The organism is Hymenobacter artigasi (assembly GCF_012275535.1).
GTDB lineage: Bacteria > Bacteroidota > Bacteroidia > Cytophagales > Hymenobacteraceae > Hymenobacter > Hymenobacter artigasi.
This window is the reverse complement of record NZ_JAAVTK010000005.1, coordinates 226,074-283,744: the sequence shown is the minus strand read 5'-3', so window position 1 is coordinate 283,744 and position 57,671 is coordinate 226,074. Positions and strand designations below refer to the sequence as shown.

Genomic DNA, 57,671 nt, shown 5'->3' with positions numbered 1-57,671 from the left:
ACCGATGTAGTGGCCGTCAGCACCGAGGAAGGCGCGGCCACACAGGCCAGCGGCCACAGCTTTTATGCGCCCGACGCGCAAACGGTGCAGGGCGAATTTCGGTGCGTGCTACCGTCGGGCGAGCCGCTTTCTGTTACTTTTTTACCGACGCCCGTAGCCCGGCGGTAAGACACGTCCCGCCGTCCATGGCCTGGGTGACAAACCACGGCCGGAGTATAATACCGGATTTACCTTTATCGCATTCTTCCATCTCCCAATCAATTCCCTTCCTTTTCACGCCCTATGCCCCACTTGTATCCCCCTTCGTTCTCGGCGCTACCCCGCTGGCTAACGGTACTGCTGTTATTCGTATCAGCCCCGGGCTTGACGCTCGGCCAAACCCCGGTGATTACGGCCGTGTCGCCGACGGCGAACAGCCGGGCGGCGGCCCGCACCACGCCGGTCACGGTCACCTTCGACCAACCACTGGCGGCCAGCTCGACCGCCGCGCTGAAGATTTATTCCGCGCAGCGCGGCGGCCTGCGCACCCGGGGCACCACCCCGGCCGTGGTGAGCGGCAACAACATCACGTTCACGCCCAGCGCCCATGCGTTCTCACCGGGCGAAACGGTGTTCAGCACCGTCACCACGGCGGCCCAGGCCAGCTCCGGGGGCACGCTCGCCCAGCCCCGGGTGCAGCAGTTCACCGCGGCCGTGGGCGGCACCGGCCGCGGCACGTTTGTGCCCACCAGCAGCCTGGCCGTGCCCAACATGCCCGCCGCCGTCGCAGCCGGCGACGTGGACGGCGACGGCGACCTGGACCTGGTGACGGCCAACAGCGCGGCCAGCTCCATCACCGTGTTGCGCAACAACGGCAGCGGCACCTACACCATCGCCACGAGCGCCAACCTGCCCCAACAGTCCATCGCCCTGGCCCTGGGCGACGTGGACGGGGACGGCGACCTGGACGTGGTCGCTTCCAGCTTTGGCGGCGGCAACGGCACGGGCAGCACCGTGAGCATCCGGCTCAATGGCGGCGATGCCAGCGGCTCCAACACCGGCGCGTTCAGCAACGGCTCGGACGTGGCGGTGGGCAGCGGACCCAGCACCGTGGCCCTGGGCGACGTGGACGGCGACGGCGACCTGGATTTTGTCGTGGCCTTGAACGGCACGCTGGGCAACGGCACGGCGGTGCGCGTGGTGCTCAACGGCGGCAACGCCACGGGCTCGAACACCGGCGTGTTCAGCAACGGCAGCAGCGTGGCCGTCGGCACGGGTCCCTTCGTGGTAGCCCTGGGCGACGTGGACAACGACGGCGACCTGGACCTGGTGACCACGCTCATCGACGCGGCGGGCAACGGCAGCGTTCGGGTGAGTCTGAACGCAGGCAACGGCACGTTCGGCGGCGGGAGCACCGTGGCGGTGCTCTCGGCGGCGGGCCTGGCCCTGGCCGATGTGAACGCCGACGGCTACCTCGACATCCTCACCGAAGCCAGCGTGCGCCTCAACACGGCCAACGGCACCGGCACCTTCGGGGGCGGCTCGGACCCGGCCCCGGATTTCGGCGGGTATGTAGCCGTAGCGGACGTGGATGCCGACGGGGACCTGGACCTGGTGACCGGCAACGTCAACGGGCGAAGCTCGTTAAGCGTGCGCCTCAACAACGGCAGCGGCACCTTCAGCGGCGGCTACGACCTGAATCTCGGCGACCAGAAGTACTACATTACCCTGGCCGACGTGGACGGCGATGGCGATGTGGACGTGGTATCGGCCAACCCCAAGGACGCGCAGTCGGTGAGCATTCTGCTCAATGCGGCCGCGCCGGCACCCACCATTACCAGCTTCACGCCCACCAGCGGCCCGGCCGGCACCACGGTCACCATCACCGGCACCAACCTGACCGGCACCAGCGTCATCACCTTCGGCGGCACGGGTGCTAATACGGTCACGAGCGGCTTCACCGTGAACGCGGCCGGCACCCAAATCACGGGCATCGTGGTGCCCACCGGGGCCCAAACCGGCCCGATTAGCGTCACTGCCCCCGGCGGCACCGCGACCAGCACCACCCCCTTCACGGTGCCCGTGCCCACGCTTACCAGCATTTCGCCCACCAGCGGGGCCGTGGGCACCAGCGTCACGCTTACCGGCACCTTGTTGAGCGGGGCGACCCAAGTGAGCTTCAACGGGACGACGACCAGCACCTTCACCAGCAATTCGGCGACGCAGTTCGTGCTGGCCGTGCCCCCCGGGGCCACCACCGGCCCCGTCACGGTCACCACCCCAGCCGGTACCTCTAACGCCGTGACGTTCACGGTCACCTGTCCGGTCGCCACCATCACCTACAGTGCCGCCAGCTACTGCCAGACGGCCAGCAACAATCCTGCGCCCACTATCACCGGCCCCACGGGTGGCAGTTTCACCTCGACCACCGGCCTTATGCTGAATGCCACGACCGGCGTTATCACGCTGGCTTCTACTACGCCGGGCACTTACACCATCCGCTACACCGGGGGCACGGCCAGCTGCCCCACCAGCGCGACCGCGCAGGTAACCGTCGTGGCGGCTCCGGTGGCGACGTTCTCCTACCCCACGGCCACGACGTATTGTGCCGGCAGCACCAGTACCGTAACGCCCACGTTGGACACCGGCGCTTCGGCCGGCATATTTACTTCGACGACGGGCCTGAGCATCAACGCCACCACGGGCGTTATCACGCTCAGCACTTCCACGGCCGGCACCTACACCGTGACCAACACGGTGGCTGCCGCCAGCGGGTGCGCGGCCGCCACGGCCACCACCACGGTGACCATCACGCCAGCCACGACGGCCACGTTCGCCTACTCGGGTGCTACGTTTTGCGCCACCGGCACCAACCCCACACCCACGGTGACGGGCACCAGCGGCGGCACGTTCAGTTCGACTACGGGCCTAAGCCTGAACGCCACCACGGGGGCCATCAACCTGAGCAATTCGACCCCGGGCACCTACACCGTGACCTACACGGTGGCCGGGGTGTGCGGCAGCGCGGCCACGGCTTCGGTGACTATCACTTCGGGCCAAGTAGCGGCCTTCAGCTACGGCAACGCCGCGACTTATTGCGTGAGCGGTACGACCAACCCAGCCCTCACGCTCGGCACGGGCGCTACGGCCGGTACGTTCACCTCGACCACCGGCCTGACTCTGAATGCGACGACCGGGGCCATCACGCTGGCTTCCTCCACGGCCGGCACCTACACCGTGACCAACACTGTCGCCGCTGCCGGCGGCTGCGCTGCCGCCACGGCCACGAGCACGGTAACCATCACGGCCGCCCCCATTGCCCTATTCAGCTACGGTGCGAGCATCCCTACCTTCTGCGTAAGCGGTACCACCGACCCAACGGTCGTGTTAGTCGCGGGCGCCTCGAGGGGCGTATTCACCTCGACCACGGGACTGTCAATTAACGCCGCGAGTGGCTTGATTGTGCTTTCAGCTTCGACACCTGGCACTTATACGGTGACCAATACGGTAGCCGCCGCCAACGGCTGCGCCACCACCACGGCCACGACTCAGGTGACCATCACGGCCTTTCCAGTTGCTACGTTCTCCTACGCCAGCGCTACCTACTGCGTAACCGGTACCAACCCCGCACCCGTACTGGCTGCGGGTGCCAGTGCTGGCAGCTTCCTGGCATCAATTCCCGGTTTGGTCATTGATGCCAATACTGGTGTAATCAATTTGGCGGCCAGCACTCCTGGTACCTATACGGTTACCAATGGCATCGGTGCCGCCGGCGGCTGCGCCGCCACCACGGCCACTACCCCGGTGACTATCACAGCTGCTCCGACGGCCGCATTCAGCTACGCCACCACCAGCGCCTGCGCGGGCTCGGCCACGCTGCTGCCCGTGACGCTGGGCACGGGCGCTTCGGCCGGCACTTTCACCGCCAGTACTGGCTTGAGCCTGAACGCCACGACCGGTGCGGTGGACCCGGCTACCTCCACGACCGGCACTTACACCGTGACCAACACGGTAGCCGCCGCCGGTGGTTGCGCCGCCGCCACGGCCACGGCCACCTTCACGGTGAACCCGCGCCCGGCCACGCCCACCCTCAGCGTGGTTTACAACGGCACCACGACGACGCTGACCTCCAGCGCCACGACTGGCAACCAGTTCTTCCTCAACGGCGTGGCCATTGCCGGCGCGACGGGCCAGACCTACGTGGTGAACGGCCTGCCCGCTCAGTACGGCTCCTACACCGTGACCACCACCAATGCCAACGGCTGCGTTTCGCTGCCCTCGACCCCACGGGTTATCACGGCGGCCCGCAACGGCATTGCCGGGACCAGCCTGCTGGTGTATCCCAACCCCACGCCCACGGGCCAGGTAACCCTGGAGCTGACCGGCTACCGCCTCGCCACCCAGTTCACGGTGCTTGATGCGCTGGGCCGGGTTATCCTCAGCGAGCTGCTGCCGGCCAATGCCGGTACCGCCACCCGCACCCTCGACCTGACGGGTGTGGCCACGGGCGTGTACCTGTTGCGCCTGCGCAACACCGACGGCGTGGAAACCCGCCGCCTAATGCGCGAATAGTCCCGCCAGGCACCCACAAAAATCCCCGCTGGTATTGCCAGCGGGGATTTTTGTTTATTCTACGTCAGATAGCTAATTCGGCAGCTTCACGAACCGCGCGTAGTCCAGCAAATGGTACCCAAACCCTCGTTTTGCCGTTCGGACCCTTTCGCTAAACCATTCGTGGTATGAGCCCCAATAAAAGGGAGGCCACAACAACGATGTAGCCGTTATAAAACCCAGCTAAACCACTATGTTCCCCGCTTTTGAGCAGTAGGCAAGCCCCCAAGAACCAAGCTCCGTTAATCAGGAAAGGGACCCCATATTTTAGGAGCGGATGGGCATTTACCACTGGTCGTCAAGTTATAAAGGAGAGGTTGGTTAAAACTGCGGGCGAACGGAGCCTGACAGTAATCAGACAGCTTGCTGAACCCGATACTGCCTGGCGTAGTTTTCGTGGTCAGCCGTTAAACGTTGCTCAGGGCGCCCGCGCGGGGCTAGTGCTTAGTCAGGCAAGTTAGTTGCCCTAATCTTCTGGTAGTGTCGGCCGAGCTTGACGCGGGCTTTTTCCAGAGTGAATTGCCATTTGACCGTGGCCCGGGCCGCATTCCGCTCGGTCACGCAAGCTGCGACGTGAGCGCTGAGTTGCTCCAGGGTGGGGATGCGCTGGTGCAGGCACTGGCGGGCAATAGCAGAGAGTTCAAGTTCCACCATATTGAGCCAGGACGCATTTTTTGGCGTGCAATGCAGTTCGAAGCGCGCGGCCTGGCCGCAGCCTGGCGGGGGGTAGGTGCTGGTAAAAGACGAAGTCGGTGTGGGTATTGAGGTTGTCCTGCACCAGTACAATTTTCTCAGCCTGCGGGTAGGTCGCCGCCAGGCGCTGCAGAAAGCGGCAGTAGTCGGCCCCGGTGCGTTGGGCCGAGACCTCGACCAGGCGCTGGCCCGTGCCCGGCTCGAAAGCGGCCAGCAAACAGGCCGTGCCCTGGCGCACATAGGTGCTGCTCTCGCGCCGGGGCCGCCCGGCCTTGGCCGGTTGGTCGCCCGTGGCGGGTTGGGCCGGCACGGGGCAGCACGCAGGGCCGCTCATCGAAGCAGACGACGGGAAACCGCGGGTCGTAGGGCCGCTCGTAAACGGCCAGCACGTCCTCCATCCTGGCTACGAAGGCGGCGTTTATCGCCCTTAAGCACCAGTGCTGCTGGCGGTGGGGCTGCAGCTCGTTTTTTTAAGTACCTGGCTTACCGTTTCGTGCGAAATCGTGTCCACCAGGCATCATTCCACGGCTTTATCGGCCAGCAGGCGCAGCGTCCAGCGGCTGTGCCCGGTGGGAGCAGGCGTGCAGGCCAGCGCCGTGAGTGCCGCCCGTTGGGGGCCGTCGAGGCGCGGGGGCGTGCCGCTGCGCGGGGCCTCGGCCAGGGCAAATTGCCAGCCGCCTTGCTCATAGCGAGCACGGAGTTGGCTCACGGTCTGGCGGCTTAGGCCAGCCACTTGCCCGGCGGCCTGCTGGCCGATGCCGGTGGCCAGGGCCAGCAGCGCCTGCGCGCGGCGTACGGCCCGCACCGGGCGGCGACCGGTACGCGTGAATGATTCGAGGGCGGACTGGTCAGCAGCCGGCAGCAAAAAGGGAGTGAGGGGACGGGCTACACACCCTCAACGCCAGAACCTGTGTTTTGCTCGTCAACTTGCCTAACTGAGCACTAGGAACCTTTACCACAGTTGACGGAACCTTTATCATACATCGGCGGAACCTCTACCAGTCTTGAGCGGAACTCCTACCATAGTTAGCGGAAGTGTTACCATTTAAGAACGGAACCATTATCACTTTTTAGCGGAACCTTTACCAGAGATAAGCTCACAACTAACTCATCCCCAGTCGGTACGGCGCCCTAGAAGATAGAAGATAGAAGATTAAAGAAAAGAGAAGATGGGGCTTCGCCCATTTTTTTTTTATGATTAAAAAAAAGGGGCCTGCCTGCTCGCATTTTCAAGCGAAAGCTTTTAAGAAAAAGAGTCGGCGGGTCCTGCGCGAACGAAGCTCCGCAAGCTGGCCGACCGATGTATGTACATTAATTTTTGCTCTGAAGTATTTTCTCCTTGTTGTCAATCTCGTAAAAATGACCCTAGCTGGCACCGATGGAGCATGTATGGTAAAGGTTCCGCCAACTGTGGTAGAGGTTCCGGTATGTATGGTAAAGGTTCCGCTAACTGTGGTAACCGTAATCTATCTATGGTAAAGGTTCCGCCAACTGTGGTAGGAGTTCCGCTTGGAACAATGGGCAAAGAGTAAGTCCATCTATGGTAAAGGTTCCGCCAACTGTGGTAAAGGTTCCGCTTAGAATAACGGGTAAAGAATAAACCTATCTATGGTAAAGGTTCCGCCAACTGTGGTAGGAGTTCCGCTTGGAATAATGGGTAAAGAGTAAGGCTATGTATGGTAAAGGTTCCGACAAGTATGGTAAGGACCCGGCTGAAAAAGGCCAATGCGTATCATGTATGGTAATTGAGTGTTTAATTACCATAGTTAAAAGACTCTTGTTATCTTTACACTTATTAGTCTGACAACTCCGCCTAATGGATACTACCCCAGCGCGCAACGACGTTATATTCCAGCACAACAACCTCATTCGCACCAACCTTCACATGGGCGAGCTAGAAGCCCGCATCATGGTCATGGCTCTCCAGGGCATCCATCAGAATGACGAGGGGCCGCTCCCGCCCATACGCTTGAAGATTACTGATATCTACCCTGATGCCGGAGGCAAGGCCTACCGCTTGGTGGGCGCCGCGTGCAAGGCTCTTTACGAACATGACCTGCGACTGGTGCCGGTGGGCTCTAACCCCCAGAACAGTGAGTACCGCACCCGTATCGTTTCCGATATCGGCATCGACGCCGGTACGGGCTTGGTAACCGGCAACTTCGCCCCGAAGATTCGCCCTTACCTCATGGAAATCACTAAGGTGGTTGAAGGCAGCAAGCCCGGCTTCACCTCAGCCGATGTGAAGAAGCTACTTGTCATCAAGAATGCTAACTCCCAGCGGCTCTACTGGATTCTCAAATCATATCAGTCGCTGGGTTCCAAAGAAATCGCGCTCGACAAACTCCAGGACTATCTTTTTGAAGGTAATAGCCCCTACGGGAAATGGGGCGACTTCAACCGCTATGTGCTGGAGGTCGCCGTTAAGCAACTCGGGGCCGAGGACGTAGGTTTTCCCTTCTCCTATGAGGCCGTCAAAACAGGAAAGAAGGTTACGGCCATCAAGTTCGCCCTCCCGCCGCCGGAGCGGCCCGAAAAGTCCGAGCGCACCAAAAACCGGCTTGGCCAGGGCCTGCCGGTACAGGACGACGCTGGCTTTGAAGCCTTCCTGGCTCAGTTTGATGACCGCCGTAAACTTACCTATAGCTTGCTGCTTGAGGACGGTATCGACAAGCCGATGGCCCAGCGCATTTTACAACTTGTGGCGCCCAACGACGATGCCCTGAAAAAAGTAGTCGCTGCCCGTAAAGCCGGCAACTTGGCCAAACAGGCTGGCAAACTCATGTGCCCGCTTCCGGCTTTTATCATAACCGAACTTCAGGGCCGCTTCCCAAGTCTAAAGTCGAAGAAGTAACAGCTGGAAAGCTGCTCTGAGAACGGAAAAGTACCCCTGCCTTGGTGCGTTCCTGTATCGCGTGGCGCTTGGGACTGGAACAGGCAGCCTTACCGCCCGCTGACCGGTGGGTCGAGGACGTGGTGGCGATGCTGCTCGGTGGCTGTGGCTGGTTATTGAGCGGACCCGGCGGCGCATCGTGGGCTGGACGCTGGGCAGCCGGGGTCAAGCGCCCCTGCGCCAGTTGTGGCAGTCGCGGCCGGTGCATTACCGCCGGCATTGTTGGTTCTTCACCGACGAGTGGAAAGCCTACGCCAAGGTGCTGCCGCGGTGGCAGCACCGGCCCAGCCCCAAAGGCGGGGGGCAGACCAGCATCGTCGAGGCTATTAATTGTTCCCTGCGCCAGCGTTGCGGCGTGCTCGTGCGCAAGTCCTGCTCGTTCAGCAAATCCTTGGCCATGCACACCGCCCGAATTAAAATCGTAATTGATAATTATAATCTCACCCTATAATAGACCACCGCTAATATTTGTAATACTTTGCTGTCTCAAGCTTCTACCCTCCCCCACCCCACCATGCAGGTTTCCTTATTCGACCCGCCGAAACCCGACACCGTCAGCAAGTTGGTCGTACAATGAAACGATTTGGTGAACGCCCGGTTTGCGCTCACCACCTTGGAGATGCGACTGTTCATGGCTACGCTCTCGCGCATTCAATGCGACGATACGGAGTTCAGTGAGATGCGCATCCCGGTCACGAAGGTGGTGGCCCTTTCGGGTCGGCGGCCGAGTAGCAACGATTATCAGCAACTCAAAGACATGTGTGCCCTACTGGCTTCACGGGTGTTGTACATCGAGTGTCCCAGCAAGAAAAAAGCGGTTAACAAGGCTGCAGAGGACACACCCAGCTTTTCCAACCCGCCGCTCATGGCCTACGCGGACTACAGCAGTGAGGAGCGGTCGCTGGTGGTGCGGTTCAACGACCGGGTGCGCGACCACCTGCTGCAGCTCAACGAGGGTAACTTTACGCAGGCTCAGCTGCTGCAGCTGCTCTAGCTCAAAAGTGCCCACTCCTACCGAATTTATTGGTTGCTGAAGCAGTATGGCAGCTTCGGTACCCGGACGCCCTTGGTGCACGACCTCAAGCGGCTGTTGGGCTTGGAAGGGCAATGCAAGCAGTTTGCCTTGTTCAAGCTGCGCGTTCTGTTCTTCGTTGCCTTGAACCCAATAGCGGGCGGTAGCCGCCATAAACGCATCCAGGAGCATGTTCCCTAATGGCTGCCCGCGACCATCGCACCGCAAAGCCCAGCGCAGTGGTTACAGAAACGGATATTTTTTCCGCAACACGGTCAGGACCTTGGGGGGCAAGGGCCGGGAAGCTTCCTCTTTCCCCTCGAAATAAGCCGTCAGCGCTGCTTCCAGAATCTCCTGAATATTCTCGCCGCCGTACGTTGCCAGTTGCTGAAGCTTCAGGTAAGTAGCCGCTTCCAGCTTATTGGAAAAGACAATCTTTTCCGGCTTGATATCTTTATCGTAAAGACTGTCTTTATTGGAAAGATTGGCTTGTTTGCCGGCATCCTGCATTGCCAAAGTCGGCTCCGACTTAGCGACGCCAGCCTCATTAGCCGGGCGAATAGTGCCGGCATTAGGCCACAGGGCCTGGTCGGGATTGACACCCTGAGGAGAAACCCCCGTAATGTCGGCTACAACGGTGGTGGCGAAACTGGGGCGGGGCTGCTTGCTCATTGGGCAATCCGGGTTAAAATTTCTTCGGTGAGAGCCAGGTAGTCGTGCGCGCTGTTGGATTCGGGGGCATGGGCGTGAATGCTCTTTTTCAGGGCCACCGCTTCCACCAGTTTGGCGTTGATGCGAATGGACGTGTCCGTTAGAAGGCCTTTCACGCGCGGCTGCTGCGCCAGTTCCGCCGCAAAATCGTGGTACACCTGCCCCCGGTAACTCGGATGGTACTGCGTCAGAAAAACGCCCTTCAGCTCCAGCGCCGGGTTGAAATTGTCCCGCACAGCTTCCAGCATATCAAGTAGCTTGTAGAAGCCGGCGAATGCGAATGGGTCGGGGCGCATGGGAGCCAGCACGTAATGGGCCGCAGTCAGGCTCATCACCGTCATCGGGCCCATCGAAGGCGGCGTATCGATGATGACATAATCGAATTGGCCCTGCAAACCCGCCAACTGCCGGCGCAGCAGGTTGGGATGGGTCGCATCGGCCCCAATCATGCGCTCGAGTGGGCTCAGCTCAGGCCGGGAGCCTATCAGGCTCAGCTTATCCCCCACGGGCTGCACCACCTCGGCCAACGTCGCCTCGCCCCGCAAAACCATGCACAGGTTCGGGGCCTGCACGCCGGCAAAGGTGGAGGTGAGGTTGCTTTGCGGGTCACAGTCGATGAGCAGCACCCGGTGCCCAAGCAGCACCAGCGAGTGGCCAATGCCAAGCGCGGAAGTCGTTTTCCCTACCCCACCCTTGTGCTGGGCAATTGCAATGACTTTCATCTTTAAGAATTGATGTACAGACTATCTTGATGCAAAGATGGTAAAGTTTAGCTTTATATAAAACAGGTCTTTACAGTCTTGATGTATATATTATCTTTATTTTTTAAATAAATCTTTGGTATAAAGGCCATTGGATGAAAAATTTTCCCCCGAAAAAAAGCCACCATCTGCTCTTGAGCTTGTCTTTATGGGCTTTTTGTCTTTATGTCTTTATAAAAATAAACTGGTAGCCTATGCGAAATGCTCCGTTTTATTTCACTACGATACAGGGGAGATTTTTCCCCACTTAAGGTCATTATCGACCCTTTTATCCTGTTTAACCCGTTACCTAGGTTAGCCACAGAACGGGTCGTAAAACCTAATGGCCGTGCGCAGGGTGGGTTCTCATGAATGGTGAATGGGCTAGCCAGACTTCCGCCGCCGGCTCATTCGGCAATTCGTGCCACTCAAAAACATCCCATTTCAATGCCGTCGGCAAGCTGGCCTGCCAGTCGGTCTGCCAGTCGGTCTGCCAGTCGGCGAGTGGTATGGGCGGAGCCACGAACGCCACCCGTAAGGAGGCTGCGGACGCGAGTTGCAAGCCCGCCTGGATAAAGCCGTCCACTAATCCCCGGCGTAGCAAGAGCACGTTGATGTTTTCCACGTGTCGAAGATTGACCAGCCAGCAGGAGCAGCGATTCTTAAGCACCAGCTGTAGCATCAGGGTGCTGAGTTCGCGGACCTGATAGTTGGAAATGAAGCGACCCAGGGAGCTGCGCACTACCCTGATTTTTTCGGAATAAAACGCCCGAGCATACAGTCGGTTGCGCTGCCACTCCAGCTTGCCCGCTACCAGCTAAACGGCCTGCCAAAGGCAATAACGATTCCAGTCGGCCGGCGCTAGCTGGTGACGCAGGTACCAATCACGCGCGTAAAGGCGCCAGCTCGCGTACAGGTTGCTGCCCCATCTACCCGGCTCCGGCTCCCCGACCACCGGTGGGGATTCGGGCAGTCCGCGACGTACCCAGTCCTGGCGCTGGTAGGGCTCCAGTTACAAAGGGAACGCCGAGAAACCTGTGCGCAGCGCCTGCTGCCACTGCTCAAACAAACCGGTCGGAGGGACGTGCACCAATCCCCGGGCTTATTCAACTAACTGCTCCAGGCGAAGTGCCAACTCGACAGGCAGGGGGCCCGGGTCTGCCGCGGCCACGCCGGGGTGGGCCGCAGTGTTGGCCGTAAAGTGCTGGTAATAGTAAATCCGGCCCGCCGTTGTCAGGCTGTACGTAGGCTATCCTTCCACCAGACGTTCCTGATTTGCCTGCCCGAGCACTTTTTGCGACGGGGCGCTTCGTTCGAGTCGGCTGAAAACTTCGCCACTGGCATAGGCCGGCACTTGGTGCATGGCGTTGGGGTGGCGGTGCCACAACTGCGCCAGTAGCTGCCAGGTGGCCCGGTCCAGCACTTTGGTGGGGTTCGGGGCACGTACTTCCCCCGTCAGCTGCCGGGCGAGCTTGCGGCAGATGGTAGTGCATGGTTGGGGGCGAGCCGGTCACTACGTAGGGCAACTGGTCTTCTACTTCCAGCAGGCCCCGCTGGGCCAGTGCCCGCCAGGTGCTGCCGGTGCCCTCGCTGACGAGCTTGGCATCGCGACTGGCCAACTGTTCGCGAAGGGGGGTAGGGGGCAGTCATAGCCAATGTTCCCTTCAGGCAACGGCTCGTGCAGGGGGGGGGGCACACAATCGGCGGGTAGGCGCAGGGGTAGCTCGTCAGGGATGATGAGCCGGAAGCGGCTTTCTACGGCCGGGACGGTATCGACCATTGACAGCGCCTTAACCCCTAATTCGCCTACTTAATCCCTCCCCGGGCGAAGCGGCCGCAACGCGATGCCCTGGCGCAGGCTGGGGAACAGCTACTACCGAGCCGCCAATTCCAGTAGGGGAGGCAATGCTCCAAGTACTCCCCAGCAGTTACTGCCCCAAGTCCCGGCTTTATGCGTGCAAGGGCCGCTGTTGGAGATGTACTGGCGGACAGCGTGACACACCGGTGTTCTGCCTACCTATATTTTCGGAGGAGTTGGTCGGCCTCCGCCATGCGCTCGTTGCCGGGGTGAAGCCAGCATTATTTGAACCGACAGCGGGTTTTGAAAGCATGGCGTCCCGGCTGCATTTAACGCCAATGCACGCCTAAACAGCTACTGCTATAAACCGAAGAAAAGTAAAAGAAGAAGTTTGGAAAAACGGAAAAATCCTGAAATAAGCAATGTAGGTCTGGGGAGATGAGCAGTGTCGAACCCGTAAATGGGAATCGACAGGCAAGGGGAAAGAATCTAAAAATGGAACGACCATCTTTGAGGTGGTCCATTTACGCTGGACAATTTAGGACAGTAGTTTGAAGTAGTTGTTGGTGTGTGTGATAGGGCATCTGATAACCGATGCTGAAGTGCAGGCGCTCGTGATTATACCAGTCAAAATAGTCGGCGACGCTGGCCTGGGCGTCGGCCACCTCGGCAAAAACCGGCCACTCGCGCCCTTCGAGCACCTCGGTTTTGAGCCGGGACCACAGGCTTTCGGCTTGGGCATTATCGTAGCAGTCGCAGCGGCGGCTCTGCGAGCGCAGGGCCCCGTGCTGGCGGAGCAGGGCACGGTAGACATTGCCACAGTACTGCCCGCCCTACCGGGTACGACCCCGGTCGGAGTGGACGACCAGGCCCGGGGTGGGCGGCTGGCCGAAAAAAGCCCGCTGCAAGGCGGTGGTCACCAGTTCTTCGGGCATACTTGCGCCCACGCGCCAGCCGACCACGTGCTTGGTGCTCATATCCTGAAAGGCACAGAAGTAGGCCCTACCGGGTACGACCCAGTTGCCGTTGGCCTGGGTGGGCTTGGGCTGGTCGAGCAGCGGCCTGCAATAGCCCTGGCTTGTTTCAGCACGCGTGGCCCGGTTTAGGGCGTGATGGTCTCAATGGCGCCGTCGGCCCGGCGCTTCAGTTCGGTGACCTTGATGTTGCGAAGCCAGGTTTTCCCGGAGAGTTGGGTGTCGTGGTAGAAGATGTACCACTTGTCTTTGATAGGCACAATGGAATGGTGCGTGGTCCAGCCCTGCACGGGCTGCATGATGACGCCCTGGTAGGTGAATGGGCCGGTGGGCGAGCTGCCGGTAGCATACACCAGCAGGTGAGTGTCGCCGGTGGAGTAGGAGAAGTAGTACTTGCCGTTGTACTTGTGCATCCAGCCGCCTTCGAAGAAGCGGCGGTTGGTGTCGCTGGCCTGCAGCGGCTTGCCGTTCTCGTCCAGAATCACAACTTCCTCCACCGGGCCCTCAAATCGCTTCATGTCCGGGCTGAGCTTGGCCATGCGCGCGTTGAGAGCGGGCACGGCGGTGCTGGGCTCTTTCTCGGCGGCGTTGGGGTTGTACGTCCCGCCTTGCCAGCGCTGGAGTTGGCCACCCCAAAGGCCCCCGAAGTACATGTAGGCCTCGCCGTCGGAGTCGGTAAACACGGCAGGGTCGATGCTGAAGCTGCCGGCAATGGGCGCGGGCTCCGCTTTGAAGGGGCCGGTGGGCGACTTGCTGGTGGCTACGCCGATGCGGAAAACATCCTGCTTGTCCTTCACCGGGAAGTAGAGGTAGTACGTGCCGTTTTTGAAGGCGGCGTCGGGGGCCCACAACTGCCGGCCGGCCCAGGGAATGTCCTTGATGTCGAGCCCCACGCCGTGGTCGGTCACCTTGCCGTTGATGCTGTCCATGGACAGAATGTGGTAGTCGCGCATGGCGAAATGGTCGCCCTTGTCATTCTCCGCAATTCCGGCTTCGATGTCGTGCGACGGGTAGATGTAAATCTTGCCCTCAAACACGTGGGCTGAAGGGTCGGCGGTGTAGATATCCCGTACCAACGGTTCGGACAGGGGCTTTTTGGCCGCGGTGGGGTTGACCTGCGCAGTTTCAGCAGTGGCCGGGGTCTCTTGCGTGGAATTGTTGCTTTGGCAGGTGCCTATTAAAGCCAGGGAAGCGGCCAGTATGGGCGCCGAAACGGTTGCTTTGAAACAAGTGAGCATGGGGAATTTTAAGGTAGGAAAGCAGTACCAGGAAATAGCAAAAACGGGTCGTAGGCCATTATATCAGCCAGACTATTGTGTAAATATAGAAGCGCCTTTTTCCTGCACAACTATTTGATAGATAGATGATTTTAAGGCTAAGCTACCGGTACCGTTTGCGATAGGTGGCCAAAACCATCGGTGCCCGGTCCGTTTATTAGGCCTGCGGCAGACAACTGTTTTTCGGACAGGTGCTTTAATCAGCAGGCTGCCAGTTGCCGCTGCCCCGGACGTTTTTCAATCTGTCAAGGACACTTCCCCAAAAACTGCCATACGCGCCGGAGGGTACTGGTTCTTACGCTTTGAAGGGAGGGAGTTGCCGCCTCCGCATCGAGCCGATTTTGGAACTGAACCATACCGGCTCACACTTCTAAATAGACAGCCGAAATGATTTGCCCAGGCCTTTCAGCGATGAGCCACGAATGACCAACTCGCCGGTAATAACGAACGTGCGGGGCTTGAAATCTTCTTTCTGGCGCACCTGCTCCAGGAAAAGCCGAGCCGCCTGCTGGCCAATGCGGTGGGGGTGGAGGTTGACTGTAGTCAGGCCAGGCTCTATCATGGAAGCCATAAACTCATCGCCAAAGCCCACCACGGCAATGTCGTCGGGTACGCGCAGACCACGTTTTTTGAGGGCCACCAGCAGGTCGAAGGCGTTGGTGTAGTTGATGGCGAAAATGGCGTCGGGCGGCTCGGGTAGGGCCAGCCAAGCATCGAGGGTGGCTTCGGCTTCTTCGGTCCGAAAGTCGATATGCACCTCGTATTCGGGGCGCAGGGGCAGCTGGTAGCGCTTGAGGGCGTGCTGGTAGCCGGCCAGCCGGTTGCGGCTGATGAGCAGCGACTCGGGCCCGGCCAGGATGGCAATGTGCCGGGCGCCCTGCTGAATGAGGTGCTCCGTCACGTTGTAAGCCCCGTTCCAGTCGTCGAGAATGACCTTGGCGCTTTCTACTTCGTTGCTCACGCGGTCGAAATGCACCACAGGCACGCCCCGGCAGGCGGCGGGTTTCACGTGGTCGAAGTTCTCGGTTTCGCGGGAATGGCAGATGAGCAGGCCGTCGACACGGCTGGCCACCAGGGCCTGCACGTTGCTCACCTCCGTCTCATATGATTCCTTCGACTGACAAATCATAACCTGGTAGCCCGCCTCGGAGGCCACGGACTGAATGCCGCTCACCACGGTCGCAAAAAACGGCCGCTCAATGTCCGGAATGATAACACCCAGCGTGTGCGTTTCCCGGCTTTTAAGGCTCTGGGCCAGTAGGTTGGGGTGGTAGTCCATCTGTCGTGCTACGTCCAGAATGGCCTGACGCGTTACGGGACTGATGTCGGTGTGCCCGTTCAGCGCCCGCGACACCGTGGAGGAAGCCACGCCAACGGCTTTGGCCACGTCGCCGATGGTGGTTTGGCTGCGGCGGCGCTCGGTGAGCTGCCCGGCGGGCTTTTCTTCCGTGAAGTGGTAGTCGCAGGCTTTGCACAGAAAACGCTGGCGGCCTCTCACGAAGCCGGCTTTCAGAACCGAGCTACTCAGCTTGCATTTGACGCAGGTTATCATCTTGATTTGTACTTTTTTTATAAAAAGACCTTTTTCGACACCAATTTTCACCTATGCTTTATCTACTTGTTCAAAGGTAATACACAAATTATTTTTCAGAGTATCACCCGAAATAAAAACTATCGGTAACGATTCCGGAATCGTTACCGATAGTTTTTATGCGAAAAATAAGTGTTTGGGCACTTTTTGGGGTGTTGATATAGCGGTAACATGATGTACTTTCGGTAAGAAGTTCAGAAAAGGTGTTTCCGGAAACTTTTCGGGGATGCTACTCAACCAGACGACTGCCGATACAAGTAAATTGTATTCTGACGAAGAATCTTATGCTACACACCATGCGTTGGTTCGGTCCTCACGACCCCGTTTCGCTTTTCGATATCCGGCAGGCCGGGTGCGCGGGAATCGTGACGGCCCTGCATCAGCTGCCCGTGGGCGCGGTGTGGCCCGTGAGCGAAATCCAGGCGCGCCAGCAACTCATTGAAGTCAACAACGACTCGCATTCGCCCCTGGGTTGGGTGGTAGTGGAAAGCCTGCCGGTGCACGAAGACATTAAAAAAGGGCGGCCTTCTCGCGAGTCGTACATAGCGAACTACAAAGCCTCGCTGCGCAACCTGGCCGCCTGCGGCATCCGGACGGTGTGCTACAACTTCATGCCGATGCTGGATTGGTCGCGCACTAACCTGCGCTACGAAATGCCCGACGGCTCCCTGGCCCTGCGCTTTGTGTGGCAGGATTTCGCCGTGTTCGACCTTTGCATTCTGCAGCGCCCCGGGGCTGCAAACGACTACGAGCCCGCCGTGGTCGAGGCCGCCCGCCAGCAATTTGCCGCCATGAGTGCCGAGGAAGCTGCGGCGCTGACCAACACGGTGCTCCTGGGCTTGCCCGGCTCTGAAGAAGCTTTTGAGCTGTCGGGCTTTCAGGATTTGCTGAACGAATACGCCACCATCGATGCCGCGGCCCTGCGCGAGAACCTGCACTATTTCATCCGCGAAGTGGCTCCCGTAGCTGAAGAGCTTGGCATTGGTCTTTGCATTCACCCCGATGACCCGCCTTATCCGCTACTGGGCCTGCCCCGCGTGGTGAGCACCGCGGCCGACATCGAGCAGCTGTTCGCTGCCTGCAACGTGCCGGCCAACGGCCTCACGTTCTGCACGGGCTCCTTGGGCGTGCGGGCCGATAATGACCTGCCCGCCATTGCCCGTCAGTTTGCCTCGCGCATTCACTTCATACACCTGCGGGCCACCAAGCGCGAGGAAAACCCCCGCAACTTCCACGAGGCCGACCACCTGACCGGCGACGTGGACATGTACGCCGTGGTGCGCGAGCTGGTGCTGGAAGAGCAGCGCCGCCGCCTGAACGGAGCGCGGACTTCCCAGATTCCGATGCGCCCCGACCACGGCCACCAGATGCTCGACGACCTCCACAAAAAAACCTACCCCGGCTACTCGGCCATTGGCCGTCTGCGCGGGCTAGCCGAGCTGCGCGGCCTGGAATACGGCATCCGGCGCGGCCTGGCAGCAGAAGCGCCGCCTGCCACCCTCCGCCACGCCGCCTCCCTCTCCGCCTAGCCCTTCCCAAATCCCACCCCATGTTGCTCCGGTCTTTCCTGCTACCGTTGGCATTTGTCGCCGCCTCGCCTCGCAGCAAGGCCGCCGACGGCTACATGCTGTGGCAGAAGTATGACCTGATTACGGACGTAGCCCAGCGCAATGCCTACCGGCAAGCTGCCCAATACATTGCTGTCGAAGGGAGCACCTCTGCCGTGCTTAGAACCGCCGTCAGCGAGTTGCAGCGCGGGTTGCAGGGGTTGCTGGACCAGCCGGTGCCGCTGGTGGCCCAGCCCCAGGCAAGTAGTACCAACCGCGGAATTTCTTTAATCGTAAGCCCGACTGCAAACGTTGCCGGAATTACAATTACTCAGACCACCGACGGTTACCGCATTTCCAGCCAGGGCCGCGACGTGGTGTTGACGGGTAGGAGCGGGGCCGGCGTGCTTTACGGCGTGTACGCGCTGCTGCGGCACCTACAAACCGGCCAGTCGTTGGCCAACCTGACGCAGGCCAGCAACCCGCGCATTCAGTACCGCCTGCTCAATCATTGGGACAATCCTAACGGCACCGTGGAGCGCGGCTACGCGGGCTCTTCCATCTGGAAATGGTACGAGCTGCCCGAGCGGCTCGACCCACGCTACACTGATTATGCCCGCGCCAACGCGTCCATCGGCATCAACAGGTTGGCCATCAATAACGTGAACGCCAGCGCCCGCTACCTCACGCCGGAATATTTGCAGAAAGTGAAGGCCCTGGCGGGTGTATTTCGGCCCTAATCTGGTGGACTTCTATCAACTGAAATAGCTTCTTCGCTGCAACGCTTATCAACATGGAGAACCAAGTACATACATCCGGCGCGGCCATCGCCGACCTTCCTCACCCCGCCAACGTCTTTTCGTTGGATGGCAAGCTGGCGCTGATAACCGGCGGAGGTACCGGCATTGGGCTGGAAATAGCCCGCTGCATGACCGAAGCCGGCGCCACGGTGGTCATCACCGGCCGGCGCGAGGAAGTGTTGCGCGATGCCGTGGAACACCTGGGCGAGTCGGCGCAGTACCTCGTCAACGACGTCACCGACCTGTCTTCCATCGAGGGGCTGGTGGCCCGGATAGAAGCCACCCACGGCCCGCTGGACATTCTGGTAAACAACGCCGGCATCAACCTCAAAAAACCCGCGCTGGAAGTAACCGACGATGAATTCAGCCGCATTCTGCACACCAACCTTCACTCGGTATTTGCCCTCACGCGGGCCTGTGCCACCCGAATGGTGGCCCGCCGCAAAGGCGTTATTCTGATGATTTCCTCGATGGCCGCTTACTACGGCATCGACCGGGTGGTGGCCTACGCGGCCTCCAAATCGGCGGTTGAAGGCATGGTGAAGGTTCTGGCCTCCGAGTTTTCGGGCCACGGCGTGCGAGTGAATGCCATCGCGCCTGGCTTCATCGAAACGGCCATGAGCCGCACGGCCATGAACTCCGACCCCGACCGCCGCGACCGGGCCATGCGCCGCACCCCCATGGGCAAATTCGGCCAGCCCGAAGACATCGGGAACGCGGCCGTTTTCCTCGCCTCCGAGGCGGCCCGCTACATCACCGGCGCGTCGCTGCCCGTGGATGGCGGCAACTCCATCGGCTTCTGATTCTGCCTCTTAGTTAACCAAAAAAACCCACCACAAAACCCACTCATTCATCATGCGAGTACCTTTATCTGTCATTGCGCCACGGCCGTTACGGCCGCTAGCGCCAGTTATGGGAGCGGTTCTGCTGCTTGGTAGTCTGATGCCATCGGCAGCCTTCGCACAGGCCAGCCGCACGGTTTCCGGCACCATCACGTCCGATAAGGGCGAGGCCCTGCCCGGCGTCACGGTCATTGTGAAAGGCACCACCATCGGGGCCACCACCAATGCTTCGGGCGAATACTCGCTGGCGGTGCCAGAGGGGAGCAATACGCTGGTCATCAGCTCGATTGGCTACGAAAAGAAAGAGGTGCCAGTGGGCACCTCGGGTAGCGTGAGCGCGCGCCTGACCACCGAAACCCAGGCCCTGAACGAGATTCAGGTAGTGGGCTACGGTACGCAGCGCAAAAGCCAGGTGACGGGCGCCATATCCTCGGTTGACGAGCAGGCCCTGCACGATGTGCCGGTGGCCAACGTAGCGCAGGCTTTGCAAGGCCGCGCGGCGGGTATCACCATTGCGAGCAACGGCACCGCGCCGGGCCAGTCGCCCACCATCCGCATCCGGGGCAACCGCTCACTCTCGGGCAGCAACGACCCGCTGCTGGTGGTGGACGGTGTGCCCTACGATGGCAGCATCAACGACCTGAACCCCGACGACCTGCTGTCGGTGGAGGTGCTGAAGGATGCCTCTTCGACGGCCATCTACGGAGCCCGCGGTGCCAACGGCGTTATGCTGATTTCGACGCGCCGCGGCAAGCCCGGCGCGGCCCGTGCCACCTACAGCGGATACTACGGCCAGAAGCGTATCTACGACCGGTTCGACCTGCAAAATGGCCAGCAGTATTACGACTACCGCCTGCAAGGCTACAAAGCTCAGACGCCCACTTTCGACCCCGCCACCGCCACCACTTTCCTGACGGCTGATGAGCGGGCCAACTACGCTGCCGGTAAAACCACCGATTACCAGAGCCTGCTGTTTCAGAATGGCCACATTCAGAACCACACGCTGGGTGTGAGCGGCGGCACCGAGCAGACGCAGTACTCGGCTTCGCTGGGCTACTACGACGAAACCGGGATTGTGCCAGTGCAACGCTTCGAGCGCTACTCGATTCGCGGCACGCTCGACCAGAAGATAGGAACCCGGGTGAAAGTAGGGATGAACACGCTGAACACTTTCACGGATGAGAAGGACCCTAACGTGAACGTGCTGTATCAGATTCTGACGACTAGTCCGCTGGCCTCGGCCTACGATAACGACGGCATTCCCCTGCTATACCCCACCGCCGACCAGCTCTCGAACCCGCTTACGCTGTATACGCCCAATGCCCACCTGGACCGTCGCCGGCGCCTGCGCACATTCAATAGCCTCTACGGGCAGGTGAACATCCTGAAAGGGCTGGACTACCGCCTCAACGTGGGCCTCGATGGCCGGACCCAGGCCGACGACGCCTTCTACGCCTCCAAAACCCCGCAGAACGGCAACGGCAACAACACGGCCAGCAGCGGGTCGAGCATTGCCTACAACCTGCTGGCCGAGAACATTCTGACCTGCAACCGCACGTTTGCTGAGAAGCACGACCTGAACGTAACGGCCCTCTACAGCCGTCAAACCTACCACAACGACGGTTTTGGTGGCTCGGTGCAGGCCACGCTGGCCGACTATCAGCTCAACACCAACCTGGGCGCAGGCACCCCCAACAGCGTGACCAATGCCAACCGCCAGCCCATCGACTGGGCGCTGGAGTCCTACATGGCCCGCATCAACTACGCGTTCGATAACCGGTACTCGGTCACGCTGACCTCGCGTATCGACGGCTCGTCGCGCCTGGCGCCCGGCAACAAGTACAAGCAGTTCCCCTCGGCCGCTATTGCCTGGAACGTAGCCAACGAGTCGTTTCTGAAAGGCCAGGACTGGCTGAGCGTGCTGAAGCTGCGCGCCAGCCTGGGCCGGGTGGGCAGCACCGCCATCAACCCCTACCAGACGCAGGGCTCCCTGGCCGCCGGCCTGGGCTCGGGCTACTACAACTATGGCGCCGTAGGTGCCGTGGGCGTAGTTCCCAGCAACATTCCGAATCCGGCTCTGGGTTGGGAATACACTACTACCACCAACTTCGGCCTGGACTTCGGCTTGTTTGACAACCGCCTCACGGGTTCGGTGGAGCTGTACCAGCAGCGCACCAGCGACCTGCTGCTGCCCGACGCGCTGCCTACTGCCAGCGGCTACAGCGCTTTTGTGCGCAACGCCGGCCAGACCCAAAACCGGGGTATTGAAATCTCGCTCACCACGGCCAACGTGCGTTCAGTGAACCCCGGCGGCTTTGAGTGGAGCACCGACTGGAACTTCACCGTGAACCGCGAGCGCGTGCTCGACCTGAACCTGTACAATGCCGATGGCAGCCCGCGCGATGACATTGGTAACCAACGCTTCATTGGGCAGCCGCTGTACGTGATTTACGACTTCAAGAAACTGGGCATCTGGCAAACCGACGAGGCTGACCTGGCCAAGAAATACGGCTCCAAACCCGGCCAGATTAAGGTGGAAGACGTGAACAACGACGGCAAGATTGACGGTGCCGACCGTCAGATTATCGGCTCGCGCCAGCCCAAGTTCGAAGCGGGCTTTACCAACCGCTTCCGCTTCAAAGGCTTCGACCTGAACATTGTGGCCCTGACCCGCGTGGGCGCCACCGTGGTGGACCCGTTCTCCTTCGGCCCCAGCTACTATGCTACCAACACCGGCCGCCGCAACCAGCTGAACTTCGACTACTGGACGCCTACCAACGCCAGCAACGAATACCCCCAGCCCGACCAGACGGCCCGCGCCAACGAGTGGCCTAACTACGGCTCGACGTTGGGCTACCACAGCGGCACCTTCATCAAGATTCGCAGCATTGACCTGGGCTACACCATTCCGGCCGCCTGGGCCAAATCGGCCTACATGAGCTCGGCCCGCGTGTATGTGCAGGTGCAAAACCCCTACATCTGGGCCGCCGACAAGTACTTCCAGCGCAACAAGGCCATCGACCCCGATGCCCTGTCGTACTCGTCGCGCTTCAGCAATACGGGCACTGCCTCGGCCAATATCGACTTCCAAGGTGGCAGCAACTACCCGGTCACGCGTTCCTTCATTGTGGGCGTAAACCTGGGCTTTTAAAAGATGATGGCGAAGGTGCCGGGCTACCGGCGGTAGTACCCCGGCGGTCCGGCACCTTCCCTCCATCCACCACCAACTTTTCCATCAGCCATTATCATGAAAAAAATAGTATTGATTACGCTAGGCACGGCACTGTTTCTAACGGCCACTAGCTGCAACAAAGACTTTCTGGATGAAAACCCGCAATCGGTACTGATCCCGTCTTTCCTCAAGACGGCGCAGGGCGTGGAGGCGGGCGTGACCGGGGTGTACTCGGGGCTGCGCCAGATTTACGGCAACGACTCGGGCTTCTTCACCACCGAGGCTGGCACCGACCTGTTCACCAACGGCGTGGCCATCAGTAGCGGCCTGAGCGACTACAACACCAACGACCTGACGCCGCTCAACGACGGCTCGCACTCGTTCCGCTGGCAGGTAGCCTACTCGCAGATTAACAACGCCAATGGCGTGCTGCTCTACGCCCCGCAGGCGCAGGGCATCGTGCCGGCCCGTCAGAAGCAGCTCATTGCCGAAACCAAGCTGCTGCGTGCCAACTACTACTTCGTGCTGGTGCGCGACTTCGGCGACGTGCCGCTGATGCTGAACTTCGTGGATTCGCCCACCAAGGACATTTCGCGGGCTCCCATGGCCAGCGTGTACACCCAGATTATCAAGGACCTGACCGAGTCGCTGGCTGATATTGCCGACAAAGCTGCCCAGCCCGGCCGCGTGACGCGCGCCACCGCCCTGCACCTGCTCGCCAAGGTGTACCTGACCCGCGCCACGGCCATTCCGGCCGGTGCCATCGGCGACTACACCCTGGCCGCCCAATACGCCAAGGAGCTTATCGACACCCAGTCGCGCTACGGCGTGGCCCTAGAAGCTACCCCCGGAGCCGTGTTTGCCGATGGCAATGAGAACGGCAAGGAAGTGCTGATGAACGCCCAGTTCAACGGCGACGCCACCTTCTCGCGCATCGACGGCTTCAACTACGGCGGCGAGAACGTGGGCGCCTTCAACTTCCGCAGCCGCTACGACCTGCTGCCCAATATGGAGCGCAGCATTCCCTACGGCCGTCCCTTCGCCCGCCACGCGCTTACCAACTACGCCGAGAACAACTACATCCTGCGCGATGCCAGCGGTGCGCCCCTGGAAACCGGCGCGGCCCTGCGCACCACCGACGCCCGCTACAACAGCTGGTTCACCACCGTGTACCGCGTGAACAAGCCCGGCAACAACGGTGGTAAAGCGGCCGCTGTAGTCGGCGATACCGCCGCTTGGTACCCCGGCCGCGAGCTGTCGGCGGCTCGCCTGGCCCAGATTGCGGCCCGCCAGCCCGCGTCCTACCGGGTGATTCAGCCCAGCCAGTACACCACGGAGTTCTTCCCCACGATGAACAAGTACGACTCGCCCACCCGCACGTCGGTGAACGGTTTCTCGATTCGGCCCAACATCATCTACCGCCTGTCCGAAACCTACCTGATTGCGGCTGAAGCGTACTTCTACCTGGGCAACTTGGCCCAGGCCCGCGACTACATCAACGTCGTGCGCCGCCGCGCCGCCGCTGCCGGCAAAGCGACCCAGATGGAAATTACTTCCGCCCAGGTCAACATCGACTTCATTCTGGACGAGCGGGCCCGCGAGTTCATCGGCGAGATGACCCGCTGGTACGACCTGCAGCGTACCCGCACGGCCGCCGGTGCCAGCCAATTGCTCACCCGCATCCGCAACACCAGCTACGCGCCCGCTTTCCGGAGCCAGGGTGGCGGGGTGTACGGCTCGAATGCCGCCATCAACATCAAGGACTACCATGTATTGCGGCCGGTTCCGCAAACGGAAATTGACCGCACCAGCGGTAAAATCACCCAGAATCCGGGTTACTAGCGCCTTCGTTACTCAACTGCCGGCTCGCTATGGCGGGCCGGCAGCATTGAGCTATTTAGGGTATTCTGCTTAGCATGAGCTAGCCAGCTAACCGAATCAGAAAGCCAATTGCATCCAAGCAATTCAATACGGCCATCGCCCAGCCACTGACCACTCGTTTATGGCCGGGCATTTCGCCACCTATGTTCCAACCGGAATTATTGCTCACGAAAGCCTTTTTACTTTCTTGTCTTGGTTGACTGCATGTCAGTAAAGCCGGGTATCCGCTGCCAACAGGCGGCAAACCAATCTGCTTGGCCCTACCCCTACCCCTGGCCCGACCTTATCCTACTACCCAGCCCTCCGCTATGACTGATATACTTCCTTATGTGGCTAAACGAGCAAGGCAGCAATGGCTGCCTGCCGCTAGCCGCAGGACTTTCTTCCTGACTTTGGCCACCGTAGGCGGCCTGCTGGCTGCCGGCCCGGTGCAGGCACAGGTGCGCTTGCCGCGCCTGGTGAGCAACGGCATGGTGCTCCAGCGTGAGCAGCCGGTGCGCATCTGGGGCTGGGCCAAGCCGGGCGAAAAGGTGGCGGTGGCTTTCCAAAGCAAAACGTACGACGCTACTACCGGCTCCGATGGCCAGTGGCGCGTGACGCTGCCCGCCATGAAGGCCGGTGGCCCCTACGACCTGCGCATCAAGGCCAGCAACGAGCTAACCGTGAAGGATATTCTGGTGGGCGACGTATGGCTGTGCTCGGGCCAGTCGAACATGGAAACGCCCATGCTTCGCTTGCGCGACAAGTACCCCGACGTTATCGCCCAGGCCGCCAACCCGCGCATCCGGCAATACGAAATACCCTTGACCTACGACTTCCAGCGGCTGCGCACCGACGTAACCGGTGGCAAGTGGATTGCGGCCGACCCGCAAACCGTGCTGCAATTCTCGGGCGTGGCTTACTTCTTCGCCAAGGAAATCAACGCCAAATACCAGGTGCCGGTGGGCATCATCAAGGATGCCGTGGGTGGCTCGCCGGCCGAAGCCTGGCTGAGCGCCGACGCCCTGAAGGAGTTTCCGAAGTACGAGCAGCAGGGCGCCAAGTATAAAGACAGCGCTATGGTAGCGGGCATACGGCAGCGCGAAGGCGCGGCCGTGTCCGACTGGTACAAGCAGCTCTACCAAGCCGACCAGGGCGAAGCGCGGGGCCAGCAGAAGTGGTCGGCCCCTGGCTACGACGCCAGCGGCTGGGCCAGTATGAACGTGCCCGGCTACTGGGCCAGCCAGACGCCCCTGGGCTTGGTGAACGGCGTGGTCTGGTTCCGCAAGGAAGTGGAGGTGCCGGCCGCCATGGCCGGCCAGCCCGCCCGACTGGAGCTGGGCACGCTGGTTGATGCCGACTCCACTTACATCAACGGGCAGCTGGTGGGCAGCACCGGCTACCAGTATCCGCCCCGCAAATACGAGGTGAAAGCCGGTGTGCTCAAGTCCGGCAAAAATGTCATTACGGTGCGCCTCATCAGCAATGGCGGGCGCGGCGGCTTCACGCCGGAGAAGAATTACCAGCTCATTGCCGGTGGCCAAACCATTGACCTGCGCGGGCCCTGGCAGTATAAGTTGGGCGCTACCTCGGCCCCCACGCCGGGCACTACCACGTTTCAGTACCAGCCCGGCGGCCTCTACAATGGCATGATTGCGCCGGTGCTGAACTACGCCGTGAAAGGCGTGCTCTGGTACCAGGGCGAAAGCAACACCGGCCACCCGCAGGACTACGAGGCCCTGATGACCAGCCTGATTGCCGACTGGCGCACCCACCTGCAGCGACCCACGCTGCCCTTTCTCTACGTGCAGCTGGCCAACTTCATGGCCGTGAAACCAGAGCCCGGCGAAAGCGGCTGGGCGGGCGTGCGCGATGCCCAGCGCCGCACCTTGGCCGTGCCGAACACTGCCATGGCCGTGATTTCGGATGTGGGCGAGTGGAACGACATTCACCCGCTTGATAAGCAGACCGTGGGCCACCGCCTCGCGCTGGCCGCCCAAAAAGTGGCCTACGGCGAAAAGAAAGTGGTGGCTTCCGGCCCGCTCTATCAGGCGATGCAAGTAGCGGGGAATAAAGCCACGCTCAGCTTCGCCAGTATTGGCGGTGGCCTGATGGCTAAGGGCGGCGGCGAGCTGAAAGGCTTTGCCGTGGCGGGTCCGGACAAGAAATTCGTCTGGGCCCAAGCCCGGATTGAGGGCGGCAAAGTAGTGGTCTGGAACGAACAGGTGACGACGCCCACCGTGGTGCGCTACGCCTGGGCCGACAACCCCGAAGGAGCCAACCTGTACAACAAGGAAGGCCTGCCAGCTTCTCCATTTACGACGGCTGCCGATGTGCTCTAACATGCTACCCCTTCGCCAGACTCCGTTTGCTCGAAGGATAGGCCAGGGGTGAGGCAAACCGCCGCAACGAAGCGGTGGAGATGCTTCGGCAAGTTCAGCATAACGGAGTTTTTCCAATCTGTTTATCAATATGAAATACCTTCTCGGCTACGACATCGGTAGCTCATCCGTTAAGGTCTCGCTGCTCGACATTGCCACCGGCAAGGCGGTGGCCACGGCCATCTCGCCCAAGCAGGAGATGGAAATTAGCGTGCCCCAGGCCGGCTGGGCCGAACAGCGCCCCGAGCGCTGGTGGCAGGAGTGCGTGAACGCCACCGCCGAGCTCAAGGCTGCTTATGGCTTCGAAACCGACCGCGTGGCCGGCATCGGCATCACCTATCAGATGCACGGACTCGTGCTGGTGGACGAGGCTGGCAAGGTGCTGCGCCCGGCCATTATCTGGTGCGACAGCCGCGCCGTGGACCTCGGCAATCAGGCTTTCGCAGAATTGGGGGAGGAGTATTGCCTCGAAAACTTCCTGAACTCGCCCGGCAATTTCACGGCTTCCAAGCTGAAATGGGTGCGGGAAAACGAGCCGGAGATTTACGCCCAGATTCACAAGATTCAGCTGCCCGGCGATTACATCGCTTTCCGAATGAGCGGCCAGCTGCAAACCACCGTGTCGGGTTTGTCGGAAGGCGTGTTCTGGAATTTTAAGCACCAGGCCCTCGCCCAGGAGCTGCTCGACTACTACGGCATCAGCGCCGAGCTATTGCCCGAGGTGGTGGATACCTTCTCGGTGCAGGGCCACCTGAGCGCCGAAGCCGCGCAGGAGCTGGGCCTCACGGCCGGCACGCCCATCAGCTACCGGGCTGGCGACCAGCCAAACAATGCTTTCTCCCTTAACGTGTTGCAGCCCGGTGAAATCGCGGCCACGGCCGGCACGTCGGGCGTGGTCTACGGCATCACTGATGCCCCAACGTCGGACCCCGCCTCGCGTGTAAACGCCTTTGTGCACGTCAACCACACGGCCGCGCAGCCCCGCAACGGCGTGCTGATGTGCATGAACGGCACGGGCATCCTCAACAGCTGGCTGCGCAAAATGGTGGGCGAACTGCCCTACGACGAGATGAACCGCCGCGCCGCCCTGGCCCCGGTAGGAGCGGAGGGCCTCGTGTTCCTGCCCTTCGGCAACGGGGCCGAGCGCATCCTGGAAAACCGGCCCACCGACGCCGAGCTACGCGGCCTCAACTTCAACATTCACTCGCAAAACCACCTGCTGCGCGCCGCCCAGGAAGGCATCGTGTTCGCCCTGATTTACGGCATGAACATCATGCGCCAGATGGGCGTGCAGGTGCGCACCGTGCGCGCCGGCAACGCCAATATGTTCCTGAGCCCGGTGTTCCGCGAGGCGTTTGTGAACGCCGGCGACGTGACACTGGAACTCTACAACACCGACGCCGCCCAGGGCGCGGCCCGTGGCGCGGGCATCGGCACGGGCGTGTACGCCAGCGCGGCCGAAGCCTTCGGCGGCCTCGAATGCCTGATGACCGTGGCGCCCACCGAGGCCCTCCGTACCCAATACCAAACGGCCTACGCCCGCTGGCAAGACGCTTTATTTCAACTTATACCCCAATCAAACACCTTATCTCATGTCTAGCAACACGCTTTCGAAGACTGAATTTTTCACCGGCATCGACACCATCAAATACGAAGGGCGTGAATCGGACAACCCGCTGGCCTTTAAGTGGTACGACGAAAACCGCGTGGTGGCCGGCAAGACCATGAAGGAGTACCTGCGTTTCGCCACGGCCTACTGGCACACGTTCGTGGGCACCGGCGGCGACCCATTCGGCCCCGGCACCAAAAACTTCGCCTGGGACGCCCACCACGACATCGTGGGCCGCGCCAAGGACAAGGCCGACGCGGCGTTTGAGTTCTTCACCAAGCTCGGCACGCCCTACTACTGCTTTCACGACATTGACCTCGTGGACGAGGGCGCCTCGCTGAGCGAGTACGAGCGCAACCTGTCCACCATCGTGGACTACGTGAAGCAGCACCAGGCCGAAAGCGGCGTGAAGCTGCTCTGGGGTACGGCCAACGTGTTTTCGAACCCGCGCTACATGAACGGGGCCAGCACTAACCCCGACTTCAACGTGGTGGCCTACGCCGGCACGCAGGTCAAGAATGCCATCGACGCGACCATCGCACTCGGCGGCGAGAACTACGTGTTCTGGGGCGGCCGCGAGGGCTACATGACCCTGCTCAACACCGACATGAAGCGCGAGCAGGCCCACATGGCCCGCTTCCTGACCATGGCCCGCGATTATGCTCGTAAACAAGGTTTTACCGGCAAGTTCTTTATCGAGCCCAAGCCGGCCGAGCCCACCAAGCACCAGTACGATTTCGACGCGGCCACCGTCATCGGCTTCCTGAAGGAGCACGGCCTGGAGAACGACTTCCAGCTGAACCTGGAGGTGAACCACGCCACGCTGGCCGGCCACACTTTCCAGCACGAGCTGCAGGTGGCCGCCGATGCTGGCATGCTCGGCAGCATGGACGCCAACCGCGGCGACTACCAGAACGGCTGGGACACCGACCAGTTTCCCAACAACCTCAACGAGCTGACCGAGTCGATGCTCATCATCCTCGAGGCCGGAGGCATCACCCAGGGCGGCATCAACTTCGACGCCAAGACCCGCCGCAACTCGACGGATTTAGAGGACATCTTCATCGCCCACATTGCCGGCATGGACACCTTTGCCCGCGCCCTGGTGACGGCCGATGCCATCCTGGAAAAATCCGCCTACCGCAAGTTTCGCCAGGAGCGCTACGCCTCGTTCGACGGCGGCCAGGGCGCGGCATTCGCCAAAGGCCAGCTCACGCTGGAAGACCTGCGCACCATCGCCCACAAATCGGGCGAACCGACGCCCAAGAGCGGCAAGCAGGAATGGTTGGAAAGCATTATCAACCAGTACATCTAAGCTCTTAAAACCGAACCGGCCGGCTGTGTAATGGTGGGAACAATGATGCGGCTGGCCGGGGACGTTTTACAGATTTTTGAAGCGGTGGAAACGGCAACCTGCTGCAACAGGTAGCCGCTTTACGGAGGCGTTTCGGGGAGGAATTCGGGCTACTGGTGAGTGGGCCGGGGTTCTGCGCATGGGACCAGTGGTTCTGGCGGCCGAAACGCTTCTCCACCAGCTTTCTAACCGACACTCCGTGGCTGCGAGCCAGGGAGACTTCCTTTTTGAGCCCGACATGAACCTATTGAAAAAGCAGACCGTGGTTTTTGCGGCGCTGAGCTTGGCTCTGGCACAAGGGGCGGCGGCCCAAACCGTGCAGATGAGCGTGCAGCCGGGCGATGCCAAGCTGCTCATCAGCAAAGATATCCAAGGGCAGTTTGCCGAGCATCTGGGCCGCTGCATCTACGGCGGCTTCTGGGCGGAACCGGGGCTTAACGTGCCTCAGCAGGGCCGTATCCGACTGGACATTGTGGAGGCCCTCAAGAAAATTCACGTGCCTAACCTGCGCTGGCCCGGCGGCTGCTTTGCCGATACCTACCACTGGCACGACGGCGTGGGCCCCGCCGCCCAACGCCCCAAAATGCTGAATCTATGGTGGGGCAATACCCTGGAGGATAACAGCTTCGGGACGCATGAGTTTCTGGAGCTGTGCGACCTGCTGGGCACCACGCCCTACCTGGCCGCCAACGTGGGCAGCGGCACGGTGCAGGAAATGAGCAACTGGATGGAGTACCTCAACTCGAACGAGGACACACCCATGGTATTGGAACGCCGCAAAAACGGCCACTCCGAACCTTACAAAGTGTCGTGGTGGGGCATCGGCAATGAAAGCTGGGGCTGCGGCGGCAACATGACGGCCGAGTACTACACCAACGTGTACAAGCGCTACGCCACCTTCGCCCACGACTACCCCGGCACTAGGCTGAAGCGCATCGTGAGCGGGGCCAACGGCGACGACGCCAATTGGACCGAGACGTGCATGAAAAACATCCCGCTCAACCAGATGTGGGGCCTCACCCTGCACCAGTACACGCTGCCCACCGGCAGCTGGAGCGGCAGCAAGGGCAAAGCCACCGGCTTTGGCGAGGACATGTACTTCAGCACGCTGCGCAACTGCCTGAAAATGGACGCGGTGGTGACCAGGCACGCCGCCATCATGGACAAGTACGACAAAGACAAAAAGGTGGCCCTGCTCGTTGACGAGTGGGGCGTGTGGACCGACGTGGAACCCGGCACCAACCCCGGTTTCCTGTACCAGCAAAACTCGCTGCGCGACGCGTTGGTGGCCGGCACTACGCTCAACATCTTCAACAACCATTGCGACCGGGTGAAGGGTGCCAACCTGGCCCAAGCCGTGAACGTGTTGCAGGCCCTGGTGCTGACGGACAAGGAAAAGATGCTGCTCACGCCCACCTACCATGTCTTCGACCTCTACCAGGTGCACCAGGACGCCGAGTACCTGCCCCTGCAATTCACGAGCCCCGAATACGCCTTTGGCGGCGAAAAAATACCGGCCCTGAACGCCTCGGCTTCCAAAGACAAGAGTGGCGCGGTGCACTTATCGCTGGTCAACCTCGACCCGCACAAAGCCCTGACCCTCGAAACGGCCCTGCCCGGCGTGCGCTTCAAAACCGTGACCGGCCGCCTGTTGACCTCGGCCAGCGTGAGCGACTACAACACGTTTGAAAAGCCCAACACCATCCAGCCGGTCGCCTTTAATGGCGCTAAAAAACGCGGCGAAAAGCTGGCCATTACCCTGCCGGCCAAGTCGGTGGTCGTGCTCGAACTGAAATAATAAACGCGCAACGGAGCTTTCCGGCTCTGCTGCTTCTGTGCTTTCGCCTCATGAAAAACAAACTTCCCCTCCTGACGACGGCGCTGCTGGCCAGCCTCATCCTACCCAGCAGCCAGTGCGCCTCGGCCGACAAAGGCCTGAAAGACTACTACCAGAAGGATTTTTACGTAGGAGCCGCGCTCAACTACCGCCAGATTAGTGGCCGGGATGCTAAAGCGACGGCCCTGATTAAGGAGCAGTTCAACACCATCAGTCCGGAAAACCTGCTGAAGTGGGAAGCCGTGCACCCGCAGCCCGACACCTACAACTTCAAGCCCGCCGACGACTACGTGGCCTTTGGGCAGCAAAATAAGATGTGGGTCATCGGCCACACGCTGATGTGGCACCAGCAAACGCCCAAGTGGGTATTTGAGGACGCAACGGGCAAACCGGCTAGCCGGGAAATGGTGTTGAAGCGGCTGGAAGACCACATCAGCACGGTGGTGGGCCGCTACAAGGGCAAAATCGCGGGCTGGGATGTGCTCAACGAAGCCATCGACGACCAGCAGGGGGACTTGCGCAAAACCAAATGGCTGGAAATTATCGGGGAAGATTTTGCCGCCAAAGCGTTTGAATTCGCCCACAAGGCTGACCCCAAAGCCCAACTGTACTACAACGACTACAGCCTCTATCGCCCCGAAAAGCGGGCGGGCGTCATCAAGCTGGTAAAGAGCCTGCAGGCGCGGGGCATCAAGGTGGCGGCCATTGGGATGCAGGGCCACTATGGCCTCACCAAGCCCAGTATCGAGCAGGTGGAAGCCAGCATTGTGGCCTTCGCGAAGCTGGGAGTCCACGTCAATTTCACGGAGCTGGACATCGACGTGCTGCCCAACCCCAGCCACCGCCAGGGGGCCGACATTGCTGAAACGTTCGGGGCCGACGCTAAATACAACGTGTACACCACCGGCCTGCCCGATTCGGTGCAGCAGCAGCTCACCAAGCGCTACGCCGACCTGTTCGCCCTGTTTCACAAACACCGCGACGTTATCGGCCGCATCACGCTCTGGGGCGTGACGGATGCCGATTCCTGGCTGAACGACTGGCCCATCAAGGGCCGCACGAGCTACCCGCTGCTCTTCGACCGCAATTTCCAGCCCAAGCCCGCCTTCAAAGCCGTAGTGCAGGCCGCTAAGTAGCGCCGCGAAGTGTCGCGGCGCTACCTCGTTCTATTTCTCCTACGCCCATGATGTTCCCAGCTATCAACAAATTCCTGACTGTGATGTGCGGCGTGGGCCTGGCCCTGGCGGCCGCGCCCCCCGCCCTGGCGCTGGACGGCACCTCCTACGTAACCGCCGTGAAGCAGAAGGGCAGCTTTACGTTGGAAGCTGCTGGCAAGGCCGCGCCCATTTTCGCCAGCGGCCAGGACTGGCCTGGCGTGCTGCGCGCCGCCCGCGATTTGCAGGCCGACATCAACCGCGTAACGCAGGTGACGCCGGCTTTCAGCACCGGCAAGGCGCCGGCCGGGCCGCAGGTCGTCATCATCGGCACCATTGGCAAAAGCCCGCTGATTGATGCGCTGGTGAAGCAGAAGAAGCTCGACGTGGCGGGCGTGGCGGGCAAGTGGGAAGTGTTTGTAGAGCAGCTGGTTGACAACCCCATGCCCGGCGTGGCGCAGGCCCTGGTGATTGCCGGCAGCGACAAGCGCGGCACTATTTACGGCATTTATGACCTCTCGCAGCAGATTGGGGTGTCGCCCTGGTACTGGTGGGCCGATGTGCCGACCAAAACGCAAAAGGCGCTCTACGTATCGGCCGGGCGGCACACGCAGGGCGAGCCCAAAGTGAAATACCGGGGCATTTTCCTGAACGACGAGGCGCCCGCGCTGAGCGGTTGGAGCAAGGAGAAATTCGGCGGCATCAACTCCAAGATGTACGTGCACGTGTTTGAGCTGCTGCTGCGCCTGAAGGGCAACTACCTGTGGCCCGCCATGTGGGGCAACGCCTTCAACGACGACGACAAGCTGAGCCCGGTGCTGGCCGACGAGTACGGCATTGTGATGGGCACCTCGCACCACGAGCCCATGCAGCGCGCCCAGCAGGAGTGGAAGCGCTACGGCCACGGCCCCTGGAACTACCAGACCAACGACACCACCCTGCGCCGCTTCTGGCGCCAGGGCATCCGCAACATGGGCACCCACGAAAGCATCGTGACCCTGGCCATGCGCGGCGACGGCGACGAGCCCATGAGCGAGGGCAGCAACATTGCCCTGCTTGAAAAAATAGTGGCTGACCAGCGCAAAATTCTGGTCGAGGAAACCCGCAAGCCCGCCGACCAAACGCCCCAGCTCTGGGCCCTCTACAAGGAGGTGCAGGACTACTACGACAAGGGCATGCGCGTGCCCGACGACGTGACCCTGCTGCTCTGCGACGACAACTGGGGCAACCTGCGCAAGCTGCCCAAGCTGGCCGACAATCCCCGCAAGGGCGGCTACGGCATCTACTACCACTTCGACTACGTGGGCGGCCCGCGCAACTACAAGTGGCTGAACACGAACCCGCTGCCGCGTATCTGGGAGCAGATGCACCTGGCCCACGAGTACGGTGCCAACCAAATCTGGATTGTGAACGTGGGCGACCTCAAACCCATGGAGCTGCCCATCAGCTTCTTCCTGGACTACGCCTGGAACCCAGATGCCATCGCGGCCAACCAGGTGGCGGCCTACACCCAGAAATGGGCCGCACAGCAGTTCGGCCCCGAGCACGCGGCCGACATTGCCGACATCCTAGCCAGGTACGCCAAGTACAACGCCCGCCGCAAGCCCGAGCTGCTCGATGCCAACACCTACAGTCTGGCCACTGGCGAGTGGGCCACGGTGGTGGCCGACTACAACGCCCTGGCCACCCGCGCCGAGGCCATTAACCAGAAGCTGCCCGCCGCCGCCCGCGATGCTTATTTCGAGCTGGTGCTGCACCCGGTGCTGGCCTGCGCCAACCTCAACGAGCTGTACTACACCGTGGCCCGCAACCGCGAGGCGGCCAAAACGGGGCAGGCTACCACCGCCGCCCTGGCGGAGAAGGCCAAAGCGCTGTATGCCAAAGATGCGGAAATCAAAAGCCGCTACCATGCACTGGCCGGCGGCAAATGGAACCACATGATGGACCAGACGCACATCGGCTACACCTACTGGCAGCAACCCGACGCCGACAAGATGCCGGAGGTAATGACCCAGCCCGCCGCCGCCCCGGCCGCCACCCCGCCGCCTGCCGCAACCGAAACCGCCTACGTTTCGCTCGAAGCCGAGCACTACACCAAAGCCGTGAATGCCGGTGCCATCACCTGGCAGCGCCTGCCCGACTTGGGCCGCACGGCCGGGGCCGTCACAGCCTTCCCGGTGACGGCGGCTCCCACCACCGCGCCGGGCGGCAGCAGTCCGCACCTGGAGTACCGCATTACGCTGGCCCAGGCCGGCCCCGTGACGGTGAGCGCCTACCTGGCCCCCACGCTGGACTTCACCAACACCACCGGCCTGCGCTACGCCGTGTCCATCGACGAGGAGGCCCCGCAATTAGTGAACCTGCACACCGACCTGGCCCCCGAAAACGGCAACCGCCCCTGGCAGCAGGCCGTGGCCGAGAGCATTATCCTGAAAACCTCGCAGCACAACGTGGCCGCCGCCGGCGCGCACATCCTCAAGTTCTGGCGCGTGGACCCTGGTGTGGTACTCGAAAAACTGGTGGTGAGCCCTGGCCCGCTGCCCGCCACCTACCTGGGGCCGCCGGCTAATACGCCAGGCAGCGCCGAGCCCAAAAGCACCAAAGGCAGCCTCGGCCAGCGCTAAAGCGGTTTCACTGTAGCGCGGACTTTGTAGTCCGCGTCCCCGCGCTATTAGACCCGCCCGAACAGCGCGGGGACGCGGACTACAAAGTCCGCGCTACAATTCACCGACCTGGAAGCTGCTCCAGGTTTTGCAAATGATTTAATATGCTGAATCACAAAGGAAAATTGCTTCTATTAGCCATCTGGCTGGCTCCCTCGCTGGGGGCGGGGCAGGCGGCGCGGCTGCAAAGCTTTCCCGTGTCGGCGGTGCGCTTGCTGGACAGCCCGTTTCGGGTGGCCCAGCAGACGGATATGGCCTACATGCTGGCCCTCGACCCTGACCGCCTGCTGGCACCCTACCGAGCCTCAGCGGGCCTGCCGCCCCAGGCCGAAAACTACGGCAACTGGGAAAACACCGGCCTGGATGGTCATATCGGCGGGCACTACTTGTCGGCCCTGGCCTACATGGTAGCGGCCACCGGCGACGCGCGGGTGCAGCAGCGGCTCACCTACATGCTCGACCAGTTGGAGCTTTGCCAGCAAAAAAGCGGCGACGGCTACCTGGGCGGTGTGCCCGGCGGCCCGGCCATGTGGCGGGAGGTGAAAGCCGGCAATATCAAGGCCAATAGCTTCGGGCTGAACAACAAGTGGGTGCCCCTCTACAACCTGCACAAGACCTACGCCGGCCTACGCGACGCTTACCTGGTGACTGGCAACGCCAAAGCCCGCGCCATGCTCATCCGGCTGACCGACTGGTTTGCGGACCTCACGGCCAAACTCAGCGACGCGCAACTGCAGGACATGATGCGCAGCGAGCACGGCGGCCTGAACGAGATTTTTGCCGACGTAGCCGACATCACCGGCGAGCGCAAGTATCTCACGCTGGCCCAGCGTTTCTCGCACCGGGCGGTGCTGGAGCCGCTGCTGGCGGGCCAGGACGTACTCAACGGCATGCACGCCAACACCCAGATTCCGAAGGTCATCGGCTTCGAGCGGGTGGCGGAAGCGGGCGGCGACCCAGCCTGGAGCAACGCGGCGGCCTTTTTCTGGAAAACAGTGGTGGAAAACCGGACCGTTTCCATCGGGGGCAACAGCGTGAGTGAGCACTTCAACCCGGCCACCAACTTCGCCTCCATGCTGGAAAGCACGGAGGGGCCGGAGACGTGCAACACGTACAATATGCTCAAGCTCAGCAAGGACCTTTACCTGGCGGGCGGTGCAACAAAGTACCTGGACTACTACGAGCGGGCGCTTTACAACCACATTCTCTCCTCGCAGCACCCTGGCACGGGCGGGTTTGTGTACTTCACGCCCATGCGCCCCCGGCACTACCGGGTGTACTCGCAGCCGCAGCAGGGCTTCTGGTGCTGCGTGGGCTCGGGCCTGGAAAACCACGGCAAGTACGGCGAACTAGTGTATGCCCACCGCGGTACGCAGGAGCTGCTCGTGAACCTGTTCATCCCCTCCACCCTCACCTGGGCCGAGCAGGGCCTCACCCTGACGCAGGAAACCACCTTCCCCGCCGAGGAGCGCACGCAGCTGAAGCTGGCCCTCAAGAAGCCGCGCACCTTCGCGCTCAGCATCCGGCAGCCCAACTGGGTGCCGGCGTGCCAGTTGCTGGTGCAGGTGAACGGCCGCCCGGTGGCCACCACCGCCGCGCCCGGCTACGTGACCCTGATGCGCAAGTGGCGCCCCGGCGATGTGGTTACCGTGGCCCTGCCCATGACCACCACGGCCGAATACCTGCCCGACCATTCCGCCTGGGTGTCGTTCGTGCACGGCCCGGTGGTGCTGGCGGCCGTGACCAATACCACCGATTTGAAGGGCCTGCGGGCCGATGGCGCCCGCATGTCGCACGTTGCCAGCGGCCCGCTCTACCCCATTGAAGAGGCCCCCGTGCTGGTATCGGCCGGCCCGAACGTGGCCGAGGGCATCCGGCCCGTGGCGGGCCGTCCGCTCACGTTTACGGCGGCCGGGCTCATTAATTCCGACAAGTACCGTAACGTGCAGCTGGTGCCGTTCTACCAGATTCAGGACGCGCGCTATATGGTGTACTGGCCCGTGACCACGCCCGCCGGCCTGCTGGCCCGCAAGGAGGAGCTGCGCCGCAAGGACGAGGAAAAACGCGCCCTCGAAGCCCGCACCGTGGACCAGGTGACGCCCGGCGAGCAGCAGCCCGAATCCGACCACGGCTTCCGGGGCGAGCAGACCGAAACCGGCTCCCACCGCGACCGGCACTGGCGGCACGCTGCCGGGTGGTTCAGCTACCAATTGCGCAACCCGAAACGGGCCGCCCGCACGCTGCGGGTCACGTATTCGGGCGGTGATAAAAACCGGCAGTTCAGCATTTTGGTGAATGGGCAGCTGCTGGCTGACGTGCAGATGGTCGGCAACCCTCAGGGCGATTTCTACGACGTGGAATATCCGCTGCCGGAATCGCTCCGCCAGGATAGCGCGCCCACGGAGCTCACCGTGCGGTTCCAGGCGGCGCTGGGCTCCACGGCCGGGGGCGTGTACGATGTGCGTCTGCTGCGGTAGGCCGCAAACCACCGGGCATGCTATCACCGCGTGCCCGTTACTACTCTTATGAAACCTGTATTCCAAAACATGAAAATCAAACACCTGGGCACGTCTGTCGCCCTTGCGGTGAGCTTACTGCTACCCAACTTTGGCGCACTTGCACAATCGATTGAGCTAGTAAACCCCATTCTGACGGGCTTTTATCCCGACCCCAGCATCGTGAAGGTGGGGCCGGATTACTACCTGGTCAACTCCACGTTTGCCTACTTCCCCGGCATCCCGGTGATGCACAGCCGCGACCTCAAAAACTGGAAGCAGGTGGGCAACGTCATCAGCCGGCCCTCGCAGATGAACTTCCTGGGCGACCGCATGACGCGCGGCCTGTTTGCGCCGGCCATCGAGTACCACAACGGCACCTACTACGTCACCTGCACGCTGATTGACCACAAGGGCAATTTCGTGGTGACGGCCAAGAACCCCGCCGGGCCCTGGAGCGACCCCACGTTTCTGCCCGAGGTGCGCGGCATCGACCCTTCGCTGTATTTCGAGGGCGACAAGGCCTACGTGATTTATAACAGCGACCCGCCCGGCACGCCCCTGTATTCGGGCCACCGCTCCATCAAGATTATCGAGCTGAACCCGAGCACGCTGCAGACGGTGGGCGAGGCCAAAATCGTAGTCAACGGCGGCGTGGATATCAGCAAAAAGCCGGTCTGGATTGAGGGGCCGCACCTGATGAAGCGGGGCGACTGGTACTACCTCTACGCGGCCGAGGGCGGCACGTCTGTGAACCACACGGAGGTCGTTTTCCGCAGCCGGGCGGCGCTGGGGCCCTTTGTGCCCTACGAGAAGAACCCGATTCTCTCGCAGCGTGAGCTGCCGAAGGACCGCAAAGACCCCATCACCTCAGCCGGGCACGCGCAGTTCGTGGAAGGGCCCGATGGCAAGACCTACGCCATTTTCCTGGCCGTGCGGCCCTACGAAGGCAATTTCTACAACACCGGCCGCGAGACGTTCATCGTGCCCGTGGTGTGGAAAGACGAGTGGCCCATGATGGACCCTGGCCCCAACGGCGTGCAGTACAGCTACAAGGCCAATTTCCCCGAAGTGAAGCAGCCCGGCGCCCGCCCGCAGAGCGGCAATTTCGGATACACCCTCACCTTCGAAAAGGAACTGGACCCGGCCCTGCTGTTTATGCGCACGGAGGACAAGGCGAGCTATGCGCTGAGCAAAGCCCAGGGCCTCACCCTCAAGCTCAAGCCCGAAACCTGCGCCGAAACCGGCAACCCGTCCTTCATCGGCAAGCGCCAGCAGCACATGTACTGCACCGCCGAAACGGAGCTGACTTTCGTCCCGAAAGCGGCCAACGAGCAGGCGGGCCTGGTCATTTTTCAAGATGAGAAGCACTTCTATTTCCTCGGCAAATCGGTGGCCGAGGGCAAGCCCGTGCTCCAGCTCTTCAAGAGCACCGACGACGTGAAGAAGCCGGAGCTGCTGTCCACCGCGCCGCTGAAATCGGCCACGGCCGCCGTGCAGCTACGCATTCAGGCCCAGGCCGATGCCTATAGCTTCGAGTACTCGGAAAATGGCAAAACCTGGACGACGCTCAAGGATAAGGTCGATGGCAAATTCCTGAGCACCCAAGTGGCGGGCGGCTTCATCGGCTGCCTGTTCGGGATGTACGCCACCTCCGCGGGCCAGCCCACCACCAACGCGGCCTCCTTCAAGTGGCTGAAATACGCGGGCAACGACCCCATGTATAAGAAATAAGGCCAAGGATATTACCTGCTGCCAACATTCTGACTGCCTATTGATTACTATGCGATTCCCTTTTCTTTTTGGTGCTTTTATGCTTGTTGCCGCTAGCGTTCGGGGCGCTGGGCCGGTGGTGGTCAGCAGCCCCGACGGGGCCGTGCAGGTGACCGTGGCTGTGGACCCCCAGGGCCAGCCCACCTACGCCGTGCGCTACCGCGCCGCCGAGGTGCTGCGCCCCTCCCGCCTGGGCCTGCAGCTGGCCGGTACCGACCTCTCGCAGGGCCTGAAACTGGCCCGCGCCGACAAGGTGACCGCAGTGGCCGATGACTACCAGCTGGCCACGGATAAGCGCGCCAATTGCCGCTACCGGGCCAACCGCCGGGTGGTGCACTTCGCGGGTCGGGCCGGGGCGCCCACGCTGAGCGTGGTGTTCCAAGTGTCGAACGACGGGGTAGCGTTTCAGTACCTCATCGAAGGCAAAAGTGCCGACGTGCAGCGCATCTCGGCCGAGGCTACCAGCTTCCACCTACCGGCCGCGGCTAAGGGCTGGCTGCACCCGCACGCGGTGGCCCAGACCGGCTTTGCTAATACCCAGCCCAGCTACGAGGAGTATTACCAGCGCGGCATTGCGGCCGGAACTCCCTCCACGCTGGGGCAGGGGTGGTCGTTTCCGGCGCTGTTTTCGGTGGGGAGTAACTGGGTGCTGCTGACCGAGGCGGGCATGGGCCGCAGCTACTGCGGCACCCATTTGGCCCATACCTCGCCCGATGCCGACTACAGCATCGCCTTCCCGCAGGCCCCCGAAAAAACCACGCCCGAGGCGGCGCTGCTGCCGGAAAGCCGGCTGCCCTGGCGCTCGCCCTGGCGCGTGATTGAGGTAGGCAATTCGCTGGCCGCCATCGTGGAATCGACGCTGACCACCGACGTGAGCGCGCCCGCCCAAACGGCCCTGCTGCCGGAGGCGCCGGGCAAGTCGTCGTGGTCGTGGGTGCTGCTGGGTGACAAGAACACGACTTACGACGTGCAGCGGCGCTTTATCGACTACTCGGCCGCTATGGGCTGGCTCTACTGTCTGGTCGATGCGCTGTGGGACACGCAGATTGGCTACGAGAAAACCCAGGAGTTGGCGCAGTACGCCAAGTCCAAAAACGTAGGTTTGCTGGTGTGGTACAACTCCAACGGCCACTGGAACAAGGCCCCCCAGACGCCCACCAACGTGCTGTTTGAGGCCGAGAGCCGGCGCAAGGAATTTGCCCGCCTCAGGCAGATGGGCGTGGCGGGCATCAAGGTCGATTTTTTCGGTGGCGACGGGCAGTCGTTCATGAACTACTACCAGGACCTGCTCACCGACGCCGCCCAGGCCGGCCTGCTGATGAACTTCCACGGCGCGACCCTGCCCCGCGGCTGGAACCGCACCTACCCTAACCTGATGACGATGGAGGCCGTGAAGGGCTTCGAGTTCCTGACCTTCGACCAGAAAAATACCGACCAGGAGGCCACCCACTGCGCCACGCTGCCCTTCACCCGCAACGCCGTGGGGCCGATGGACTTCACGCCGATGGCCTTTTCGGAAATCAACGGCAAGCAGCGCCGCACCAGCAATGCCTTCGAGCTGGCCCTGGCGGTACTGTTTCAGTCGGGCATTCAGCACTACGCCGAAGTGCCCGAGGGCATGGCCGCTCAGTCCGCCTACGTGCAGGACTTCGTGAAAAAATTGCCCCCGCGCTGGGCGGACGTGAAGTTCGTGGCCGGCTTCCCCGGCGATTACGCCGTGTTGGCCCGCCAAACGCTGGACGGCAAGTGGTACCTGGCCGGCATCAACGCCACCGACCAGCCCAAAGCCATCGAGGTAGACCTGAGCAAGCTCGGCTTGGCCGGCGGCACCCTCATCACTGACGGCGACACCAACCGCAGCTTCAGCACCCGGCCCGCGGGCGGCGCGGCGCTGCGCCTGACGCTGCCGGCGCGGGGCGGCTTCGTGGTGCAGCCATAAGATGCCTTTTGAACAGGTAGAACGTCATGCTGAACTTGTCGAAGCATCTCTACCGCTTCGTTTGCCACTATCCAACGAAGCAGTAGAGATGCTTAAAATTCGCTCATTATGAAGTATTTAACTACCAAAAAAGTCTCTTTCAACACGTTTCCCGCGCTATGAAATTCATCTTATCCTTCATCCTAAGCATTGTCCTGCTGAGCGCCACCGGCACGCTGGCCCAACCGATAGTGCGGGAAGCGCCCAAGGGCTTCGACCAGCCGCGGGTAGGCATTGCCGCCGGCCAGCTCGATAGCATCAGCTACCCTTCTAAAACGGTGGGCACGGTGCGCAGGGCGTTGGTGTACAAGCCGCCGGGCTACTCCAAGGGTAAGAAGTATCCGGTGCTGTACCTGCTGCACGGCATTGGGGGCGACGAGAAGGAGTGGCTGAAAGGCGGGCGCCCGCAGGTGATTCTCGACAACCTCTACGCCGAGGGCAAACTCCGGCCCATGCTGGTGGTGATGCCCAATGGCCGGGCCCTGAAGGACGACCGCGCCGTGGGCAATATCTACAGCCCGGAAAAGGTGGCGGGTTTTGCGGCCTTCGAGCAGGACCTGCTCAACGACCTCATTCCCTACATCGAGAAAACCTGCAAGCCTCTGACTACCCGGGAGAACCGCGCCATTGCGGGCCTCTCGATGGGCGGGGGGCAGTCGCTGAACTTCGGGCTGGGCCACCTGGAGAAGTTTGCATGGGTCGGCGGCTTTTCCTCGGCCCCCAACACCAAAAAGCCCGAGGAGCTGGTGCCCGACCCCGAAAAGGCCCGGAAGCTGCTCAAGCTGCTCTGGATTTCCTGCGGCGACCAGGACGGCCTGCTCGCCGTCAGCCAGCGCACCCACGACTACCTCTATCAGCACGACGTGCCGCACGTGTACTACCTGGAGCCGGGCGGCCACGATTTTAAGGTCTGGAAAAACGGGCTGTACATGTTCTCGCAGTTCTTGTTTAAGCCTGTGGATGTGGCGGCGCTGCCCAGCTACACGGTGCTGGGCACGCCGGCCGCCACTAACGTGCGCAACGCCAAGTACCCCCAGCTGCTGCCCGACAACCGCGCCGTTTTCCGCCTGAAGGCCCCCGGCGTGCAGCAGCTGCAACTGGACCTGGGCCGCAAATACGACATGGCGAAGGACAGCGCCGGTACCTGGACCGTGACCACCGACGTGCTGAGCCCCGGCCTGCACTTCTACTCCCTGTTGCTCGACGGCCTGCCCATCGCCGACCCCGCCAGCGACACCTTCTACGGCATGGGGCGTATGGCCAGCGGCATCGAGGTGCCGGCCCGCGACGGCGGCTACTACGCCCTGCGCGACGTGCCCCACGGCGCCATCCGGCAGCAGCGCTACTACTCCAGCGTGACCAACTCGTGGCGGCAGATGAACGTGTACACGCCACCCGGCTACGAGGCCAGCCCCGCCCAAAAATACCCGGTGCTGTACCTGCTGCACGGCGGCGGCGAAGACGAAACCGGCTGGGCCCGGCAGGGGAAAACCGATTTGATACTGGACAACCTGCTGGCCGATAAGAAGGCCAAGCCTATGCTGGTGGTGATGCTGGACGGCAACATGGGCGGCTCCGGCGGTCTGGCCGGCTTCGGGGAGGCCACGCTCCAGCGCTTCGAGCAGGAACTGAAGCAGGCCGTGCTGCCGCTGGTGGAATCCAACTACCGGGTAGCGCCCGGCGCGGGCAACCGGGCGCTGGCGGGCCTGTCACTGGGCGGTCTGCAAACCATGTACGCCGGCGTGCGCAACACCGACATGTTTCAGTACCTGGGCGTGTTCAGCTCGGGCTTTTTCGCTAACAACCCCAAGCTCTCGGACCCGCAATATGCCTTCATGCAGGCCAACGCCGGCACTATCAACACCAACCTGAAGCAGCTGTGGCTCTCGATGGGCGGCCCCGAGGACATTGCCGACGCCAACAACAAGGTGATGCGGGCCAGGCTGGACGAGTTGGGCATCAAATACGCCTATAGCGAGTACCCCGGCGGCCACACCTGGCCCGTTTGGCGCCACGACCTGTATCAGTTTGCCCAAAAGCTATTTTAACCGCTGCGCGCAAGCCGGGCTACGCCCCACGTCGCCTGTTTTTGGCGCTGCCATTTCAACCACCTTTCCCATCCATTTACGCCCATTTCTCACAAGCATGCTACAACGACTTTTGCTGGCTGGGGTCCTGCTGCTGGGGCAAGGAGTGGCCGTTGTCGCCAAACCCGCGCCGACGCCCCTGCGGCTGTGGTACGACCGGCCCGCCGCCAACTGGAACGAGGCCCTGCCCCTCGGCAACGGCCGGCTGGGCGCGATGGTATTTGGCGCGCCGGAACGCGAGCGGCTGCAGCTCAACGAAGAAACCATTTGGGCCGGCGGGCCCAACAACAACGTGAAGCCTGACGCCCTGCCGGTGGTGCGGCAGCTGCGCACGCAGCTGCTGGCCGGGCAGCTTGTGGAGGCCCAGGCCTTGGCGCAGGCGCAAATGCAGCCCGCCGGCAACAGCGGCATGCCCTACCAAATGGCCGCCAACGTGTACCTGAGCTTTCCCGGTCACGAGCGGGCAACTAACTACCAGCGCGACCTGGACATCAGTCGCGCCTTGGCTTCGGTGAGCTACCAGCTGGGGGGCGTGCGATACCGGCGCGAGGTGTTCAACTCCCTGCCCGACCAGGTGATTATCGTGCGCCTCACGGCCAGTAAGCCGGGCCAGATTAGCTGCCAGCTAGGCGCAGAAAGCCTGATGCAGCACACGTTGCGCCAGGAAAACAACCAGTTGGTGCTCGACGGCCAGGGCAGTGAGCACGAAGGCCAGCCGGGCCAGATTCGCTTTCAGCTGCGAGGCCAGGCCGTGGCAGAGGGCGGCACCGTACAAACTACCGACACGGGCATCCGCATTGAAAACGCCAACAGCGCCACGCTCTACCTCTCCATCGGCACCAACTTCGTCAACTACCACGATGTGAGCGGCAATGCCTCGGCGCGGGCTACAGCTTACCTAAGCCAGGCCGTGGGGAAAAAGTACGAAGCGGCCCGAGCTGCCCACACGGCGGCCTACCAGCGCTACTTCAACCGCGTGACGCTGAATCTGGGCGTGACGCCCGCCGCTGAGTTGCCTACCAACCAGCGCCTCGAAAACTTTGCCCAGGGCCACGACCCGGCCCTGGCGGCGCTGTATTTTCAGTACGGCCGCTATCTGCTGATTTCCAGCTCGCAGCCGGGCGGGCAGCCAGCCAACCTGCAGGGCATCTGGAACGACCAGCTCAAGGGTCCCTGGGACAGCAAGTACACGGTGAACATCAACACCGAAATGAACTACTGGCCGGCCGAAGTCACCAACCTGACCGAGCTGCACCAGCCCCTTTTTTCGATGCTGAAGGACCTGAGCGTAACCGGCCGGCAGAGCGCCCGCCAGATGTACGGCGCCCGGGGCTGGATGCTGCACCACAACACCGATATCTGGCGCATCACGGGGCAGGTCGACCCGCCGCAGTACGGCCTGTGGCCCACCGGCGGGGCCTGGCTGAGCCAGCACCTGTGGGACCATTACCAGTTCACCGGCGACGAGCAATTTCTGCGCGAGTACTACCCCGTGCTCAAGGGCGCGGCCACCTATTTCGTGGATGCCCTGCAGCCCGAGCCCATCCACCAGTGGCTGGTGGTGGCCCCGTCGGTATCGCCCGAAAATACTTATTTACTTGATGGAAAACGCATTGCCATTGTTGCCGGCACCACGATGGACAACCAGCTGGTGGCCGACCTGTTCGCGAAAACCATTCGGGCCGCCGAGCTGCTCCGCCTCGACCAGCCCTTTGCCGATACGCTGCGCACCCTGCGCGCCCGGCTGGCCCCCATGCAGATTGGGCAGTACGGGCAGGTGCAGGAGTGGCTGCAGGACGTGGACGACCCAACCGATAAGCACCGCCACATTTCGCACCTCTACGGGCTGTACCCGAGCGGGCAGATTTCGCCCTACCGCACGCCGGCCCTGTTTGAGGCGGCCCGCACCACCCTCACCCAGCGCGGCGACGTGAGCACGGGCTGGTCGATGGGCTGGAAGGTGAACTTCTGGGCCCGCATGCAGGACGGCAACCACGCCTACCAGCTGCTCACCGAGCAACTGCACCTGCGCGACGGCGCGGGCGGCAACTCGGGCGAGGGCGGTGGCACCTACCCCAACCTGCTCGACGCGCACCCGCCGTTTCAGATTGACGGCAACTTTGGCTGCACGGCGGGCCTGGCCGAGCTGCTGGTGCAGAGCTACGACGGAACCATCGACCTGCTGCCAGCCCTGCCCGACGCCTGGCCCACGGGCGAAGTAACCGGCCTGGTGGCCCGCGGCGGCTACGTGGTCGACCTTGCCTGGGCCCAGGGCAAGCTCACGCGCCTGCGCATCACCTCGTGCCTAGGGGGCAACTGCCGCGTGCGGGTGCACAGCCCTGTGCGGGTGGCCGGCCCCACCCGGCTGCGGCCGGCACAGGGCGAAAATCCCAACCCATTCTACCAGACCCCGACGGTACCGCCCCCGCTGGTATCGGCCAAAACCGTGGCGAAGCAGCCCGCGCTGGCAGCCTCATTCGTGTATGATTTCGCCACCGAAACCGGCCGGACCTACGTGGTGCAGGCGCCGTAACAGACCATTTTCTCCCGTCTACATTCCACAATTTCCGTCATATGAAACAGTACTTCTTCGCCCTGCTCGTTGTCTTAGTCGCCCTGGTGACAGGCACCGACCTGCGGGCCCAGAACCCCATTATCCGCGACGTATTCACGGCCGACCCGGCCCCGCTGGTGTATCACGACACCCTGTTTCTGTACACCGGCCACGACACGGCTTCGGTGAGCGAAACCAACTACAAAATGCCCGACTGGCGCGTGTACTCCACCACCGACATGAAGCACTGGAAAGACTACGGCACGCGCCTGTCAGTCAATACCTTCGCCTGGGCTACCGGCGATGCCTACGCCGCGCAGTGCGTGTACCGCAACGGTAAGTTCTACTGGTTCGTGGCCACGTTTCAGCGCAATGCGGACCCGAACAACAAGGTGGGCAACCGGGGGGCGGCCATTGCCGTGGCGGTGTCGGACCGGCCCACCGGCCCGTTCCGGGATGCCATTGGCAAGCCGCTGATTTCAAATGATATGACCCTGGACCAGAAGCACGGCTGGGACGACATCGACCCCACCGTGTTCATCGACGACGACAAGCAGGCCTACCTGTACTGGGGAAACGGCAGCTGTCGCTGGGTGAAGCTGAAGGAAAACATGACCGAGCTGGCCGGCCCCATCACCGTCTTCAAGCCCAAGAACTACATCGAGGGCCCCTGGGTGTACAAGCGCAAGAAGCTATACTACCTCGTGTACGCCAGCGCCGGCACCAAGCCCGAGATGATTGAGTACTGCACGGCCCCCACCGCCACCGGGCCGTGGACCTACCAAGGCATCATTCAGGGCAACGTGCCTAACAGCGGCACCACCCACCCCGGCATCGTCGATTACAAGGGCAAAAGCTACTTCTTCTACCACAACGGCTCGCTGCCCACCGGCGGCAATTTCCGGCGCTCCATCTGCGTCGATTACCTCAACTACAACCCTGACGGCACCATCAAGCCCATCCTCCAAACCACCGCGGGCGTGGCCCCGGTGAAGTAGCCCGCCTCGCTCACCTTACATCAATGCTCCGGCTCTTTTTTAATGAAATCAATCCTCTTCAGCTTATTACTCTTCTGCGCCACCTTCACGCTCCGGGCAGAAAACGGGCATCAACTGTGGCTGCGGCCGCACCCGGCCGCGCCGGTTACGGTAGTGTCATCCGGCAAGAACTCGGCCCTGCTCGCCACGGCCAAAAGCGAGTTGCAGCAGGGCTGGCAGGGTAGGGCCGGTGCCACCGTGAAGCTGACGCTCAAGAAAGATAAAAGCATCAAATACGATGGCTTTCGCCTGAGCCCGCAGGGAGTCGAGGCTGCTACCGAAGCGGGGCTGCTGTACGGGGTGTATGAGCTGCTGCGCCGCCAGCAGACCGGCCAGCCGCTGACTGAGGTGATTTCCAATCCTTCCTACGAGCACCGGGTGCTCAACCATTGGGACAACCCTGACGGCTCGGTGGAGCGCGGCTATGCCGGCAAATCCATTTTCTGGCGCCAGGACAGCTCGTTTGTGGTGACCGGCCGGGACAAGGCGCTGTGGCAGCAGTACGCCCGCGCCAATGCCTCAGTGGGCATCAACGGGGCGGTGCTCAACAACGTGAATGCCTCCCCGATGATACTCTCGGCCGACTACCTGGGCCGCGCCAAAGCCATTGCCGACGTGCTGCGGCCCTACGGCGTGAAGGTGTACCTGGCCGTGAAGTTCTCCTCGCCGGCCCTGCTCGGCGGCCTCAAAACCTCCGACCCGCTCGACCCGGCCGTCATCGCCTGGTGGAAGGCCAGGACCCGGGAAGTGTACCGGCAGATTCCCGATTTCGGGGGCTTTCTGGTGAAGGCCAGCAGCGAGGGGCAGCCCGGCCCCCAGGACTTCGGCCGCACCCACGCCGACGGCGCCAACCTGCTGGCCGACGCCGTGCGCCCCTACGGCGGCCTGGTGATGTGGCGGGCCTTCGTGTACAGCCCTAACGATAAGGACCGCGCCAAGCAGGCCTACAACGAGTTCGTTCCGCTGGATGGCAAGTTCCGCGACAACGTCATCATTCAGGTGAAGAACGGGCCGATTGACTTTCAGCCCCGTGAGCCGTTCAGCCCGCTGTTTGGGGCGCTGAAGAAGACCGCCGTGATGCCCGAGTTTCAGATTACCCAGGAGTATCTGGGCCAGGCCATCGACCTTGTGTTTCTGGCCCCGATGTGGGCGGAATGCCTGCGGAGCGACACCTACCAGGCCGGCCCCGGCAGCACCGTGGCCCGCTGCACCGACGGCAGCGTGTACCCGCAAAAGCACTCGGCCATGGCCGGCGTCTCCAACGTGGGCCTCGATACCAACTGGACCGGCCACGACTTTGCCCAGGCCAACTGGTACGCCTTCGGGCGCCTGGCCTGGAATAACACCCTCGCCAGCGAACAGATTGCCGACGAGTGGCTGCGGCTGACCTTCGACAACTCGGCCCCGCCCACCGCCAACCAGCCTGCCGCCGACTTTAACGCGGGCTTCCTGACCCCGGTGAAGCAGTTGATGCTGGCCAGCCGCGAGGCCGCTGTGGACTACTCCATGCCGCTGGGGCTGCACCACATCATGTCGGCCACCCACGGGCACTACGGCCCCGGTCCCTGGTGGGCCCCGCCCGGCACGCGCGCCGACTGGACGCCGCCCTACTACCACCAGGCCGCCGCCAACGGCGTGGGCTTCGACCGCACCAGCACTGGCAGCAACGCTGTGAGCCAGTACCACGAGCCCCTGGCCGGGCAGCTTAATAACCCCGCCACCTGCCCCGACGAGTACCTGCTCTGGTTCCACCACCTGCCCTGGGATTTCAAGATGAAGAGCGGCCGCACCCTCTGGGACGAGCTGGCGCTGCACTACGACCACGGGGTGCAGCAGGTGCGGCAGTTTCAGCGCACCTGGGACGCGGCCCGGCCCTACGTCGATGCCGAGCGGTTTGCCCTGGTGCAGAACAAGCTGCGCACCCAGAGCGGCAACGCCGTCATCTGGAAAGATGCCGGCCTGCTGTACTTCCAGCAGTTCAGTCACTTGCCCATCCCGGCCGAGATTGAGCCACCCATGCACACGCTCGAACAGCTGATTGCCAACGATGCGCCGCCGTTGCGGCGGCCGGCTGGGCAGCCGTAGCCCCTTTGCCCTGGCCGTGTCCGGCTTGCCCGTGAAGGAGCTCGAGCCCATTTAGCCGGGCCTAACCAGGTTCAAATGCCCCAACTACCACTGTTAACCATGAAGATATTCTTGCTGCTGCTGGCCGGGCTGAGTCTGTCGGGGCCTGGGCCGGCTGCGCGGGCCCAGGCCCCGACGGCTCACAATCCCCTCATCTATGCCGACGTGCCGGATATGGCCATGATTCGGGTGGGCAAAACGTACTACATGAGCAGCACGACCATGCACCTGAGCCCTGGCGTGCCCATCATGAAATCGACGGATTTGGTGAACTGGAAGCTAGTGAGCTACGCCTACGACACCCTGACCAGCGTGGACGCCATGACCCTAGCTAACGGCAAAAGCACCTACGGTCGGGGCTCCTGGGCCAGCAGCCTGCGCTATCACCAGGGTGCCTACTACGTGAGCACCTTCGCCCAGACCTCCGGCCGCACCCACGTCTATTCCACCAAAAACATCGAAAAAGGGCCCTGGAAAGCCGTTTCCTTCCGCCCCAGCCTGCACGACCATTCCCTGTTTTTCGACGACGATGGCCGCGTGTACATGGTGTATGGCTCGGGCAAGCTGCAGCTGGCCGAGCTCACGGCCGATGCGTCGAGTCTGAAGCCGGGCACCAGCTCGCAGGTCATCATCGAGAATGCCAGCGCCCCGGCCGGGCCCAATATCAATCTGGTGGCCGAGGGCTCGCAGCTCTTCAAGGTCAACGGCAAGTACTACCTGTTCAACATCGTGTGGCCCAAAAACGGCATGCGCACCGTGCTGATGCACCGGGCCGATAAAATCACCGGCCCCTACGAGGGCCGGGTGGCCCTGCAGGACCTCGGCGTGGCCCAAGGCGGCCTCATCGACACGCCCGACGGCAAGTGGTACGCCTACCTATTCCGCGACAACGGGGCCGTGGGCCGCATCCCGTACCTGGTGCCGGTGCAGTGGGCCGACGGCTGGCCGGTGCTGGGCAATCCAGCTGGTAAGGTTCCCGAGACGCTGCCGCTGCCGGCAAACACCTCCCTCATTCCGGGCATCGTGGCCTCGGATGAATTCACGCGCCGGGCGGGCGAGCCGGCGCTCCCGCTGGTCTGGCAGTGGAACCACAACCCCGATAACAAATTCTGGTCCGTGACCGAGTGCAAGGGCTACCTGCGCCTGAAAACCGGCCGCGTCGATACGTCGTTTGTGCTGGTCCGCAACACGCTCACCCAGCGCACCATCGGCCCGGCCTGCACTGGCACCACGGCTATTGATGTGGCCCACTTGAAGGACGGGGACTTTGCCGGCCTCGGGGTCTTGCAGCGGCGCTACGGCTTGGTGGGCGTGCAGATGCGCAACGGCGCCAAGGCCATCGTGATGGTCAGCGCCGAGTCGGAAAAGCCCGTGGAGCTGCAGCGCCTGCCGCTGACGCAGGACAAAGTGTACTTCAAAATAGCCTGCGATTTTCAGGACCGGAAGGATGTGGCCACCTTCTTCTACAGCCTCGATGGCAAGGCGTGGCAGCCGGTGGGCGGCCCGCTGAAAATGGCTTACACGCTGCCCCACTTCATGGGCTACCGCTTCAGCCTGTTCACCTACGCCACCGAGTCGGTGGGCGGGTACGCCGATTTCGACTACTTCCGGATTGAATAATGGTCTTGTCGCCCTCCAAAAACCTCACCCCCTGACTCCCTCTCCAAAAAAGAGGGGGCACCGGAAATGCCCGATAAAACATGATTTTGCTTGATTGAAAAATTCGGTCGGACTCCGCACAAGCTAAAGCGCATGCTACCAGAATCGTCTTCCCGAACCGGTGCCCCCTCTTTTTTGGAGAGGGGGTCAGGGGGTGAGGTTTTCGGAGGGCGACCAGCCAGCACTCAATCGAGACAGAACATCCTGCCCGCATATCCTTGCTCTCCATGACCCAAACCGTAAAAACCTGGCTCATACCCGCGCTGGTCCTGCTTGGACTCCAGCCCGCCCGCGCCCAAAATCCACTCATCACCAACCAGTTCACTGCCGACCCTACGGCGCGGGTGTTCGGCGACCGGGTGTACGTTTACCCCTCGCACGACATTCGGGCCACCCCGGGCCACGGGCGCGCCGGCTGGTTTGTGATGGAGGACTACCACGCCTTTTCCTCCGCCAACCTCACCGACTGGACCGACCACGGCGTCATCGTCACCCAAAACAAGGTGCCCTGGGTGAAGCCCGATAGCTACGCCATGTGGGCACCCGACTGCGTGCTGCGCAACGGCAAATACTATTTCTACTTCCCCGCTACCCCCCAGGATACCACTGGCGGCCGGGGCTTCCGCATCGGCGTGGCCGTGGCCGATAAGCCCACCGGCCCGTTCGTGCCCCAGCCCCAGCCCATTGCCGACGTGCGCGGCATCGACCCCAACGTGTTTATGGATAAGGACGGCCGGGCTTATCTGTACTGGTCGCAGGGCAATATCTACGGGGCGAAGCTGAAGCCCAACATGCTGGAGTTAGCCGAGGCCCCCAAAACCCTGGGCGAGCTGCCCACCAAGAGGTTGAAGGAAGGGCCGTACGTGTTTGAGCGGAAGGGAATCTATTACCTGACTTACCCGCACGTCGCCAATAAGACCGAGCGGCTCGAATACGCCACCAGCACCTCGCCGTTGGGCCCGTTCACGGTGCGCGGGGTGATTATGGATGAGTCGCCGACGGGCTGCTGGACCAATCACCAATCCATCATCACGTTCAAAAACCAGTGGTACCTGTTTTACCATAGCAATGACTTGTCGCCGAAATTCGACAAGAACCGCTCGATTCGGCTCGATAGCCTGTCCTTTTCCCCCGATGGCTCCATTCGGAAGGTGACGCCCACCCTGCGCGGCGTGGGGCTGACCGACGCCCGGCAGAAAATCCAGCTCGACCGCTACAGTCGCCTGAGCACCCAGGGTGCCGCCATCGCCTTCCTGGACACGGCCAACACCTTTGGGGGCTGGAAAACCGTGTTCGGCACCGGCGGCTGGGTGCAGTACAATGGGGTGTCGTTTGGGGCGCAAAAGCCGAAAGCCGTGGTGCTGCGGGGCGCTTCCGCAACCGGGGCCACCCTGCAAATCCGCCTCGATAACGCGACGGGACCGGTGGTGGCGGAGGTCACCCTGCCGAAGGGCGGCGCCTGGCAGGACGTGAAGATGCCGGTAACCGCATTCCGACCGGGCACCCACGCGCTGTACGTGGCGCCGAAGTTCGGGGCGGCCGTGGAGGTGGACTGGGTGCGGTTTGAGTGAACGATGTAGGGGCGGGGCCTGCCCCCGCCCTTCGTTGAACGGAATCGTTGCAACGGCGCGAACGACGGGCGGGGGAAGGCCCCGCCCCTACAGTTCAGATTGCCCATGCAAATGCTTTAAAAACTGATTGAATCCCCCTTTATGAAACTTGCTACTGCTTTACTCGGCCTGTTCCTGCTCACCACCGGGGCCCAAGCGCCGCCCGTGGCCCCGGCCCCGCGCCCGGCCGCCGAGTTCCCGTTCCAGAACCCCGACCTGCCCGTCGACCAGCGCGTTGATGACCTAGTGGGCCGCCTCACGCTACCCGAAAAGGTGTCGCAGATGCTCAACGCCTCGCCGGCCATCGACCGGCTGGGCATTCCGGCCTACAATTGGTGGAACGAGGCCCTGCACGGCGTGGCCCGCACCGGCCTGAAAACCACCGTATTCCCGCAGGCCATCGGCATGGCCGCTACCTTCGATAAGGATGCCATGCTGACCATGGCCACCATGACGTCCGACGAGGCGCGGGCCGTGCACCAGGAATACGTGCGGCGCGGCGAGCGCGGCATCTACCAGGGCCTCACGTTCTGGACGCCCAACATCAACATCTTCCGCGACCCGCGCTGGGGCCGGGGCCAGGAAACCTACGGCGAAGACCCCTACCTGACCGGCCAGTTGGGCTCGGCGCTGGTGCGGGGCTTCCAGGGCGACGACCTAAAGTATTTGAAAATAACGGCCTGCGCCAAGCACTTCGCCGTGCACAGCGGCCCCGAGTCGTCGCGCCACGAGTACAACGCCCAAATCAGCGACTACGACCTGTGGGACACCTACCTGCCCGCCTTCCGCGACCTGATTGTGGACGCCAAAGTAGCCGGCGTGATGTGCGCCTACAACGCCTACGCCGGCCAGCCCTGCTGCGGCAGCGACAAGCTGATGAACGACATTCTCTACAAGCAGTGGCAGTTCAAGGGCTACGTGACCTCTGACTGCGATGGCATCAACGACTTCTGGCAGCACCATAAAACCGACCCCGACGCGGCCACCGCCGCCGCCAATGCCGTGCTGCACGGCACTGATATTGAGTGCGCCACGGGCAAGCTCTTCACCTACAACTCGCTGCTCGAATCGGTGCAGAAAGGGCTCATCACCGAAAAGCAGCTCGACGTGTCGGTGAAGCGGCTCTATAAAATCCGGTTTCAGCTGGGCATGTTCGACCCGGTGGAGCGCGTGAAATACGCCCAAATCCCGCTGAGCGTGGTGGAAAGCTCCCCTCACCAGGCCCACGCCCTGCGCATGGCCCGCGAGTCGGTAGTGCTGCTCAAGAACGAGAAGAACACCCTGCCGCTGCGCAAAAACCTGCGCAAAATCGCCGTACTCGGCCCCAACGCCGACAACGAAAGCGTGCAGCTGGGCAACTACAACGGCTTTCCCACCGACATCGTGACGCCGCTCGAAGGCATCCGCGCCAAGGTGGGGCCGGGCACGGAAGTGGTTTACATTCAGGGCGTGGACTACGCCAGCAACGTGGTGTACGAACCGCTCGACCTGGGCAAGCAGCTGGCCTATAACGGCCAGCCAGGCTTTCAGGCCGAGTACTTCAAGGGCATCACCCTGGAGGGCCCGGCCTTGGCCACCCGCCAGGAAACGGCCCTCGACCGCTACCTCGCCAACGTGAAGATGGAGGTGGCCCCCGGCCTGCTGGCAGAGAACTTTTCGGCCCGCTACCAGGCCACACTCACGCCCGCCAAAACCGAGGAGTTGGCCCTGCAAATCTCGGGCGACGACGGCTACCGCCTGTTCGTGGACGACAAGCTGGTCATCGATGCCTGGGCCGGGCGCGGGTTCTCCACCAGGCAGCACATCCTTGATGTGACGGCCGGCCAGCCGCTGCGCCTGCGCCTGGAATACCTGCAGGTTGACCGCCGCACCATCCTCAAATTCACCGGCGCGAAGGTGGTGCCCATGAACGCGGTCAACATCCTGGCCCAGGTGAAGGACGCCGACGCCATCGTGTTCGTCGGCGGCATTTCGCCCAAGCTGGAAGGGGAGGAGATGAACGTAAAAGTGCCCGGCTTCAGGGGCGGCGACCGCACCACCATCGGCCTGCCCCAGGTGCAGACCGACCTGCTGAAGGTGCTGCACCGCTCCGGCAAACCGGTGATTCTGGCCCTGATGTCGGGCAGCGCGTTGGCCACGCCCTGGGAGGCGGCCCACCTGCCGGCCCTGCTCACGGCCTGGTACGGCGGGCAGTCGGCCGGCACGGCCTTGGCCGACGTGCTCTTTGGCGACTACAACCCCGCTGGTCGCCTGCCGGTGACGTTCTACAAGTCGGAAACCCAACTGCCGGCCTTCGACGACTACAGCATGGCCGGCCGTACCTACCGCTACTTCACCGGCGAGCCGCTGTATCCCTTCGGCCACGGCCTGAGCTACACCACCTTTCAGTACAGCAGCTTAAAGGTGCTCTCGAAGCCTGTGACCGGCCAGCCTATCAGCGTGAGCGTGCAGGTGCAGAACACCGGCCAGCGCGCCGGCGACGAAGTGGTGCAGCTCTACGTGCGGCACCCCGGCGCCACCGGCCGCGTGGCCCGGCACGCCCTGGAAGGCTTCCGGCGCGTGAGCCTGAAAGCCGGCGAGAAAAAGACGGTGACCTTTACCCTGACGCCTCGTCAGCTCTCGCGCCTCGATGCGCAGGCCCGGCGAGTGGAGCTGGCCGAAAAGGTGCAGGTATTCGTGGGCGGCGGCCAGCCGCTGGCGTCGGCGGTGCAGGCCGGCCGCGTGCAGCAAGCCACCGTGCTGCTGACGGGCGCGACTAAGACGATTGACTAAGGCAACCGAAAGAACGGTCATGCTGAGCTTGTCGAAGCATCTCGCGTGCAGTAGCACTCAATGCTGTTGCAACGAAGCGGTAGAGATGCTTCGACTGCGCTCAGCATGACTGTTCTGTGTTATTCCCCAAACCGCTTCATAAATCCATTCCACTGATGAGAAAACAACTTTCCCTGCTGGCCGGCCTTGTCCTGCTGGCTACTCATGCTGCGCTGGCGCAGCCCACGGTGAAGGAAGGGCCCGCCGGCTTCGACCAGCCCAAAGCAGGCGTGGCCACCGGCCGGCTCGACAGCATCAGCTACCCCTCTTCTATCGTGGGCCCGGTGCCGCCGGTGTGACAGTTGAAATCTTTAACATACAGCGCCAGCGCGTCTTCCGCCAACGGTTTGCCGGCCGCCAGCCGCGCCTGAGCGTGGAAACCGGCCTGATTCCGGGTATCTACCTGGTGCAGGTGCACAAGGGGCAGGGCCTGCTCAGCCAGAAGCTGCCGGTGCTGTAACGCGTTACCTCCCATTTTTTTCTGCTTTACTCACTTTCCGATGTCTAAACCCCACCACTTTAGCTTGCTGACAGCGGGCCTCTCGGGCGCTCTGCTGCTGGCCAGCTGCGAATCGAAAACCACCACCACCAAAACCAGCGAATCCGCTGACACGGCCTCCGACTCCACCGCCACCGCCAGTGCTGGCGTTGCGGCGGGCATGCCCACGTCGGCCTCCTTTGGCAAAACCACCGATGGCACCGAAGTCAAGCTGTTCACACTCACGAATGCGCACGGCCTGAAAGCCACCATCAGCAACTTTGGCGGCACCGTGACGGGCCTGCAAGTGCCCGATAAAAACGGTAAGCTGGGCGAGGTGGTGCTCGGCTTCGACGACGTGAGCGGCTACCAGAGCGCGGCCTTCCGCAAGTCGACCCCTTACTTCGGCGCGCTGATAGGGCGCTACGGCAACCGCATTGCCAAGGGCCGGTTTACGCTCGATGGCAAGACCTACCAGCTGGTCACCAACAACGGCGAAAACACGCTGCACGGCGGCAAAATCGGCTTCGACCAGGTTGTCTGGAACGCCGAGCCCGGCACCTCGGCCGATGGCCCCACCCTAAAGCTGACGTACCTGAGCAAGGACGGCGAAGAAGGCTACCCCGGCAACCTGAACGTGACCGTGGTGTACACCCTCACCGACGACGACGCCCTCAAAATTGACTACACCGCCACCACCGACAAGGCCACGGTGGTGAACCTGACCAACCACGCCTACTTCAACCTGAGCCACGGCACCAGCAAGGACATCATGGCCCATGAAGTTACCATTCCGGCCGACCGCTACAACGTGGTGGACGCCGGCCTGATACCCACCGGCGAGCTGCGCCCCGTACGCGGTACGCCCTTCGACTTCATCACGCCCCACGCCATTGGCGAGCGGATTGCCCAGGTGCCCGGCGGCTACGACCACAACTGGCTGCTGAACCAAACCAGCGGCCAGCATTTGGCCGCCACCGTGTACGACCCCGCGTCGGGCCGCACCATGGATGTTACCACCGACCAGCCCGGCATCCAGTTCTACACCGGCAATTTTCTCGACGGCACGCTCACGGGCAAAGGCAACACCCAGTACGGCAAGCACGCGGGCTTCTGCCTCGAAACCCAGCACTTCCCCGACTCGCCCAACCAAGCTGAATTCCCCAGCACCGTGCTGAAACCAGGCGAAACGCTGCATTCCACCACCAGCTACCAGTTCGGCGTGCGGAAGTAAGCCCCAAGTGTACTAGACCGCCATGCAGAGCGCAGCCGAAGCATCTCTGCCGCTTCGCCTGTCATCCTGAGTGCAACGAAGGACCTTATTACGTCAGAACGATTCTTTCAGCGGTGAGAGGATGCTTCGACTTCGCTCAGCATGACAAACGAATTTAACTTATAACCACCCATTATCGTGCAAGACCATCCTTCTGATACGGCGTACGTCATTGGCATCGACTACGGCACCGACTCCGTGCGGGCGCTGCTAGTGAATGCCCTTACTGGTGCCGAAGTAGCCCAGGCCGTGCATTACTACGCCCGCTGGAAAACCCTGCAGTACTGCAACCCG

38 protein-coding genes (2 of these 38 cut by a window edge) are annotated in these 57,671 nt (G+C 62.1%); 30 read left to right on the top strand and 8 right to left on the bottom strand.

The annotated features are described in order from the left end of the window. On the top strand, window positions 1-168 hold the 3' end of the coding sequence (locus tag HBN54_RS11040; protein ID WP_168673248.1) for a hypothetical protein. It extends 282 nt beyond the left edge of the window; only the last 168 of its 450 coding nucleotides appear in the window; the start codon falls outside the window, past its left edge; it ends in the stop codon at window positions 166-168. A 114-nt stretch (window positions 169-282) separates the two neighbouring features. Beyond that, window positions 283-4,551: a beta strand repeat-containing protein gene (locus HBN54_RS11035; protein ID WP_168673247.1), complete on the top strand. Its 4,269-nt coding sequence runs from the start codon at window positions 283-285 to the stop codon at window positions 4,549-4,551. Between the two features lie 679 nt (window positions 4,552-5,230). On the opposite strand, the gene HBN54_RS11030 is transcribed toward HBN54_RS11035, so the two are convergent. Both HBN54_RS11030 and HBN54_RS11025 read right to left on the bottom strand, forming a co-directional pair. Beyond that, the gene (locus HBN54_RS11030; RefSeq protein ID WP_168673246.1) at window positions 5,231-5,593 is read right to left on the bottom strand and encodes a transposase; all 363 of its coding nucleotides are present in this window, start codon (window positions 5,591-5,593) and stop codon (window positions 5,231-5,233) included. Between the two features lie 207 nt (window positions 5,594-5,800). Beyond that, window positions 5,801-6,148 carry a helix-turn-helix domain-containing protein gene (locus tag HBN54_RS11025; RefSeq protein WP_168673245.1) on the bottom strand — a complete coding sequence of 116 codons (348 nt, stop codon included), beginning with the start codon at window positions 6,146-6,148 and terminating at the stop codon, window positions 5,801-5,803. Between the two features lie 951 nt (window positions 6,149-7,099). Here HBN54_RS11025 and HBN54_RS11020 point away from each other — a divergent pair. From HBN54_RS11020 to HBN54_RS23510, 3 genes are all read left to right on the top strand, one after another. Continuing rightward, the gene (locus HBN54_RS11020; RefSeq protein WP_168673244.1) at window positions 7,100-8,137 is read left to right on the top strand and encodes a replication initiation protein; all 1,038 of its coding nucleotides are present in this window, start codon (window positions 7,100-7,102) and stop codon (window positions 8,135-8,137) included. 106 nt (window positions 8,138-8,243) lie between these two features. After that, the gene (locus tag HBN54_RS11015; protein ID WP_168673243.1) at window positions 8,244-8,627 is read left to right on the top strand and encodes an IS1 family transposase; all 384 of its coding nucleotides are present in this window, start codon (window positions 8,244-8,246) and stop codon (window positions 8,625-8,627) included. A gap of 135 nt (window positions 8,628-8,762) precedes the next feature. Continuing rightward, complete coding sequence (locus HBN54_RS23510) at window positions 8,763-9,170, top strand: replication initiation protein (protein ID WP_382214695.1); 408 nt, start codon at window positions 8,763-8,765, stop codon at window positions 9,168-9,170. Window positions 9,171-9,431: 261 nt separating this feature from the next. Here HBN54_RS23510 and HBN54_RS11000 read toward each other — a convergent pair whose 3' ends face one another. The 6 genes from HBN54_RS11000 to HBN54_RS10975 all read right to left on the bottom strand — a co-directional run bounded on the left by HBN54_RS11000 (window position 9,432) and on the right by HBN54_RS10975 (window position 16,240). Then, complete coding sequence (locus tag HBN54_RS11000; RefSeq protein ID WP_168673240.1) at window positions 9,432-9,860, bottom strand: hypothetical protein; 429 nt, start codon at window positions 9,858-9,860, stop codon at window positions 9,432-9,434. Further along, complete coding sequence (locus HBN54_RS10995) at window positions 9,857-10,621, bottom strand: ParA family protein (RefSeq protein WP_168673239.1); 765 nt, start codon at window positions 10,619-10,621, stop codon at window positions 9,857-9,859. Before HBN54_RS10995 ends, HBN54_RS11000 begins: the two co-directional genes overlap by 4 nt. A 358-nt stretch (window positions 10,622-10,979) precedes the next feature. After that, window positions 10,980-11,381 (bottom strand): hypothetical protein, encoded by a 402-nt coding sequence (locus HBN54_RS10990; RefSeq protein ID WP_168673238.1) that lies wholly within the window; start codon window positions 11,379-11,381, stop codon window positions 10,980-10,982. Window positions 11,382-12,961: 1,580 nt separating this feature from the next. After that, window positions 12,962-13,162, bottom strand: a complete 201-nt coding sequence (locus HBN54_RS24125) for an integrase core domain-containing protein (RefSeq protein WP_382214699.1) — start codon at window positions 13,160-13,162, stop codon at window positions 12,962-12,964. A 377-nt stretch (window positions 13,163-13,539) separates the two neighbouring features. Continuing rightward, window positions 13,540-14,649: a glycoside hydrolase family 43 protein gene (locus tag HBN54_RS10980; protein WP_168673237.1), complete on the bottom strand. Its 1,110-nt coding sequence runs from the start codon at window positions 14,647-14,649 to the stop codon at window positions 13,540-13,542. Between the two features lie 409 nt (window positions 14,650-15,058). Further along, complete coding sequence (locus HBN54_RS10975; protein ID WP_168673236.1) at window positions 15,059-16,240, bottom strand: LacI family DNA-binding transcriptional regulator; 1,182 nt, start codon at window positions 16,238-16,240, stop codon at window positions 15,059-15,061. Window positions 16,241-16,575: 335 nt separating this feature from the next. Between HBN54_RS10975 and uxuA the strand changes: the two genes are divergently transcribed. From uxuA to HBN54_RS10850, 25 genes are all read left to right on the top strand, one after another. Beyond that, window positions 16,576-17,808 carry a mannonate dehydratase gene (gene uxuA / locus HBN54_RS10970; protein WP_168673235.1) on the top strand — a complete coding sequence of 411 codons (1,233 nt, stop codon included), beginning with the start codon at window positions 16,576-16,578 and terminating at the stop codon, window positions 17,806-17,808. A gap of 20 nt (window positions 17,809-17,828) precedes the next feature. Further along, window positions 17,829-18,566: an alpha-glucuronidase family glycosyl hydrolase gene (locus HBN54_RS10965; RefSeq protein WP_168673234.1), complete on the top strand. Its 738-nt coding sequence runs from the start codon at window positions 17,829-17,831 to the stop codon at window positions 18,564-18,566. A 53-nt stretch (window positions 18,567-18,619) separates the two neighbouring features. Next, on the top strand, window positions 18,620-19,429 hold the full coding sequence (locus HBN54_RS10960) for an SDR family NAD(P)-dependent oxidoreductase (protein ID WP_168673233.1): 810 nt from the start codon (window positions 18,620-18,622) through the stop codon (window positions 19,427-19,429). Between the two features lie 139 nt (window positions 19,430-19,568). Then, entirely contained in the window at window positions 19,569-22,619 is a 3,051-nt protein-coding gene (locus HBN54_RS10955) for a SusC/RagA family TonB-linked outer membrane protein (RefSeq protein ID WP_168673232.1), read from the top strand. A gap of 96 nt (window positions 22,620-22,715) precedes the next feature. Continuing rightward, complete coding sequence (locus HBN54_RS10950) at window positions 22,716-24,482, top strand: RagB/SusD family nutrient uptake outer membrane protein (protein ID WP_168673231.1); 1,767 nt, start codon at window positions 22,716-22,718, stop codon at window positions 24,480-24,482. Between the two features lie 431 nt (window positions 24,483-24,913). Next, window positions 24,914-26,842 carry a sialate O-acetylesterase gene (locus tag HBN54_RS10945; protein WP_235955483.1) on the top strand — a complete coding sequence of 643 codons (1,929 nt, stop codon included), beginning with the start codon at window positions 24,914-24,916 and terminating at the stop codon, window positions 26,840-26,842. A 130-nt stretch (window positions 26,843-26,972) separates the two neighbouring features. Then, window positions 26,973-28,481: a xylulokinase gene (locus HBN54_RS10940; protein ID WP_168673229.1), complete on the top strand. Its 1,509-nt coding sequence runs from the start codon at window positions 26,973-26,975 to the stop codon at window positions 28,479-28,481. Next, a complete protein-coding gene (gene xylA, locus HBN54_RS10935; RefSeq protein ID WP_168673228.1) occupies window positions 28,474-29,805 on the top strand; it encodes a xylose isomerase in 1,332 nt (443 codons plus the stop codon). Before HBN54_RS10940 ends, xylA begins: the two co-directional genes overlap by 8 nt. 277 nt (window positions 29,806-30,082) lie before the next feature. Then, window positions 30,083-31,642 (top strand): alpha-N-arabinofuranosidase, encoded by a 1,560-nt coding sequence (locus HBN54_RS10930; protein ID WP_168673227.1) that lies wholly within the window; start codon window positions 30,083-30,085, stop codon window positions 31,640-31,642. Between the two features lie 50 nt (window positions 31,643-31,692). After that, entirely contained in the window at window positions 31,693-32,817 is a 1,125-nt protein-coding gene (locus HBN54_RS10925) for an endo-1,4-beta-xylanase (RefSeq protein WP_168673226.1), read from the top strand. A gap of 47 nt (window positions 32,818-32,864) precedes the next feature. After that, window positions 32,865-35,459 carry a glycosyl hydrolase 115 family protein gene (locus HBN54_RS10920; protein ID WP_168673225.1) on the top strand — a complete coding sequence of 865 codons (2,595 nt, stop codon included), beginning with the start codon at window positions 32,865-32,867 and terminating at the stop codon, window positions 35,457-35,459. Between the two features lie 164 nt (window positions 35,460-35,623). Continuing rightward, window positions 35,624-37,975: a glycoside hydrolase family 127 protein gene (locus HBN54_RS10915; RefSeq protein WP_235955482.1), complete on the top strand. Its 2,352-nt coding sequence runs from the start codon at window positions 35,624-35,626 to the stop codon at window positions 37,973-37,975. Window positions 37,976-38,023: 48 nt separating this feature from the next. Then, window positions 38,024-39,727, top strand: a complete 1,704-nt coding sequence (locus HBN54_RS10910; protein ID WP_235955481.1) for a glycoside hydrolase family 43 protein — start codon at window positions 38,024-38,026, stop codon at window positions 39,725-39,727. A 79-nt stretch (window positions 39,728-39,806) separates the two neighbouring features. Beyond that, on the top strand, window positions 39,807-41,705 hold the full coding sequence (locus tag HBN54_RS10905) for a glycoside hydrolase family 97 protein (RefSeq protein WP_210428024.1): 1,899 nt from the start codon (window positions 39,807-39,809) through the stop codon (window positions 41,703-41,705). A gap of 158 nt (window positions 41,706-41,863) precedes the next feature. After that, window positions 41,864-43,792, top strand: a complete 1,929-nt coding sequence (locus HBN54_RS10900) for an alpha/beta hydrolase-fold protein (RefSeq protein WP_168673222.1) — start codon at window positions 41,864-41,866, stop codon at window positions 43,790-43,792. A 97-nt stretch (window positions 43,793-43,889) separates the two neighbouring features. Beyond that, window positions 43,890-46,364: a glycoside hydrolase family 95 protein gene (locus tag HBN54_RS10895; RefSeq protein ID WP_168673221.1), complete on the top strand. Its 2,475-nt coding sequence runs from the start codon at window positions 43,890-43,892 to the stop codon at window positions 46,362-46,364. Window positions 46,365-46,405: 41 nt separating this feature from the next. Continuing rightward, entirely contained in the window at window positions 46,406-47,383 is a 978-nt protein-coding gene (locus HBN54_RS10890) for a glycoside hydrolase family 43 protein (RefSeq protein WP_168673220.1), read from the top strand. Between the two features lie 42 nt (window positions 47,384-47,425). After that, window positions 47,426-49,507: an alpha-glucuronidase gene (locus tag HBN54_RS10885; protein ID WP_168673219.1), complete on the top strand. Its 2,082-nt coding sequence runs from the start codon at window positions 47,426-47,428 to the stop codon at window positions 49,505-49,507. Window positions 49,508-49,606: 99 nt separating this feature from the next. Then, window positions 49,607-51,166, top strand: a complete 1,560-nt coding sequence (locus tag HBN54_RS10880) for a glycoside hydrolase family 43 protein (protein ID WP_168673218.1) — start codon at window positions 49,607-49,609, stop codon at window positions 51,164-51,166. Between the two features lie 266 nt (window positions 51,167-51,432). Next, window positions 51,433-52,776 carry a family 43 glycosylhydrolase gene (locus HBN54_RS10875; RefSeq protein ID WP_168673217.1) on the top strand — a complete coding sequence of 448 codons (1,344 nt, stop codon included), beginning with the start codon at window positions 51,433-51,435 and terminating at the stop codon, window positions 52,774-52,776. A gap of 141 nt (window positions 52,777-52,917) precedes the next feature. After that, entirely contained in the window at window positions 52,918-55,587 is a 2,670-nt protein-coding gene (locus tag HBN54_RS10870) for a glycoside hydrolase family 3 C-terminal domain-containing protein (protein ID WP_168673216.1), read from the top strand. 155 nt (window positions 55,588-55,742) lie between these two features. After that, on the top strand, window positions 55,743-55,925 hold the full coding sequence (locus tag HBN54_RS10865) for a hypothetical protein (RefSeq protein WP_168673215.1): 183 nt from the start codon (window positions 55,743-55,745) through the stop codon (window positions 55,923-55,925). Then, window positions 55,922-56,086, top strand: a complete 165-nt coding sequence (locus HBN54_RS10860) for a hypothetical protein (protein ID WP_168673214.1) — start codon at window positions 55,922-55,924, stop codon at window positions 56,084-56,086. The genes HBN54_RS10865 and HBN54_RS10860 overlap by 4 nt, the downstream gene beginning before the upstream one ends. A gap of 40 nt (window positions 56,087-56,126) precedes the next feature. Next, a complete protein-coding gene (locus tag HBN54_RS10855) occupies window positions 56,127-57,338 on the top strand; it encodes an aldose epimerase family protein (RefSeq protein WP_168673213.1) in 1,212 nt (403 codons plus the stop codon). 177 nt (window positions 57,339-57,515) lie between these two features. Then, window positions 57,516-57,671 carry the start of a ribulokinase gene (locus HBN54_RS10850; RefSeq protein WP_168673212.1) on the top strand. It continues 1,593 nt past the right edge of the window, so only the first 156 of its 1,749 coding nucleotides appear in the window; it begins with the start codon at window positions 57,516-57,518; the stop codon falls past the right edge of the window.

Bases quoted from the DNA above. Each gene is read 5' to 3' on its own strand.
- HBN54_RS11035 (WP_168673247.1), top strand. From the start codon at position 283: ATGCCCCACTTGTATCCCCCTTCGTTCTCGGCGCTACCCCGCTGGCTA.
- HBN54_RS11020 (WP_168673244.1), top strand. From the start codon at position 7,100: ATGGATACTACCCCAGCGCGCAACGACGTTATATTCCAGCACAACAAC.
- HBN54_RS11000 (WP_168673240.1), bottom strand. From the start codon at position 9,860: ATGAGCAAGCAGCCCCGCCCCAGTTTCGCCACCACCGTTGTAGCCGAC.
- HBN54_RS10995 (WP_168673239.1), bottom strand. From the start codon at position 10,621: ATGAAAGTCATTGCAATTGCCCAGCACAAGGGTGGGGTAGGGAAAACG.
- HBN54_RS10980 (WP_168673237.1), bottom strand. From the start codon at position 14,649: ATGCTCACTTGTTTCAAAGCAACCGTTTCGGCGCCCATACTGGCCGCT.
- HBN54_RS10975 (WP_168673236.1), bottom strand. From the start codon at position 16,240: ATGATAACCTGCGTCAAATGCAAGCTGAGTAGCTCGGTTCTGAAAGCC.
- uxuA (WP_168673235.1), top strand. From the start codon at position 16,576: ATGCGTTGGTTCGGTCCTCACGACCCCGTTTCGCTTTTCGATATCCGG.
- HBN54_RS10965 (WP_168673234.1), top strand. From the start codon at position 17,829: ATGTTGCTCCGGTCTTTCCTGCTACCGTTGGCATTTGTCGCCGCCTCG.
- HBN54_RS10960 (WP_168673233.1), top strand. From the start codon at position 18,620: ATGGAGAACCAAGTACATACATCCGGCGCGGCCATCGCCGACCTTCCT.
- HBN54_RS10955 (WP_168673232.1), top strand. From the start codon at position 19,569: ATGCCATCGGCAGCCTTCGCACAGGCCAGCCGCACGGTTTCCGGCACC.
- HBN54_RS10950 (WP_168673231.1), top strand. From the start codon at position 22,716: ATGAAAAAAATAGTATTGATTACGCTAGGCACGGCACTGTTTCTAACG.
- HBN54_RS10940 (WP_168673229.1), top strand. From the start codon at position 26,973: ATGAAATACCTTCTCGGCTACGACATCGGTAGCTCATCCGTTAAGGTC.
- xylA (WP_168673228.1), top strand. From the start codon at position 28,474: ATGTCTAGCAACACGCTTTCGAAGACTGAATTTTTCACCGGCATCGAC.
- HBN54_RS10930 (WP_168673227.1), top strand. From the start codon at position 30,083: ATGAACCTATTGAAAAAGCAGACCGTGGTTTTTGCGGCGCTGAGCTTG.
- HBN54_RS10925 (WP_168673226.1), top strand. From the start codon at position 31,693: ATGAAAAACAAACTTCCCCTCCTGACGACGGCGCTGCTGGCCAGCCTC.
- HBN54_RS10920 (WP_168673225.1), top strand. From the start codon at position 32,865: ATGATGTTCCCAGCTATCAACAAATTCCTGACTGTGATGTGCGGCGTG.
- HBN54_RS10910 (WP_235955481.1), top strand. From the start codon at position 38,024: ATGAAACCTGTATTCCAAAACATGAAAATCAAACACCTGGGCACGTCT.
- HBN54_RS10905 (WP_210428024.1), top strand. From the start codon at position 39,807: ATGCTTGTTGCCGCTAGCGTTCGGGGCGCTGGGCCGGTGGTGGTCAGC.
- HBN54_RS10900 (WP_168673222.1), top strand. From the start codon at position 41,864: ATGAAATTCATCTTATCCTTCATCCTAAGCATTGTCCTGCTGAGCGCC.
- HBN54_RS10895 (WP_168673221.1), top strand. From the start codon at position 43,890: ATGCTACAACGACTTTTGCTGGCTGGGGTCCTGCTGCTGGGGCAAGGA.
- HBN54_RS10890 (WP_168673220.1), top strand. From the start codon at position 46,406: ATGAAACAGTACTTCTTCGCCCTGCTCGTTGTCTTAGTCGCCCTGGTG.
- HBN54_RS10885 (WP_168673219.1), top strand. From the start codon at position 47,426: ATGAAATCAATCCTCTTCAGCTTATTACTCTTCTGCGCCACCTTCACG.
- HBN54_RS10880 (WP_168673218.1), top strand. From the start codon at position 49,607: ATGAAGATATTCTTGCTGCTGCTGGCCGGGCTGAGTCTGTCGGGGCCT.
- HBN54_RS10875 (WP_168673217.1), top strand. From the start codon at position 51,433: ATGACCCAAACCGTAAAAACCTGGCTCATACCCGCGCTGGTCCTGCTT.
- HBN54_RS10870 (WP_168673216.1), top strand. From the start codon at position 52,918: ATGAAACTTGCTACTGCTTTACTCGGCCTGTTCCTGCTCACCACCGGG.
- HBN54_RS10865 (WP_168673215.1), top strand. From the start codon at position 55,743: ATGAGAAAACAACTTTCCCTGCTGGCCGGCCTTGTCCTGCTGGCTACT.
- HBN54_RS10855 (WP_168673213.1), top strand. From the start codon at position 56,127: ATGTCTAAACCCCACCACTTTAGCTTGCTGACAGCGGGCCTCTCGGGC.